General features: G+C 47.0%; 52 protein-coding genes, 1 tRNA gene and 2 pseudogenes (2 of these 55 cut by a window edge). 19 read left to right on the top strand and 36 right to left on the bottom strand.

All coding sequences use genetic code 11. The features are described 5' to 3' along the window. The 4 genes from AC6I8Y_RS03930 to AC6I8Y_RS03915 all read left to right on the top strand — a co-directional run. Positions 1 to 622 carry the 3' portion of an SDR family oxidoreductase gene (locus AC6I8Y_RS03930; protein WP_498020811.1) on the top strand. It extends 206 nt beyond the left edge of the window, so only the last 622 of its 828 coding nucleotides appear in the window; its start codon lies beyond the left edge, outside the window; the stop codon is at positions 620 to 622. Positions 623 to 991: 369 nt separating this feature from the next. Further along, a complete protein-coding gene (locus tag AC6I8Y_RS03925; protein ID WP_498020810.1) occupies positions 992 to 1,846 on the top strand; it encodes a co-chaperone YbbN in 855 nt (284 codons plus the stop codon). Positions 1,847 to 2,050: 204 nt separating this feature from the next. Beyond that, the gene (locus AC6I8Y_RS03920) at positions 2,051 to 2,986 is read left to right on the top strand and encodes an SPFH domain-containing protein (protein ID WP_394153542.1); all 936 of its coding nucleotides are present in this window, start codon (positions 2,051 to 2,053) and stop codon (positions 2,984 to 2,986) included. Further along, entirely contained in the window at positions 2,983 to 3,435 is a 453-nt protein-coding gene (locus AC6I8Y_RS03915) for an NfeD family protein (RefSeq protein ID WP_252013714.1), read from the top strand. Before AC6I8Y_RS03920 ends, AC6I8Y_RS03915 begins: the two co-directional genes overlap by 4 nt. A gap of 31 nt (positions 3,436 to 3,466) precedes the next feature. Here AC6I8Y_RS03915 and AC6I8Y_RS03910 read toward each other — a convergent pair whose 3' ends face one another. The 4 genes from AC6I8Y_RS03910 to AC6I8Y_RS03895 all read right to left on the bottom strand — a co-directional run bounded on the left by AC6I8Y_RS03910 (position 3,467) and on the right by AC6I8Y_RS03895 (position 6,565). Then, positions 3,467 to 4,663, bottom strand: a complete 1,197-nt coding sequence (locus AC6I8Y_RS03910) for a DEAD/DEAH box helicase (protein WP_498020809.1) — start codon at positions 4,661 to 4,663, stop codon at positions 3,467 to 3,469. Positions 4,664 to 4,742: 79 nt separating this feature from the next. After that, the gene (locus AC6I8Y_RS03905) at positions 4,743 to 5,624 is read right to left on the bottom strand and encodes a hypothetical protein (RefSeq protein ID WP_498020808.1); all 882 of its coding nucleotides are present in this window, start codon (positions 5,622 to 5,624) and stop codon (positions 4,743 to 4,745) included. Further along, a complete protein-coding gene (locus AC6I8Y_RS03900; RefSeq protein WP_498020807.1) occupies positions 5,614 to 6,237 on the bottom strand; it encodes a DUF1007 family protein in 624 nt (207 codons plus the stop codon). Before AC6I8Y_RS03900 ends, AC6I8Y_RS03905 begins: the two co-directional genes overlap by 11 nt. 251 nt (positions 6,238 to 6,488) lie before the next feature. Then, positions 6,489 to 6,565, bottom strand: a tRNA-Arg gene (locus AC6I8Y_RS03895). Between the two features lie 205 nt (positions 6,566 to 6,770). Between AC6I8Y_RS03895 and folD the strand changes: the two genes are divergently transcribed. After that, positions 6,771 to 7,634, top strand: coding sequence for a bifunctional methylenetetrahydrofolate dehydrogenase/methenyltetrahydrofolate cyclohydrolase FolD (gene folD, locus AC6I8Y_RS03890; RefSeq protein ID WP_234494354.1), 864 nt, complete (start codon positions 6,771 to 6,773; stop codon positions 7,632 to 7,634). 221 nt (positions 7,635 to 7,855) lie between these two features. Continuing rightward, positions 7,856 to 8,107 (top strand): HPr family phosphocarrier protein, encoded by a 252-nt coding sequence (locus AC6I8Y_RS03885; RefSeq protein ID WP_234494355.1) that lies wholly within the window; start codon positions 7,856 to 7,858, stop codon positions 8,105 to 8,107. Between the two features lie 69 nt (positions 8,108 to 8,176). Here the strand turns inward: AC6I8Y_RS03885 and AC6I8Y_RS03880 are convergent, their stop codons facing one another. Next, positions 8,177 to 9,154 carry a lytic murein transglycosylase gene (locus tag AC6I8Y_RS03880; protein WP_252013709.1) on the bottom strand — a complete coding sequence of 326 codons (978 nt, stop codon included), beginning with the start codon at positions 9,152 to 9,154 and terminating at the stop codon, positions 8,177 to 8,179. 24 nt (positions 9,155 to 9,178) lie between these two features. Then, entirely contained in the window at positions 9,179 to 9,454 is a 276-nt protein-coding gene (locus tag AC6I8Y_RS03875; RefSeq protein WP_042476452.1) for a YcgL domain-containing protein, read from the bottom strand. A 216-nt stretch (positions 9,455 to 9,670) separates the two neighbouring features. Here AC6I8Y_RS03875 and minC point away from each other — a divergent pair, with 216 nt between their 5' ends. Genes minC through minE form a run of 3 tightly spaced genes read left to right on the top strand, consistent with a single transcriptional unit; the run spans position 9,671 to position 11,433 of the window. Beyond that, positions 9,671 to 10,333, top strand: coding sequence for a septum site-determining protein MinC (gene minC / locus AC6I8Y_RS03870; RefSeq protein WP_252013707.1), 663 nt, complete (start codon positions 9,671 to 9,673; stop codon positions 10,331 to 10,333). Positions 10,334 to 10,353: 20 nt separating this feature from the next. Then, entirely contained in the window at positions 10,354 to 11,166 is an 813-nt protein-coding gene (minD, locus tag AC6I8Y_RS03865; RefSeq protein WP_042476445.1) for a septum site-determining protein MinD, read from the top strand. 3 nt (positions 11,167 to 11,169) lie between these two features. Then, positions 11,170 to 11,433 carry a cell division topological specificity factor MinE gene (minE, locus tag AC6I8Y_RS03860; RefSeq protein ID WP_042476441.1) on the top strand — a complete coding sequence of 88 codons (264 nt, stop codon included), beginning with the start codon at positions 11,170 to 11,172 and terminating at the stop codon, positions 11,431 to 11,433. Positions 11,434 to 11,479: 46 nt separating this feature from the next. Here the strand turns inward: minE and rnd are convergent, their stop codons facing one another. From rnd to yoaA, 7 genes are all read right to left on the bottom strand, one after another. Continuing rightward, the gene (rnd, locus tag AC6I8Y_RS03855) at positions 11,480 to 12,601 is read right to left on the bottom strand and encodes a ribonuclease D (RefSeq protein WP_234494358.1); all 1,122 of its coding nucleotides are present in this window, start codon (positions 12,599 to 12,601) and stop codon (positions 11,480 to 11,482) included. A gap of 72 nt (positions 12,602 to 12,673) precedes the next feature. Beyond that, positions 12,674 to 14,374 carry a long-chain-fatty-acid--CoA ligase FadD gene (gene fadD, locus AC6I8Y_RS03850; RefSeq protein WP_252013706.1) on the bottom strand — a complete coding sequence of 567 codons (1,701 nt, stop codon included), beginning with the start codon at positions 14,372 to 14,374 and terminating at the stop codon, positions 12,674 to 12,676. A 166-nt stretch (positions 14,375 to 14,540) separates the two neighbouring features. Further along, positions 14,541 to 15,407: an alpha/beta fold hydrolase gene (locus AC6I8Y_RS03845; RefSeq protein WP_498020806.1), complete on the bottom strand. Its 867-nt coding sequence runs from the start codon at positions 15,405 to 15,407 to the stop codon at positions 14,541 to 14,543. A gap of 2 nt (positions 15,408 to 15,409) precedes the next feature. Then, the gene (locus AC6I8Y_RS03840) at positions 15,410 to 15,964 is read right to left on the bottom strand and encodes a Slp family lipoprotein (RefSeq protein WP_498020805.1); all 555 of its coding nucleotides are present in this window, start codon (positions 15,962 to 15,964) and stop codon (positions 15,410 to 15,412) included. Between the two features lie 55 nt (positions 15,965 to 16,019). Next, positions 16,020 to 16,337: a hypothetical protein gene (locus AC6I8Y_RS03835; protein WP_042476436.1), complete on the bottom strand. Its 318-nt coding sequence runs from the start codon at positions 16,335 to 16,337 to the stop codon at positions 16,020 to 16,022. 41 nt (positions 16,338 to 16,378) lie between these two features. Further along, positions 16,379 to 17,080 carry a tRNA (adenosine(37)-N6)-threonylcarbamoyltransferase complex dimerization subunit type 1 TsaB gene (tsaB, locus tag AC6I8Y_RS03830; RefSeq protein WP_498020804.1) on the bottom strand — a complete coding sequence of 234 codons (702 nt, stop codon included), beginning with the start codon at positions 17,078 to 17,080 and terminating at the stop codon, positions 16,379 to 16,381. After that, positions 17,081 to 19,039, bottom strand: a complete 1,959-nt coding sequence (gene yoaA / locus AC6I8Y_RS03825) for a DNA repair helicase YoaA (protein WP_498020803.1) — start codon at positions 19,037 to 19,039, stop codon at positions 17,081 to 17,083. It lies immediately after the preceding gene. Between the two features lie 340 nt (positions 19,040 to 19,379). Here yoaA and purU point away from each other — a divergent pair, with 340 nt between their 5' ends. Then, a complete protein-coding gene (gene purU, locus AC6I8Y_RS03820; protein WP_234494363.1) occupies positions 19,380 to 20,213 on the top strand; it encodes a formyltetrahydrofolate deformylase in 834 nt (277 codons plus the stop codon). Between the two features lie 79 nt (positions 20,214 to 20,292). Here the strand turns inward: purU and AC6I8Y_RS03815 are convergent, their stop codons facing one another. Next, the gene (locus tag AC6I8Y_RS03815; protein WP_498020802.1) at positions 20,293 to 21,114 is read right to left on the bottom strand and encodes a hypothetical protein; all 822 of its coding nucleotides are present in this window, start codon (positions 21,112 to 21,114) and stop codon (positions 20,293 to 20,295) included. Between the two features lie 146 nt (positions 21,115 to 21,260). Beyond that, positions 21,261 to 21,875: a VOC family protein gene (locus tag AC6I8Y_RS03810; protein WP_498020801.1), complete on the bottom strand. Its 615-nt coding sequence runs from the start codon at positions 21,873 to 21,875 to the stop codon at positions 21,261 to 21,263. Positions 21,876 to 22,050: 175 nt separating this feature from the next. Here AC6I8Y_RS03810 and argS point away from each other — a divergent pair, with 175 nt between their 5' ends. Both argS and AC6I8Y_RS03800 read left to right on the top strand, forming a co-directional pair. Beyond that, positions 22,051 to 23,784, top strand: a complete 1,734-nt coding sequence (gene argS, locus AC6I8Y_RS03805; protein WP_394153517.1) for an arginine--tRNA ligase — start codon at positions 22,051 to 22,053, stop codon at positions 23,782 to 23,784. A gap of 87 nt (positions 23,785 to 23,871) precedes the next feature. Beyond that, complete coding sequence (locus AC6I8Y_RS03800; RefSeq protein ID WP_394153515.1) at positions 23,872 to 24,300, top strand: HIT family protein; 429 nt, start codon at positions 23,872 to 23,874, stop codon at positions 24,298 to 24,300. A gap of 62 nt (positions 24,301 to 24,362) precedes the next feature. On the opposite strand, the gene AC6I8Y_RS03795 is transcribed toward AC6I8Y_RS03800, so the two are convergent. The 3 genes and pseudogenes from AC6I8Y_RS03795 to AC6I8Y_RS03785 form a co-directional block, all read right to left on the bottom strand. Further along, on the bottom strand, positions 24,363 to 24,593 hold the full coding sequence (locus AC6I8Y_RS03795; RefSeq protein ID WP_498020800.1) for a FeoC-like transcriptional regulator: 231 nt from the start codon (positions 24,591 to 24,593) through the stop codon (positions 24,363 to 24,365). Further along, a complete protein-coding gene (feoB, locus tag AC6I8Y_RS03790) occupies positions 24,590 to 26,860 on the bottom strand; it encodes a Fe(2+) transporter permease subunit FeoB (RefSeq protein WP_498020799.1) in 2,271 nt (756 codons plus the stop codon). The genes AC6I8Y_RS03795 and feoB overlap by 4 nt, the downstream gene beginning before the upstream one ends. Continuing rightward, positions 26,860 to 27,088 (bottom strand): annotated as a pseudogene (locus AC6I8Y_RS03785) (FeoA family protein). The gene feoB and the pseudogene AC6I8Y_RS03785 overlap by 1 nt, the downstream one beginning before the upstream one ends. Before the next feature lie 558 nt (positions 27,089 to 27,646). On the opposite strand from AC6I8Y_RS03785, the gene AC6I8Y_RS03780 reads away from it, so the two are divergent. The 3 genes from AC6I8Y_RS03780 to AC6I8Y_RS03770 are packed head-to-tail and all read left to right on the top strand — an operon-like array spanning position 27,647 to position 30,017. Then, positions 27,647 to 28,393: a 5-oxoprolinase subunit PxpA gene (locus AC6I8Y_RS03780; RefSeq protein ID WP_394153574.1), complete on the top strand. Its 747-nt coding sequence runs from the start codon at positions 27,647 to 27,649 to the stop codon at positions 28,391 to 28,393. Further along, positions 28,390 to 29,085: a 5-oxoprolinase subunit PxpB gene (gene pxpB, locus AC6I8Y_RS03775; RefSeq protein WP_394153508.1), complete on the top strand. Its 696-nt coding sequence runs from the start codon at positions 28,390 to 28,392 to the stop codon at positions 29,083 to 29,085. The genes AC6I8Y_RS03780 and pxpB overlap by 4 nt, the downstream gene beginning before the upstream one ends. Continuing rightward, positions 29,073 to 30,017, top strand: a complete 945-nt coding sequence (locus AC6I8Y_RS03770; RefSeq protein ID WP_498020798.1) for a 5-oxoprolinase subunit C family protein — start codon at positions 29,073 to 29,075, stop codon at positions 30,015 to 30,017. The genes pxpB and AC6I8Y_RS03770 overlap by 13 nt, the downstream gene beginning before the upstream one ends. Positions 30,018 to 30,033: 16 nt before the next feature. On the opposite strand, the gene AC6I8Y_RS03765 is transcribed toward AC6I8Y_RS03770, so the two are convergent. Together AC6I8Y_RS03765 and znuA are read right to left on the bottom strand one after the other, a co-directional pair. Then, positions 30,034 to 33,480 (bottom strand): helix-turn-helix domain-containing protein, encoded by a 3,447-nt coding sequence (locus AC6I8Y_RS03765; protein ID WP_498020797.1) that lies wholly within the window; start codon positions 33,478 to 33,480, stop codon positions 30,034 to 30,036. Positions 33,481 to 33,670: 190 nt separating this feature from the next. Beyond that, positions 33,671 to 34,555: a zinc ABC transporter substrate-binding protein ZnuA gene (znuA, locus tag AC6I8Y_RS03760; RefSeq protein ID WP_394153502.1), complete on the bottom strand. Its 885-nt coding sequence runs from the start codon at positions 34,553 to 34,555 to the stop codon at positions 33,671 to 33,673. A gap of 80 nt (positions 34,556 to 34,635) precedes the next feature. On the opposite strand from znuA, the gene znuC reads away from it, so the two are divergent. Together znuC and znuB are read left to right on the top strand one after the other, a co-directional pair. Next, on the top strand, positions 34,636 to 35,424 hold the full coding sequence (gene znuC / locus AC6I8Y_RS03755; protein WP_234494374.1) for a zinc ABC transporter ATP-binding protein ZnuC: 789 nt from the start codon (positions 34,636 to 34,638) through the stop codon (positions 35,422 to 35,424). Continuing rightward, a complete protein-coding gene (gene znuB / locus AC6I8Y_RS03750; RefSeq protein ID WP_234494375.1) occupies positions 35,417 to 36,202 on the top strand; it encodes a zinc ABC transporter permease subunit ZnuB in 786 nt (261 codons plus the stop codon). The genes znuC and znuB overlap by 8 nt, the downstream gene beginning before the upstream one ends. Before the next feature lie 97 nt (positions 36,203 to 36,299). Here znuB and sucD read toward each other — a convergent pair whose 3' ends face one another. The 8 genes from sucD to sdhC form a co-directional block, all read right to left on the bottom strand. Next, on the bottom strand, positions 36,300 to 37,172 hold the full coding sequence (gene sucD, locus AC6I8Y_RS03745; RefSeq protein WP_042476406.1) for a succinate--CoA ligase subunit alpha: 873 nt from the start codon (positions 37,170 to 37,172) through the stop codon (positions 36,300 to 36,302). Further along, positions 37,172 to 38,338, bottom strand: coding sequence for an ADP-forming succinate--CoA ligase subunit beta (gene sucC, locus AC6I8Y_RS03740; RefSeq protein ID WP_498020796.1), 1,167 nt, complete (start codon positions 38,336 to 38,338; stop codon positions 37,172 to 37,174). Before sucC ends, sucD begins: the two co-directional genes overlap by 1 nt. A 185-nt stretch (positions 38,339 to 38,523) precedes the next feature. Next, the gene (gene odhB, locus AC6I8Y_RS03735) at positions 38,524 to 39,729 is read right to left on the bottom strand and encodes a 2-oxoglutarate dehydrogenase complex dihydrolipoyllysine-residue succinyltransferase (protein ID WP_394153499.1); all 1,206 of its coding nucleotides are present in this window, start codon (positions 39,727 to 39,729) and stop codon (positions 38,524 to 38,526) included. Positions 39,730 to 39,757: 28 nt separating this feature from the next. Beyond that, a complete protein-coding gene (gene sucA / locus AC6I8Y_RS03730) occupies positions 39,758 to 42,565 on the bottom strand; it encodes a 2-oxoglutarate dehydrogenase E1 component (protein ID WP_498020795.1) in 2,808 nt (935 codons plus the stop codon). Positions 42,566 to 42,664: 99 nt separating this feature from the next. Continuing rightward, positions 42,665 to 43,375 carry a succinate dehydrogenase iron-sulfur subunit gene (locus AC6I8Y_RS03725; protein ID WP_042476400.1) on the bottom strand — a complete coding sequence of 237 codons (711 nt, stop codon included), beginning with the start codon at positions 43,373 to 43,375 and terminating at the stop codon, positions 42,665 to 42,667. A 15-nt stretch (positions 43,376 to 43,390) separates the two neighbouring features. After that, entirely contained in the window at positions 43,391 to 45,157 is a 1,767-nt protein-coding gene (gene sdhA / locus AC6I8Y_RS03720) for a succinate dehydrogenase flavoprotein subunit (RefSeq protein ID WP_234494379.1), read from the bottom strand. Further along, positions 45,158 to 45,505, bottom strand: a complete 348-nt coding sequence (sdhD, locus tag AC6I8Y_RS03715) for a succinate dehydrogenase, hydrophobic membrane anchor protein (RefSeq protein ID WP_042476398.1) — start codon at positions 45,503 to 45,505, stop codon at positions 45,158 to 45,160. After that, the gene (sdhC, locus tag AC6I8Y_RS03710) at positions 45,499 to 45,891 is read right to left on the bottom strand and encodes a succinate dehydrogenase cytochrome b556 subunit (protein WP_042476396.1); all 393 of its coding nucleotides are present in this window, start codon (positions 45,889 to 45,891) and stop codon (positions 45,499 to 45,501) included. Before sdhC ends, sdhD begins: the two co-directional genes overlap by 7 nt. A gap of 394 nt (positions 45,892 to 46,285) precedes the next feature. Between sdhC and AC6I8Y_RS03705 the strand changes: the two genes are divergently transcribed. Beyond that, positions 46,286 to 47,575, top strand: coding sequence for a citrate synthase (locus AC6I8Y_RS03705; RefSeq protein ID WP_042476393.1), 1,290 nt, complete (start codon positions 46,286 to 46,288; stop codon positions 47,573 to 47,575). Between the two features lie 63 nt (positions 47,576 to 47,638). On the opposite strand, the gene AC6I8Y_RS03700 is transcribed toward AC6I8Y_RS03705, so the two are convergent. Beyond that, a complete protein-coding gene (locus tag AC6I8Y_RS03700) occupies positions 47,639 to 48,397 on the bottom strand; it encodes a Nif3-like dinuclear metal center hexameric protein (RefSeq protein ID WP_498020794.1) in 759 nt (252 codons plus the stop codon). A gap of 84 nt (positions 48,398 to 48,481) precedes the next feature. Between AC6I8Y_RS03700 and AC6I8Y_RS03695 the strand changes: the two genes are divergently transcribed. After that, on the top strand, positions 48,482 to 49,252 hold the full coding sequence (locus tag AC6I8Y_RS03695) for a DUF1853 family protein (protein ID WP_394153491.1): 771 nt from the start codon (positions 48,482 to 48,484) through the stop codon (positions 49,250 to 49,252). 14 nt (positions 49,253 to 49,266) lie between these two features. On the opposite strand, the gene AC6I8Y_RS03690 is transcribed toward AC6I8Y_RS03695, so the two are convergent. The 7 genes and pseudogenes from AC6I8Y_RS03690 to rnhB form a co-directional block, all read right to left on the bottom strand. Next, the gene (locus AC6I8Y_RS03690; RefSeq protein WP_498020793.1) at positions 49,267 to 50,115 is read right to left on the bottom strand and encodes an endonuclease/exonuclease/phosphatase family protein; all 849 of its coding nucleotides are present in this window, start codon (positions 50,113 to 50,115) and stop codon (positions 49,267 to 49,269) included. 66 nt (positions 50,116 to 50,181) lie between these two features. Then, on the bottom strand, positions 50,182 to 50,520 hold the full coding sequence (gene glnB, locus AC6I8Y_RS03685; RefSeq protein WP_042476388.1) for a nitrogen regulatory protein P-II: 339 nt from the start codon (positions 50,518 to 50,520) through the stop codon (positions 50,182 to 50,184). Positions 50,521 to 50,688: 168 nt separating this feature from the next. Next, on the bottom strand, positions 50,689 to 51,000 hold the full coding sequence (locus AC6I8Y_RS03680; RefSeq protein ID WP_498020792.1) for a c-type cytochrome: 312 nt from the start codon (positions 50,998 to 51,000) through the stop codon (positions 50,689 to 50,691). Positions 51,001 to 51,120: 120 nt separating this feature from the next. Beyond that, complete coding sequence (tilS, locus tag AC6I8Y_RS03675) at positions 51,121 to 52,440, bottom strand: tRNA lysidine(34) synthetase TilS (protein WP_498020791.1); 1,320 nt, start codon at positions 52,438 to 52,440, stop codon at positions 51,121 to 51,123. 82 nt (positions 52,441 to 52,522) lie between these two features. Next, positions 52,523 to 53,482 (bottom strand): acetyl-CoA carboxylase carboxyl transferase subunit alpha, encoded by a 960-nt coding sequence (gene accA / locus AC6I8Y_RS03670; RefSeq protein WP_042476381.1) that lies wholly within the window; start codon positions 53,480 to 53,482, stop codon positions 52,523 to 52,525. 49 nt (positions 53,483 to 53,531) lie between these two features. Continuing rightward, positions 53,532 to 57,012: pseudogene (gene dnaE / locus AC6I8Y_RS03665) on the bottom strand (DNA polymerase III subunit alpha). An 81-nt stretch (positions 57,013 to 57,093) separates the two neighbouring features. Further along, a protein-coding gene (rnhB, locus tag AC6I8Y_RS03660; RefSeq protein ID WP_128647850.1) for a ribonuclease HII crosses the window boundary here: on the bottom strand, positions 57,094 to 57,671 show its 3' portion. Its footprint extends 49 nt past the window's final position; 578 of the gene's 627 nt are visible here — the last part of the coding sequence; the start codon falls outside the window, past its right edge — the gene reads right to left on this strand; its stop codon occupies positions 57,094 to 57,096.

The raw sequence follows: 57,671 nt of genomic DNA, 5'->3' as shown, positions 1-57,671 counted from the left end.
TCTCACAGAAGGAAAGCTTTACGGTCTTTTCAACAATGGTGCATATGGACAGCCTGGCGCACTAGAAGACCTACCTACCGAGGCGCTGCGAGCTCAATTTGAAGCCAATGTGTTCGGCTGGCATGAACTCACCAAGCAAATACTACCTATTATGCGAGCTCAGGGCGAAGGGCGCATCATCCAGAATAGTTCGGTATTAGGCTTTGCCGCCATGAAATATCGCGGCGCATATAATGCTTCAAAGTTTGCTCTAGAGGGTTGGACAGATACGCTTCGACTCGAGTTGTATCAAACTGGAATCCATATCGCTTTGATTGAGCCCGGCCCTATCGAAACGCAATTTAGAGCCAATGCAAAGCGCGCCTTTCTTGAATGGATTAATGTCGAGACAAGCGCTCACCGGGCGCAATACGAGCAGCAACTCAGCCGCTTATCGGCAGATGCATCTGGCAATCAATTCGTACTGCCCCCAGAGTCTTGTATTCCACCATTGCTGCATGCACTAGAGTCAAACACACCAAAGCTTCGTTATCGTGTGACCACGCCAACAAAAGTATTTGCCGTACTAAAACGGCTCCTTCCAAGCAAGTGGTTAGATCCTATTCTGCGAAAAGCCGCATAAAAAATGATCATTTGTAATTTTAGTGTCACAAACAAGCATTATATTGTTCACCGTGGTTAAACCACATGGTGCATCAAAGCCCTACTTTACTTGATGCCCGCAATAAATGACTCACAGCATTCACGTGGATTACAACGAAAATGACGCTAAATCAGCTTAACTGGTTAGCTGTGGGGGTTACACTAGCTTACTTCGTAATGTTCTAGACACCTTTGCTTGCTACCGTTCTGGAATCCATTAACGCCGCGTTCTCGGACGCGGCGTTTTGGCATCTAAAATCCTCGTTTCTCACCGCATAACCTTGAATTTTCTGTCGTTGATACCAATCTTGAAAGAATAACGATAGAAATCACCAACAAGGAACACTCAATGCAACCTGCGACCATTGTGGACTTAAACGAACAGAACTTTCAGCAAGTATTAGAAGGCTCAATGACCGCTCCCGTGCTCATCCATTTCTGGGCACCAATGAGTGAAGAAAGCGCCCAGCTTATCCCATCGCTTAAAGCGCTAACCGAGCAATACGCTGGCGCATTTACCCTAGCACTACTTAACTGTGAAGAGCAGCAAGCCATTGCCGGCCATTTCGGTGTACAAGCGCTACCCACTATTGCTCTATTTGTGAACGGTAAACCTGTTGATGGTCTTGGTGGTCCTCAACCAATTGAAGCCGTAAAGGCGATGCTCGCTAAGCACCTACCAAGTGAAGATGAGTTAAATGCACGAAAAGCACTGGAGCTATCTCAGCAAGGTGAATACGAAACGGCGATTAACCTTCTTGGTAGCTTATCTGATGAATACAAGCAAAAAGGTGAAATCAAATTAGCCCTTGCTCAGTGTTTACTCGAAACCAATCAATTTGATCTAGCGGAAGCGGTACTGAACACCATTCCAATGGAGTACAAAGATAATTTCTATAAGAGTTTGATGGCCAAACTTGAGCTCCACAAACAAGCCGCCGACAGCCCAGAGATTCAATCTCTTGAAGCAGCTCTGAAAGCCAACCCTGAAGACCTTAAGATCGTTGCCGAACTCGCCTTACAGTATCACCAAGTGAACCGTGACGAAGAAGCGCTTGAGCTTATGTGGACACCACTGAGCCGCGACCTAAACGCCCTTGACGGCGATCTTAAAAAGTCATTTATGGATATCTTATCGGCTTTAGGTCAGGGCAACCCAATTGCTGCGAAATACCGCCGTCAGCTGTATTCACTGCTCTACTAGCCGCTCATTATTTCATCTTTCATAGAAGGGGCCTTTGTGTCCCTTTTCTCATATTGGCATGACCAACACTGGTTACCCTTGCGTATAAGCTGCTGATACATTTGATAATTATCAATCGCAAAAATACACTTCATTACACATAAATGTCTCGACTAAACTGTATACTGTTGAGAAGACGTACATTTTTAATACAGGGAAATTGTCATGGCTATTGATGCAATGATCACTATTGGCGGGTTTATACTCGTTGCCGTTGTCTTTATCGTCGCAGGTGTAAAAACCGTTCCACAAGGGAACAACTGGACCGTAGAACGATTTGGGCGCTACACCCAAACCCTCAAACCAGGCTTAAACCTCATCATCCCCTTCATCGATAGTGTGGGTAACAAAGTCAACATGATGGAGCGAGTACTGGACATTCCACCGCAAGAAGTCATCTCACGAGACAATGCGAATGTCGTGATTGACGCTGTCTGTTTCGTCCAAGTCGTCGATGCTCCAAAAGCGGCTTATGAAGTCAACGACCTAGAGCATGCGATCCGCAACCTAACCCTAACCAACATGCGTACCGTGCTTGGCTCTATGGAGCTCGATGAAATGCTCAGCCAACGCGATTCAATCAATACAAAACTGCTCTCCATCGTCGACGAAGCAACTAACCCCTGGGGTGTGAAGGTAACCCGTATTGAAATCCGCGACGTTCAGCCACCAGCAGACCTAACAGCAGCGATGAATGCGCAGATGAAAGCCGAGCGTAACAAACGTGCTGAGATCCTTGAAGCTGAAGGGGTTCGTCAAGCAGAGATCCTTCGCGCTGAAGGTCAGAAACAAGCAGAGATCCTCAAGGCTGAAGGTGACAAGCAGGCTGCTATACTTCAAGCAGAGGCTCGCGAACGTGCCGCTGAGGCCGAAGCAAAGGCAACGGAAATGGTATCGAATGCAATTGCACAAGGTGACATGCAGGCGGTGAACTACTTCGTAGCTCAAGGCTATACCGATGCGCTGAAATCTATCGGGCAAGCTGAAAATGGCAAGATCATTATGCTACCACTAGAAGCAACGGGGCTAATGGGATCCATCGCTGGCGTTGCCGAGATGTTTAATCAGTCCAAAGCAAGCAACAAAGAGGATAAAGCGTGATTGAATTACTCAGCCAAGTTAACTACTGGCACTGGTTAGCACTAGGATTACTTCTGCTTTGCGGTGAACTGCTTGGCACGGCTGGGTATATGTTGTGGCTTGGTATCTCCGCGATGCTGGTCGGTATCGTGTTGGCGTTTGTTCCTATCAGCTGGCAGCTACAATGGGTGAGCTTTGGTGTATTCGCTCTCGCACTCACCTGGCTCTGGTGGCGTAAGCAGCACAAGGTAGATAAACGCTCCGATCAACAGCGAGACCTTAACCAAAAAGACAAACAGCTTCTCGGTCAAACGACCATTTTAGAAGAAGATATCAACCGCGGAAAATGCCGTATCAAACTTGGCGACACCTCGTGGTCAGCTTACAGTGACCAGCCTTTGCCTTCAGGCACTATGGTCAAAGTGATAGATGTTGATGGTATTACGCTTCTTATCGAGAAAGTAGATTAAAAAAAATCCCCTGACACATCAGGGGATTTTTTTATTTGTCTTGAGCTTCACGCTTGTGCTTCGGCACATAGTTCAGAATAGAAATAGGTACCGGTTTTCTCGGGATGAAACCCTCAATCTCGACGCGCTCTAGAAGGTGTCCTAGTCGACTTTCAATCATACATAGATTCTTAAAGTTATCTTTAGACACCAGAGACACCGCTTCACCTGCAGCATTAGCGCGACCGGTACGACCGATTCGATGCACATACTCATCGGCAGGATACGGTAGATCATAGTTGATAACGACCGGCAGGTTCTCAATATCAATACCGCGAGCGGCAACACCCGTTGCGACTAAGTATTGGATCTCTCCTGCTTTAAACGACTCAATCAGTTGTTGACGAACCTTCTGATTACGCCCACTGTGGAAAGCTTCCGCTGCAATGCCGCGTTTCTCTAGTTGGCTAACAAGTTTGGCCGCACCATGTTTAGTCTCGATAAAAATCAACGCCTGCTTCCAATCGTTAGTTTGCAACATGTGGCTAAGTAACGAAGACTTCATATCTTTATCGACAGTCACGATCCACTGCTTAATGTTGCTTTTCGAGGCACTATGCTTTGTAATCGAAATCTCTTCCGGATCGCGAATAGCCGATCTCGCTAACTCTCTAACTGGATTCGAAAGCGTGGCAGAGAACAAAAGGTTCTGTGCGTCTTCTGGTACGCGAGCGATGATTTTGTTGATCGCATCGATAAAGCCCATATCAAGCATCTTATCGGCTTCATCCAGCACTAAAACTTGCAGCTCATCAAAATGAATAGCGCGCTGACCGTAAAGGTCAATCAAACGACCCGGCGTGGCCACAACAATATCTACACCATCAATCAGAGCTTGCTTCTGCGGCGCGTAATCAACACCACCAAACATGGCCATCGACTTAAGTGGTAAATGTTGTGCGTAAGCCTCAATGCTTTGATTAACCTGCAGTGCGAGTTCACGGGTTGGAGTGAGGATAATCGCACGCGCGCGTTTCTTACGCTGCGTTTCACCTTGGCTCAGCATTTCAAGAATTGGCAAAACAAAGCTTGCGGTTTTACCCGTGCCAGTTTGCGCCGCCGCAATCAGGTTTTCACCTTTTAGGACAATCGGGATCGCTTTCGTTTGAATCGTGGTTGGCTTTTGGTAGCCAAGCGATGCTACTGCATCAAGTATAGGTTGGCTTAAGCCGAGTTTAGAAAAAGACATCACGAGTTCTCTTTATCAAGATGAAGACCCGCGCATTCTATAGAGCTTGAGATTGATGCACAATGTTATTGACGCTTAATCACAATATCGGCGAGATCTGCAGATGACCCGTGGTCCAAAATACCCACCCTACCAGTAAATAAAACGTCGCCAGCAAAACTCGTTTGCTGGCATCGCGCCAGAAACAGCGCTGCGGCGCTTGTGTCGATACTGAAAAACGCTCAGAGGAGTAATCCAGCACTTTACGACTGGTAAAGACCACAACGACTAAAGCGAGAAAGCTTCCCAAAAAACTGCAAACAACAAGTGCTGCGGCCAAGCTCCAATCAAACCAAAGCAACGTAAATAGCGCGATGAGCGACGTGCTGGTGCACGGTCTAAGTCCATACAAAAGAAGCCCTACTCGCGACGACTGTTCGCTAGGAGTACTAGTGGCCACCTTCGCATCGGAGCGAAGCCACTGCTTTATTAATGCCACGATGAGCAATACTAATAAGTATCCACCAAATAGCATCATGGCTATGCCAACCCATTGATTGATAGAAGATACGTAGCCGAGTGACTGTCGATAGCCTAACGATAATACTTGGTTCGCGGCAATCACGACGCCTGCAGTGACCACACCTTGCATCACATTAAGTAGCAAGCAAGTACCGACAATCTTTGACTTGCTCACCGACTCTGCTGATACAAGAAAAACCACCGCACTTTTGCCATGTCCTGGTCCAAGAGAATGAACAAATCCGTAGATAAAAGTGAACAAACACGTCAATACTAGAGCCGTTCTGTCTCCCGTATCAATAAGGTCGAAATAGTCAGATAGCCCTGAAAGCAACGTTCTTTGCGTGGTGACTAGGTACTGCGTGATAACATTCAGTTCGTTCACAACGCTTGCCACCACTATCAGTAAGAGTACGGTAGCAACAAAAAGTCCCCAACGCTGCTTTGAACTACGAACCACAGGACAGACTCACTCTTTGGCTAAAGTGACTACCGAGATCATCATCACCAACATCATCTACACCAAGCGACATGGCATAATCAATGATGTCTTGCGAAGGTGTTGGCGTGGTCAACTCATACTGACAGTGTGGATTGAGGCTTTCCCCCAACGAAATAGTCGATCGATTTTCCCAAGAAATATCGATGTAATAAGTGTTATCAAACACTTGGATATCCAACTCTTCCTTGGTCAAATCTACGTTTCTTGATAACGGCAGGGTAAAGTTCAGCACTATTCGCCGCCCTTGCCTGCTCAGTGAATACACTTCAGGAAGTCGAAACTTAAGTGGTGCGTTATCCGCATACAGGTAGGTAAAGTAGTGAGTATTCAACAGATTCCGCATCAATCTTAACGCTTCTTTGTGAGCACTCTCCTCATTATCAAAAACCGAGAAATCCCCATCAAGCGCATACGCACTTGAGAATGGGTCAAAGGTCCACGTCATCGTCAAACTCTCCACTTCAGTGCCGTCACCGTTAACTTGCAATTCATTGCCTATCCATGAATGAGGGTGTGCGTGAGAGGAGACAGAGAAAAGCACAAGGAGCAGTAAAGAAAAATAACGCCGCATAGAATGAATCTCTTGAAATTAGAGCAGTGCTGTCATGTAAGCACTAGGATAATTCAAACAATTGTTATGTTATATCATTCCAATAATAACGGTGAAACATTGATATTGTCAGAAGATGCTAATCGTTCTTAAAGCAAGGTGGTTTCGGTTAAGTGCGACGAATAAACGACAAATACGCAATAGTGATGTTGGTTTTAATTGGTAATGAGGTCGACTTGAGAAAGTCTGAAAGAGAATAAAGAGGGGGAGAATGGCACGCCCTGTAGGATTCGAACCTACGACCACATCCTTAGAAGGGACGTGCTCTATCCAGCTGAGCTAAGGGCGCGCTACAGGGAAAGGATTATACGAGTTAGGAGAGGTAAATCAATGGCTTTATTGCCTAGAGCGGTTTAAACGCCCAAAAAAAAGTCAACATATCAGCAAAAGATGAAAAACCCACCGATGCAAACGTTTGCGTTGTAGCTTTTGAAATAGTTTTCTGGGACAATGCACACAAAAATAACAGTCAATTAACTTTCTCAAGGAAAATTATGTCTGCTCAAAACATTGATGGGAAACTCATTTCTCAAACTGTACGCTCAGAAGTTGCCGCTCGTGTTAAAGCGAGAACGGATGCTGGACTTCGAGCGCCGGGGTTAGCGGTTGTATTAGTGGGTGAAGACCCAGCCTCGCAAGTTTATGTGGGTAGCAAACGCCGTGCGTGTGAAGAAGTTGGTTTTGTTTCTAAGTCGTATGACTTGCCTGCTAGCGCAACAGAAGAACAGCTTCTGAGCCTTGTTGACGAACTGAATAATGACCCTGAAGTCGATGGCATCTTGGTACAGCTACCATTGCCTGCAGGTATCGACACGACGCATGTACTAGAGCGCATCATTCCAGAAAAAGATGTCGATGGCTTCCACCCTTATAATGTGGGTCGACTAGCACAGCGCATTCCTAAGCTACGCTCGTGCACGCCAAAAGGCATTATCACTCTCCTTGATCGTTACAACATTCAACTTCGTGGTAAACACGCTGTGATTGTGGGTGCATCGAACATTGTTGGTCGCCCTATGACGCTAGAGCTATTACTGGCTGGCTGCACAACGACCACATGCCACCGATTCACTAAAGACCTCGAAAGCCATGTACGCCAAGCTGACGTGGTCGTTGTCGCAGTGGGTAAACCAAACTTTGTTCCTGGTCACTGGATCAAGAAAGGCGCTGTTGTGGTCGATGTAGGTATCAACCGTTTGGAAAATGGCACCTTGGTTGGCGACGTTGAGTACGATGTCGCAAAAGAAAACGCGAGCTTCATTACTCCAGTTCCTGGCGGTGTTGGCCCAATGACGGTAGCGAGTCTGATTGAGAATACTATGATTGCTTGTGAGCAATTTCATACCGCTAAAAAGTAATCTTATTGAGTAAGGGAGTTCGCTCCCTTACCATTCCCCCACCTCTTGTCGCACACTCTTTCCTCTTTACAATCATACAGATAACGTTAACCCCCTCTCATTTTGTACTGATACTTTCCTACCTATTAGCAACTTTACTTCTTCGTCACAGATTTCAAACCACATGTTCGGTACAAACAACCTCATAAGCGAATCAATCGAATAACAAGGAGATGTACCCTATGTATAAGAAAAACGCATTGATCACAGCAGAGAGCGGCTTACACACAAGGCCGGCAGCGCAGTTCGTTAAAGAAGCGAAAAAGTACTCAGAAGATATCGAGATCGTCTCTAAGGGAAAGACGGCTACGGCTAAGAATTTGTTCAAGTTGCAGACATTGCAGCTTGTTAAAGGCACTGAAGTGACGGTTCAGTCATCCAACAGGCAAGCTGTTGATGAACTGGCAAGCTTTTTGGAGAAAGTGACCGGCTAGCAGATAGTAAAACTAAGCGCCCATGCACGCGGCCTGAGTGCATGGGCGCTTTTTCATTTTATGTAGACGTTAATCCATCGCGATTCGGTCAGCAAGGTGGCTGACAGCCAAAGCGAAGTAATACGAACGATTCCACTTCATCAACACGTTATAGTTGTTATATACCAAATAAACTCGACCATTCTCGTCATCAGGCATGATAAGCCAAGCTTTAATGTCTTCATCAAGCTGAGGCAGTGGGCGACCATCGTATCTTGTCACACCGAGCTTGCTCCACTCTTGCAAGAACTTGCCTTTTTCAGGATCGCGCCCCTGAAGCTCAGGAGAAAACCCTTTAGGAACTTTGACTTGTCGTCCCCAAGTGTATTGATCATCCCAGCCAGATTTCGCTAAGTAGTTAGCGGTTGATGCGAAGACATCGGCTTCGCTGTCCCAGATATCTTTCTTGCCATCACCATTACCATCAGCGGCAAAGTTCAGGAACGAGCTCGGCATGAACTGGCTTTGTCCCATTGCGCCAGCCCAGGACCCTTTCATGTCTTCAGGTGCGATATGACCTTGTTCTAGAATGGTCAGTGCCGCTAGAGCCTCACTGCGGAAGAAGGCTTCTCTTCGTCCTTCATACGCCATGGTTGATAGCGCATCGATCACTCGATAGTTACCAGTAAAGCGACCAAAGTTACTTTCAACGCCCCACAATGCGACGATAAAGCGCGGCTGGACGCCATACTCGTCGCCAATACGTTTCAGCTCTGCGTAATGTTTGTTGTGAAGCTCTTTCGCTTGCTTTACTTTCCAATCCGGCACTGCTCTTGGTATGTACTCATCCAAGGTCAGTCTTTTCTCAGGCTGGTTACGGTCGGCTTTCACCGCTCTGGGCTTGTATTCCACACCAGCAAAGGCCTCTGTTAAGATTTGCTCAGAGATTCCTTGCTCTCGAGCCTCTTGCTTGAGACCCGCGACATATTCCTCGAAGGATTCCTTTTGTTGCGCGACTGCGCTTGTGGCTAGGCTTGCCCCTAGCATCACTGACAATATCTTTTTCACCGTGCCCTCCCCTGAGCAGTCGGATTATTTCTGTTGAGCTTTCTGCTCTTTGTATTTATCCAGTAAGTTTTCTGGCGGTGGTGGTAATTGTAAGAAAAAGCCCTCTTCGTTAATCGAGGTTTTGACCTTCTCAACATCGACCAACGCCAGTGTACGGCCAGCAAGGTTAACCACCATGACAAACTGAGGTCTGCCAAACATGTCCATCAACGCTTCTGGTACTGGAGTGAAGTCGTCTTTCTTTGCGATGTACAGGTATGCCCCGTCTTTTTTAGTGCTTTTATAGATTGAACAAAGCATGGTTGTATCTCTTATCGTTACGTATCTTCTCAAGTAGAAGAAATAATTCGGTTAGTTTATGGAAAATTGAGAGTTAATTATCCATTTGAGAGCAAGATAGCTTGCTGTATCTAATGTTGAAATATAACATGATTATTCCCAAGTAACCTCTAGATACGGTTACATTGGCATAACCTAATCAATAGCAATGTCATTGGCACAAGGATTTGATCATCAATGTCTCAATCCCCAGATCTGAAAGGCAGTAGCTTCACCTTATCGGTGTTGCATCTTTCTGACAACGATGTTTCCAAAGCGGTTCAATTTTTACAACAAAAAGTCTCTCAAGCCCCGACATTTTTCGCCTCGGCACCCGTGGTGATCAATGTTAGCCAAGTAGATGGCGATATTAACTTTATCGACCTAAAGCTGGGCGTAGAAGAGATAGGTATGATTCCCGTTGGCATTACTGGCTGCCAAGATAAGCGACTGCAAAACCTTGCGTCAGAAGCAGGGTTTGCGGTCATGACGGCCAGTAAAGCACCTTCTCAAGCCCCTGCCAAAATGGAGCCAACCAAAATTGTCCGCAACCCAGTTCGCTCTGGGCAACAAATCTATGCCAAAAACAGTGACCTTGTCATATTAAGCCATGTGAGTGCGGGCGCCGAAGTTATCGCCGATGGCACCATTCATATCCATGGCACATTACGAGGCAGAGCAATCGCAGGAGCGAGTGGCTCACGCGATGCAAAAATTCTCTGCAACGACTTACAAGCTGAACTAGTCTCCATAGCAGGAAACTACTGGCTCAGCGATCAGATTGAACGTGAATACTGGGGTAAAAAGGTGCTATTCGGCATGACCGATGACCAACTCGATTTCGAGATCCTCACGATTTAGAATTTAAAGGAAAACAATTAATGGCACGCATTATTGTGGTAACGTCGGGTAAAGGCGGCGTAGGTAAGACGACCTCGAGCGCGGCAATCGCGTCAGGACTGGCACTAAAAGGCAAGAAAACGGCCGTTATCGACTTCGATATTGGTCTTCGTAACCTAGACCTTATCATGGGTTGTGAACGTCGCGTGGTTTATGATTTCGTCAATGTTATCAACGGTGAAGCAACGCTAAATCAAGCACTTATCAAAGATAAGCGTACTGACAATCTGTTCATCCTTCCTGCCTCACAAACTCGTGATAAAGATGCGCTGACCAAAGATGGTGTACGTCGCGTATTGGACGACCTCGACGAAATGGGTTTTGACTTCGTAATCTGTGATTCACCTGCGGGTATTGAGCAAGGTGCATTGATGGCGCTGTACTTCGCGGACGAAGCGATTGTCACCACCAACCCAGAAGTCTCGTCGGTTCGCGATTCAGACCGTATTCTTGGCATCCTAGACTCGAAGTCTCGCCGCGCTGAAGAAGGTAAAGAGCCGGTAAAACAGCACCTATTGTTGACTCGCTACAACCCAGCACGAGTAACACAAGGAGAAATGCTGTCTGTCGAAGATGTAGAAGAGATCCTACACATTTCACTACTTGGTGTTATTCCAGAAAGCCAAGCAGTACTGAATGCCTCTAATAAAGGTGTGCCAGTCATTTTTGATGATGAGTCTGATGCAGGTATGGCGTACTCAGACACCGTTGATCGTCTACTCGGTGAGCAAGTCGACTTCCGCTTCTTAACAGAGCAGAAGAAAGGTATCTTCAAACGTCTATTCGGGGGGTAAGCTATGTCTCTACTTGAGTTTTTCCGCCCACAGAAGAAGACCTCAGCAAACCTAGCAAAAGAACGTTTGCAAATCATCGTTGCAGAGAGACGCAGTGAAGGCTCGCCTTCTCCGTCTTACTTACCGCAGTTAAAGGAAGATATCCTTAAGGTGATCGCGAAATATGTCGATGTTGATCCGTCTATGGTGGATTTGTCATTCGAACATAAAGACGATGACATTTCGGTTCTTGAGCTCAACGTGCAGCTTCCAGAAGACGAAAAGTAATTCAAAAAAGGCTCGCAATCGCGAGCCTTTCTTCTATTAGCTAAGTTTATACATCCATAACTTGGTCTAGCTGACGACCAAACAGCTCAAGACGCCACCCTTGCATCACATCCGGAAGCTTGGCTGGATCGCGCTGATGCTTCCAAACCCAAGAAAGGTATTGGTTAAGCTGCTTTTTGGACGCTAAAAACTCTGTCGCTAAGCCGCTGTGCTGAGCCGCCTTCTTCACTTCGTCTTTCAGTTTTTTGAACACTTGCTTGTAGCTTGGAAAGTCCATCAAGCGTTCAATTTTCTCTGGATAATCTTCTTCTGGCGTTTGCTGCGCACGCTTAACGATAGCAGCAATACGCTCACCATGACGGCGAATAGCTCTAGGGTCGATGCCCTCTTGCTCCATCTGTTTTGGCTTTTTCAGGCCATGACGTGCAACCGTCCAAAGCTCTTGCTCTTTGATAATGAAGTTCAAAGCTAAGTCACGTTTTAATGCTTCATTGAAGCGCCATGTCGCGAGCGGTTTCAGTACAGCTAGTTGCTTTCGCTTAAGCTGCCACGCACCTTTGATATCTAGATAGGCTTTCTCAGGGTTCGGAGTTTTGCCGCGCTTTTGCATCAGCAAATCAGACTCTTGCTGAGCCGCTTCCCACCACTCTTTGGCTTCCACTTTAGCAAACAGCTTAAAGTACAGTGGCCACAGGTAGTACACGTCTGCCGCAGCGTAATCGAGCTGTTTGTCAGTCAGTGGACGAGCTACCCAATCGGCACGCGACTCACTCTTATCAAGCTCGACATCAAGATACTCTTGAACAAGAGTAGCAAAGCCCGTTGATAAACCGTGACCAAGAAATGCGGCCATGATCTGCGTATCCACCATTGGGTATGGCATGCAATCGAAGCTGTTCGCGAACACCTCAAGGTCTTCGCCGCAAGCATGAAGAACCTTTAATACTGACGTGTCCTTCAAGAGCTCGATGAAAGGGGTGAAATCACTGATAGTAAGTGGGTCAATAAGTGACAACTGTTCGCCGTCATAAAGCTGAATCAATCCAAGCTTAGGGTAGTAAGTACGAATGCGCACAAACTCAGTGTCCAACATCACGACATCGGATTCACGAGCCTTGCTGCATACCGACTCTAGCTCGGCAAACTCTGTTACTATTTGGAATTCCACTCAATCTCTCTTTATAAAAAATGCCAGCTTTGCGGGCTGGCATTTTAGCACTGATTGTAATCAAACGTTAACTTAAACTGTCTTCTCTGAGGTTTTCATCAGTTTTGCATCGTTTTCTTCGCGCAACACGCGGCGTAGAATCTTACCAACGTTGGTTTTTGGCAGATCTTCTCTAAATTCAACGCGTTTCGGGATCTTATAGCCCGTCAAGTGTTGACGACAATGCTCGATGACCTCTTCTTTAGTCAGAGAGTTGTCTTTTTTAACGATGAAAATCTTAACGATCTCACCCGAGGCTTCGTTCGCCTCACCAATCGCTGCGACCTCGAGTACCTTGTCATTCAAGGCAACAACGTCTTCAATTTCATTTGGATAAACGTTGAAGCCCGACACTAAAATCATGTCTTTCTTGCGGTCGACGATATGTAAAAATCCTTCGTCGTCGAACTCAACGATATCACCTGTTGATAGCCAACCTTCTTGGTTAATCACCTCTTTGGTCGCTTCCGCACGCTGCCAATAGCCTTGCATCACCTGAGGACCACGAACCTGGAGTTCGCCTTTACCATCACCCTCAACTGGATTGCCTTCTTCATCAACAATACGCACTTCCGTAGAAGGAACTGGAAGACCAATTGACCCGTTATATTCAACCAAGTCATGTGGATAAGCGGCAACGAGAGGCGAGCACTCCGTCAGACCGTAACCTTCGAGAAGCAAACAGCCAGTGGTTTTCTTCCACTGCTCAGCAACGGCACGTTGAACCGCCATACCGCCGCCCACTGCCAGTCTTAATCCACGGAAGTCCAACTCATGGAAATCTTCATTGTTAAGCAGAGCATTGAACAGAGTGTTTACCCCGGTTATCGCAGTGAACGGGTATTTTTGTAGCTCTTTCACAAAGCCTGGAATATCACGCGGGTTGGTAATCAGTAGGTTTTGACCACCCATTTCAATGAACAGCAGACAGTTAACCGTAAGTGCAAATACGTGATAGAGCGGCAGCGCGGTGACCACAAACTCACGTCCTTCGTGCAATACTGGCGCATACATGCCCTTCGCCTGCATCACGTTAGCAATCATATTGCGGTGAGTCAGGATCGCGCCTTTAGCAACGCCTGTCGTACCGCCGGTATATTGCAAAAACGCAATATCATCACCCGTCATAAACGGCTTAACGTATTGCAGGCGACGACCTTTGTGGAGTGCCTTCTTAAAAGAAATCGCTCCTGGTAAGTCGTACTTAGGCACCATGCCTTTCACGTACTTCACAACGAAATCAACAATCGTGCCTTTCGCTGTTGGCAGCATTTGCCCTAGGCTGGTCAGCACCACGTGCTTGATCGGCGTCTTATCTACAACTTGCTCTAGAGTGTTAGCAAAGTTTGACACGATAACGATGGCTTTCGCATCTGCGTCATTCAACTGATGCTCTAACTCACGAGGGGTATAAAGTGGGTTAACGTTGACCGCAATAAGGCCGGCTCTAAGTACACCAAATAGCGCTATTGGGTATTGCAGCAAGTTTGGCATCATAATCGCGACGCGATCGCCTTTTTGCAACTTGAGTTCATTTTGCAGGTACGCCGCAAACGCTCGGCTGCGCTCTTCCAACTTACGGAACGTCATGACTGAGCCCATGTTCACAAACGCAGGTTGGTCTGCAAATTTATGAACCGACTGTTCGAACATCTCAACTAGAGAAGGGTACTGATCCGGATTGATGTGCTCAGGCACGTCACTTGGGTATCGAGAAAGCCAAGGTTTATCCACAATTCTACTCCTTGCGTGTAAGGTCACTCTTCCGTTTCATAGCCGTAGGCAGGTTTCAGTGTTGTTTTAAAATATTGTTAACACTTTATGGGACTATGAATGTTTTATTATTCCTGCTATTACAACACAGCAGACCAGTTAGCGCACGAAAGACTCAAACACTTGTTTAATTTTTGTTAACTAGTCCAAGTATTAGTTCAAATACACTTTCTGGCGACTCAAGATGACAATGATGGTCACCTGCTACCCACTCAATTTGTGCCTTGGGCAACATCGCTAAACGCTCTTTATGTTGAAGATAGGCATAACCGCGCTCGCCCAAAATCACCAAATGAGGTGTTTGAATAGCATCGACGATCGCCTGAGCATTTTGCTCCGCCATTCGATAGACAGACTCGCACTTGAGCTTGCTGTCATGACGCCAATACCATTTACCCTGCTCACAACGAAGATCGCGCTCTACGATCGGCAACACAGCAGACTCGGAGAGTTTTGTTGCTCTGATCCGCATGTTAATCGCGTCTTGTTTCGAAGAAATGGCTTTCGCGGTTTTACCACGCCAGCGCTCGCGGCTTTCAATGCCTTTTCTTAAGCGTCCAGCACTTAGCTGAGGTGATTCAGATAAAGGGATATGCGCTTCGATTTGAACTAAACCTGAGACTTTTTCAGGAAAGGCAGCACTATAGCAACTTGCGATCAATGCACCAAGTGAATGCCCCACTAGAAACACATCGACTGCGTGAAGTTTAATCAATATGCGGTGAAGATCATCAATATAGTCATGAAAGTTATAGAAATGATGAGGACTCTTGTGGGAAGAGTGTCCATGCCCAGGTAAGTCAATGGCGACAACACGCCAATCGGGCGATTGTTTCTCAATCAGCGCAAGTAAAGCATGAAAACTGGCCGCATTGTCCATCCAACCATGAATAAAAACGACCGTCTTGGCGGTCGTTTTTGAGGCTTCGCGTTCAAGGTAGGCTATCGTCCTGTCGTCTATCTTGAGCGATTTTTCTTTAAAGGTGGAATCCAATCCTATTTAACCTCTTTGATCACTCGACCAGTGCTAGGTCCGCTGTGGTAATAGAAACCATCGCAATAGTAACCCCAGCATGACCCATAGCTGCCAAAGTCGCGATTAATGATTAAGCGTTCTTCAACTCGCCACAGGTAATTACCATAGGCATTAATAACCGGGAAGTCACCTTCATATTCGCCAATGCGCCCGCGCTCCATACCAACTTTGTAACCGCCAAAGGTGACTAAACGCCCTTGCGCGTAGGTGATAGGGTCAACAAACCCGTCTACATAGGCAATGAAGCGTCCATTTGGCTCTTCACTAATATCTGGCTTGCCATACTTGTCAATAGGTAGGTTAACAACTTCGATGCGAGTTCTATCGGCGAGATTTTTTACCGTGTCTATCACTCCACCCAAACGCACCTCGGTCTTGTCATTGGTATCAAGGACACCTTGATAAGTAGCAACCACGTTCTCGTTGTTGGTCGCTAAGGTGTCAGGAAGGCTGCCACAGGCACTCAAAATGGCACTTAACGCCACAATACTACTGAGTTTCAGGAGTGTTTTCATAAATGGGGATACCCTAATTAAAGCAAGTTACAGTTAAAGCAAATAACTCTTATTATCATATATAGATATCGACACCAAGCAACTGTTCGAGTTCCTCTCTTTTGGCTCGATTCATAACATTCATATACTCTTCCAGAGCCTTTTTCGATCGACCCTCCGGGAGATCATACTGAACCTGAGCCTTTGCCATGTCAGCATCGGATAAATGCTTTACTGAATGCGCGACCGCTTGCGCCACTTTCGTGACCTGCGTCGATTGGCTGGTTGACTGCGAAGATTGAGATGTAGACGCTTTCGACACTGCCTTTTTTGCATTGGCTTTCTGTGTCTTGCGCTGATTGGGTATGGAAGGTAAGCCGTTAATCGAGACCATAATCAAGTTGGGCTAGCGCTGTGGACTAGCCCTCTCCTTCGTTACTCTCTGCCTGGCAGCTTTTTCCATGCAACAGTATCACGCAAATAAACTGGGCTAGCTTCTTCAGCTGGGACTGTGTTGCCCTTTGCTAACTCGAACTGAGCGAGATAAGCAATATCCTGTGCCTCTGGGTAGAGAACCTCTGAAGCTTGAGTGGTGATCGCCAGTGTTGATAGTGATTCTGAGTATGCATCCCAACCTGTACCAGCGGTTGTCCATTTATGCTCGTCTGCCACGATATTTTCGACAAGAACACTCGGCGGAATGACTTGCTCTTGATCAACCTCTTGCCAGTCTCCTGACTCTAGACGCTCGAAACGACCCCAGTACACTTCGTTCATGCGTGCATCGATAGCACTCGCTACGTTGGTTGCTTGGGCGATACGATAGGCCCCTTGCGCCATCGCTTTTAATGTCGAAATGCCGATCATCGGCAGATCTGCACCAAAACCCAAACCTTGCGCGATACCAATACAAATACGCACACCAGTAAAGCTACCTGGACCACGTGCAAACGCAAGCGCATCAAGATCAGTCAAGGTTAGATCTGCCTCTTTCAGCAGTTCATCTACCATTGGCAGTACTTTCTTAGTGTGGTCGCGCGGCGCGAGTTCACTGCGTGAGTATGTCTTGTCGCCAACTAGAAGCGCTACTGAGCAATTTTCTGTTGCGGTATCGATAGCTAAGATTTTGTAAGTCATTTATTTCTCAATTTGTTCTTCTGCTGCACTCGGTGCTTCGCCTTGTGCTAAAAACGTTTTAATCACGCCCAGGTCTCGAGTTCGGGGAATCGGTGGGAGACTGGACAGGAAGGTCGCTCCATAGTCTCTGGTCACTAATCGGTTATCGCAAATAATCAGTGCACCACGATCTTTTTGATCGCGTATCAAACGTCCAACACCCTGCTTAAGCGTAATCACCGCATCGGGGATCTGAACCTGCTGAAATGGGTCTCCCCCTTGCAGCTTACAATCCTCGATCCGCGCTTTAAGTAACGGATCATCCGGTGCGGTAAACGGTAATTTGTCGATGATAACACAGCTCAAGGTGTCACCTCTAACATCTATTCCTTCCCAGAATGCACCTGTTGCCACCAGCAAGGCATTCCCAAGCTCCATAAACTCAGCCAGGGTTTTCTGCTTACTGGTTTCCCCCTGCAATAACACGGGCAGTGATAGTGTCTCTCGGAACTTCTCCCCAAGCTCACGCATCATGCTGTGCGACGTACACAAAAAGAAACAGCGTCCTTGGTTTTGCTCAATAACAGGGGTAAGCATTCTTACAAGTTTATCAGCCAGACCATTACTGTTGGGCTCTGGCAAGTAACGAGGCACACAGAGTCTTGCTTGGCTTGGGTAATCAAACGGACTTGGTAATGAAAACTGCTTTTTGGGCACTAAGCCCAATCGCGAGGTGAAGTGACCAAAATCATCCGATACAGCGAGTGTGGCGGAGGTAAATATCCAAGCGCCCCCTTTCATCTCAACCTGCTCATGAAACTTATCGGCCACCGTTAAAGGGGTGATATGCAAACTGAAATGGCGCGGTGATGTGTCGTACCAGTAGGAGTAGCCAGGAATCGTCACATCACAGACTCGCTCGATCCTGCCCTTTACGAGGTTAGCGCGTTCAAATGCGGTATCGAGAAGTTGACTGCGACCAAGGGCAAGCTTGAGTACATCAATCACGAAGTCCAAAGCATCGGTGAGTCTTTCCATCTCACGCTTAATACTCGGCGAAGCGATTGCATCTCGCCAGTTACCGCGAAAACCGGTATCACCAAGCACAATTCTCATATCCATCGCTGCTTGAGACAGACGTTCCCCTGCTTTTTGCAGTTGACGCATATCTCTCGCTTCAGTGCGATAACCGATCTCAATGTCCTTACACAGATCTTGGATCTGTCGGCTAGAAACTGATTGTCCAAAGTACTGGCTAGCAATATCAGGGATCTGGTGAGCTTCATCGAAGATAAACACGTCAGCTTCTGGTATCAGTTCACCAAAGCCAGTCTCTTTGATCGCCAAATCCGCCATAAACAAGTGATGGTTCACGACCACAACATCGGAGTCGAGCGCTCGCCTTCTTGCCTTGAGTACAAAGCAATCCTCGTAACTCGGACACTCTTTGCCTAGGCAATTGTCATTGGTTGAGGTAATGGTCGGGATGATTGGGCTATCTTCGGCAATAGCATCGCACTCACCTAAATCGCCTGACTTGGTCTCCGAGGACCAGGTTCGCACTTTAACCAGCTGGGAAAGCAGATCAGTTTGCGTTTCAGTAGTGTGGCTTTCGACCATTTGTCGACTCAGCCTATCCAAACACAAATAGTTAGAACGACCTTTCAGCAGTGACACTTTTCCATGAAAGCCCAAAGCTTCAACCATCAAAGGCAGATCTCGGTGGAACAGCTGCTCCTGCAGGTTTTTCGAGCCGGTACTGATGATCGTCTTTTTTCCACTCAGTAACGCAGGAACGAGATAAGCAAATGTCTTACCCGTGCCCGTGCCAGCCTCGACTACCAGCTGCGTTTGATGCTCAATAGCTTCATCAACGGCATTCGCCATATCCAGCTGCGGTTGGCGTGGTTGAAACCCCGGTATGACCTGCCCTAGCGCACCATCAGAGGCAAACGCTTTGGTGATTGTTCGTGAACCCATTTGGTACCACTGCTAATAAAGAATGGGGGTAGTATACCCAAACCACCAGCAGTTAAAAAACCGATTTGATAGGGGTTAGGGCTGCTAGATTGCATCGAAATCTGGCTTTCTAGAGCCTTTGCCACTAGTGCGGCAGACTTCTTTTGTTGAAACCTTGCTCAGAATAGATTAATAATGTCGGTTATATTGCGTACAACCTTGATAACACGCAGCAAAGATTAAATCCTCGAGTGAGCAAACCTCCAATGCCTTTCATTGAGTTGCATAATCACTGACACACCAAATAAATAGTTTGAGTGACCACGAGGTATGAATGACATTTTCACGGAAGCAGTAAATCATGGAAAAGAAGACCTTATTGACGCATTGCAACGATGCGCCAGGTTTGATCTCAAAGATCACTAACATCTGTTACAAGCACCAGCTAAACATTATTCACAACAACGAATTTGTGGATAACACCAGCGGTCATTTCTTTATGCGTACCGAGCTTGAAGGTTACTTCAATGACGAGACCTTCTTAGCAGACCTAGACCACGCCCTTCCTGAAGGCACTAAACGCAGACTGGTAGATTCATCTCGTAAACGCATCGTGATCTTAGTGACCAAAGAAGCACATTGTCTTGGTGATATCCTGATGAAAAACTTCGATGGCAGCCTAGACGTCGAGATCGCGGCAGTTATCGGCAACTACGACATCCTCCAGGGATTAACAGAGAAGTTTGATATTCCGTATCACTGTGTGTCTCACGAAGGTCTTAGCCGCGAAGAGCACGAAGCAAAAATGTTGGAAGCCATTGACCAATACGAAGCAGACTACCTAGTGTTAGCTAAGTACATGCGCGTACTGACGCCGACTTTCGTTGAGAAGTACCATCACAAGATCATTAACATCCACCACAGTTTCTTGCCTGCTTTTATCGGCGCGAAACCTTATCAGCAAGCGTATGATCGCGGCGTGAAGATCATTGGTGCGACCGCGCACTTTGTTACCAACGACTTGGATGAAGGTCCGATCATTAAGCAAGACGTTATTCCTGTCGACCATAACTTCAGCGCTGCTGATATGGCACAAGCGGGTCGTGACGTAGAGAAGAATGTCTTATCTAAGGCGCTCAATAAAGTGGTCAATGACCACGTATTCGTCTACGGAAACAAGACAGTGATTTTGTAATTATCTATCTGATTTCATTATATTAAAAGCCCTTCTCATCTTAGTATGAAGGGCTTTTTCTCTTTCATAGGGTCGACATTTACTGGTAGGTGTCACCTTTCGAATAATCCACCCGATAACCTAAGTCATCGAGCACTCCCAATGTCACCGGACCTATCAGGTTGCCATTTGCCATCAACTCTGCACTCATGTCTGGCACTGGGCGACCATTCTTATCGTAGCGTTTTTTGTCTTCACTCCATTTAGAGTCGTAAAGATGCCCCCCATCATCACTGATTGGCAGCTCACGATAATCCACATCATATTGCTCATTAAAGCGCTTCACCGCTTGGCTATCGCGCACCATAAACACCTTACCGAGCTGTCCGTCGTGACGTGTGTAGTCCATGGAATACGCACCGATGCCAAACACATGCCCCATTTCATGCAGAATATTGGCATTGAACTCCACCTGATCAAAGCCAGGTTCGTAGGTGTGACTGCCAATAAATACCGAGCCTTCGGTTGGGATTAAACGCCAATTAACGTCAATTTCGGCTTCTGGTCCCGCCATACCGTTGGCGTTGTCCATGGGCACCACGTAGAAGTCAATATCTAGCCTGTGCTGCTCAACCCCATCAACGGAAAGAATCACCTCTAACCAGCGTTTTGATGCGGACAAATAGGGCTGTATGCGCGCATCGGTCCACGTGGCTAGCTTGCCGTCGTGAAGTGTTAGTTGATTGCAGAAGTTGAGGTTAAGTGTGAGATGATCATTGGTGACACTGCGAGATGCTTTGACATCACATTGAGGGTTGTCGAAGTCAAAGTCTTTGGCATGAATCGCCATTGGCAAGCAAGACAACATCAACACAATACCAACAAGCCTTGTACTATCACCAACCATCTTGTTTAGATTCACGCGTCGTTTCCTTACAATCTGAATACGTTTTTCAATTGTAGCTTGCCGACGCGCGTTCATTGGTATGAAGGTGTCTTTACCGTGTTTAACTGTTAACCACGCAAGTAACCTTTTTCACTAGGATGTCAGATTAAGAGCGCCGTCACTTATTCTTTTTCAGAAACGTCCTCTTGCTCAGAAGCGACGATATTTTTCAAACTGTGAGGGTGGAGCTTGATGCAGATGTTATTGAGTTTAAACGCGACCGTTGGGTTAACCAGACGCTCACCTTCTCCTTTCGGGCTCGATAACTTGACCTTTACCCCTTGCTGTTTCGCTTGCTCAAGCTGGCGCTCAAGGTTCGGAAACAGCTTATAGAGATCTTGCAAAAAGGCCTCAGCGGTCAGCGCATTTGATGGCACCACAAATTCAACATGTTCCCAATCCTCTACTGGGTGTGTTTTGCCAATCGCAGGGTAAGGCAATTCTAGACATTCAATGGACCAGCCATGACTTTGAACAGCGTTATCGAACTCAAGCACGATAATTGGACGACCGTTGATCTGCGCCTCGGAGATCACTTTCCCATATTCTAACCATGCTTGATGCGCCGCTTTCGCCAGCTCAGCATCATTAATACGCAAAGCAATATGATCCGCCTGATAAGCAGATAAATCGATAGCTAACAGGCTGCATAAAGCCTGAATATTATCCAGAAAATCATCGATTTTATTCAACATTGCAGAAGGCACTAGACCTTTTTCTATCAGGGTTTGTTGCATTTTTTCGTGCTCACTTTGATCATCAAACGCCAAATAGTAGCAGGATTGAGCTAGAATCAGAAAAAATACAAACTTTCCCCCTAGGTCAGCGGCGTTAAAGTTGCTATTATGTGCGCCAATTTACTAGATTAAATCCAATTCCAAGAATTGAAGCCAAGTTTTGAAGGAAATGCGTGTGAATATCCAAGCACTGATCAACGACAAAGTATCTCAGGCTCTAGAAGCCGCTGGCGCACCTGCAGGCAGTCCTGCGGCTGTTCGCCAATCTGCAAAGCCACAGTTTGGTGACTACCAAGCAAACGGCGTAATGGGCGTTGCTAAGAAGTTGGGTACTAATCCACGAGAATTCGCGCAAAAAGTTCTGGATGTTTTGGACCTAGATGGAATTGCAAGCAAAACAGAAATTGCTGGTCCTGGCTTTATCAACATCTTCCTAAGTGAAGAGTTCCTAGCGCAGCAAGCAGACGAGGCTCTGGCTGACTCTCGCCTAGGTGTGGCTTCTCAAGAGCAGCAAACGATCGTTGCTGACTACTCAGCACCAAACGTGGCTAAAGAAATGCACGTTGGTCACCTGCGCTCAACCATCATCGGTGATGCGGTTGTTCGCACGCTAGAGTTTTTGGGTCACAAAGTGATTCGTGCAAACCATATCGGCGACTGGGGTACTCAGTTCGGTATGCTTATCGCAAACCTTGAGCGCGTACAACAAGAGTCTGGCGAAGTCTCTATGGAACTTTCTGACCTTGAAGCGTTTTACCGTGAGTCTAAAAAACTGTATGACGAAGATGCAGAGTTTGCCGAACGCGCACGTGGCTATGTTGTAAAACTTCAAGGTGGCGATGAGTTCTGCGGCGAGATGTGGAAGAAACTGGTTGACGTCACTATGATTCAAAACCAGCGTAACTACGACCGTCTAAACGTATCACTGACTCGCGATGACGTAATGGGCGAAAGCATGTACAACGACATGCTGCCAGGTATTGTTCAAGATCTGAAAGAAAAAGGTCTTGCAGTAGAAGATGACGGCGCGCAAGTTGTCTTCCTTGATGAGTACAAGAACAAAGATGGTGAGCCAATGGGCGTTATCATCCAGAAGCGTGACGGCGGCTTCCTGTACACCACTACTGATATCGCTTGTGCTAAGTACCGCTACGAGCAGCTAGGCGCAGATCGCGTACTTTACTTCATCGACTCACGTCAGCATCAGCACCTGCAACAGGCGTGGACAATTGTTCGTAAAGCGGGCTACGTGCCAGAGTCAACAACGCTTGAGCACCATGCGTTCGGTATGATGCTAGGTAAAGATGGCCGTCCATTTAAGACACGTGCTGGCGGCACGGTTCGTCTTGCAGACCTTCTAGATGAAGCGGTTGAGCGTGCAAACGCGCTTATCGAGTCTAAGAACCCTGAACTTGCAAGCGAAGAGAAAGCAAACATCGCGAACACAGTTGCAATGGCAGCGGTTAAGTACGCAGACCTTTCTAAGCACCGTACTACTGACTACGTGTTTGACTGGGACAACATGCTTGCATTTGAAGGCAACACAGCACCATATATGCAGTATGCGTATACACGTGTAGCGTCTGTATTTGCTAAAGCTGGTGTGTCGATGGATGAGCTTACTGGCGACATCAAGATCACTGACGAAAAAGAGAAAGCACTGGTTGCTAAGCTTCTACAATTTGAAGAAGCGGTTGAGTCAGTGGCTCGTGAAGGTCAGCCTCACATCATGTGTAGCTACCTATTCGAACTAGCAGGTCAATTCTCTAGCTTCTACGAAGCGTGCCCAATCCTAGTTGCCGAAGACGAAGCGGTGAAGCAAAGCCGTCTACGACTTGCAGCCCTAACTGCTAAGACTATCAAACAAGGTCTTGAGCTACTGGGTATCGAGACACTAGAAAGAATGTAATTTATTGAAATAGCATTCATAATAGAAGGCGAGATGCGAAAGCACCTCGCCTTTTTTGTCCCTTTTACTTCGACATGAGCGCCTACCATGAGCTTTGAACTGCACCCACAACTTACAAAAGACACTAGCCTACTTGGTGAATTTCCATTGAGTCTGGCGCTACTACACAGAGACGACTCGGTTCCTTGGGTTATCTTGGTGCCTAAGAAAGCGGACTTAACTGAGCTGCATCACCTGCCAATGTCGGAACAGCAGCAGTTTCTAATCGAGTCTGAGGTAGTCAACCGTGCTCTAGAGACCCTGTTCACCCCGGATAAGCTCAATTTTGGCGCACTGGGTAATATGGTGCCGCAGCTTCACGTTCATCATATTGCGCGCTTTAAGAATGATATCGCTTGGCCTGGACCACTGTGGGGAAGCACCAAGGGTGAGTATCGCAGCGATGCAGACCAACAAAGCTTGGTTCAACGTATTCAGTCGCAGCTCGCGGAAAGTGAGCTTTTTATAAGCGCGTGATTGACTAATAGCTGGCTGTTCAAGAAAAGAAAAGCTCCGACAAAATCGGAGCTTTTTCGTGACTACATTTTAACACTCAGTGATAAAGCATCGGCTTGATTCACATGATATCGCACGCGCATCACCTGGCCTTTCTTATCACAATCTTCCGTCCTTGAAAGCTTTCCTTTTCGAATCCAGACCGCAAGCATGGCATCAACTCCGTCTTCGCTGAGCGAGAACTGCTTTGCTAGCTCTTGTCGGATTACGGCTGGGTTCGCTTCAATATACGCTTTCAAATCAGATAGAATCATGCCGTTTGCATCTCCATTTGTGCCTGCTTTTTGCCTTGGTTCTTAAGCAGTTTCCACACCAATGCGCCCGCTGCCAAGATTGCAACGATCCACACAGCACTCGTCATCGGGTGAAGAGCGAAGTGAGTGACTTGGTAGTACAGCGTTGCACCACCGTAGGCAAGTCCCATGGTCCATACTGCAATAAAGCGCGCGTACTTCTGTCCAAACTCTTTCACGTAAGCGCCCATAGCCGCAACACATGGAGTGTAGAGCAAGATGAAGATCAAGTAAGCAAACGCTGCGTTACTGGTCACGAAGTAGCCTTTAAGGTTACCAAAGATCGAGCTATCTACCTCTTGGTCTTCTGCTACTGCCGAAGAATCAGACAGATCACCGACATCGACACCCAGTGGGTCTGAGTAGCTGAGATCCGCCAGGTTCGCAGGAATAGATTCAACGGCTTCTTGAAGGCTACCCAGTAGATCATATTCACCCTCTTCACCCTCACTAGAGGTGTAAAGGCTGTTTAGCGTACCGACGACTGCTTCTTTGGCAAAGATACCCGTGATAATACCCACTGTCGCCGGCCAGTTGTCTTGTTGAACACCCATAGGAGCAAAAACAGGAGTGACGACTTGTGCTGCTTTTGACAGTACTGAGTTCTCGCTATCTTGGTTACCAAAACTGCCATCTGTACCCACTGAGTTTAGGAAGCTAAGAATGGTCACAACCACAACGATGGTTTTACCGGCACCGAGTACAAAGCGCTTTAGCTTCTGCCAGGTCTTAATCATCACATTCTGGAAAGTTGGTAGCTCATAGTCAGGCATTTCCATCACTAGGCTATCGCTCGAGCCCGGGTAAATCGTGTGCTTTAACACCAAACCAGTAAAGACGGCTGCAACAATACCTAAAAGGTAAAGAGCAAATACTACGTTCTGACCACTTTCTGGGAAGAATGCAGCTGCAAACAGAGCGTATACAGGCAGTCTCGCGCCACATGACATAAATGGAGCCATAGAAGCAGCGAGTTTACGCTCACGCTCTTGATCCAGCGTTCGTGTCGCCATAATTGAAGGCACGTTACAACCAAAGCCAAGCACTAGAGGAACAAACGCTTTACCTGGCAGACCAATTTTCTGCATGACCTTATCAAGTACAAACGCCGCTCGTGACATATATCCAGAGCTCTCTAGCACCGCCAAGAACAGATAAAGCGCAGCGATCACGGGAATAAAAGTCGCCACGGTTTGGATACCGCCACCGACACCATCGGCGATCAAAGTAACAAGCCAAACTGGAAGGTGGTCATCAAGAAGGTAGTGCCCGCCATCAACAAGAAGTGCGCCAACGCCGATATCAAAGAAGTCGATGAAAGCACTGCCAATGTTAATGGAGAACATGAACATGAGATACATGACCACGAAGAAGAAAGGCACACCAACCCATTTATTGAGGATGAAGCCATCTACTTTTTCGGTAAAGCTTCGGCTCAGTTTACCCTCGCTGCGGCGAAGCTTTTTACACTGCTCATGCAAGAAGGTGTACTTGGTATCCGCCACTTGAAGGTCAATGTCGATCTCTGCTTGGTTTGAAGCCAGCTCGATCTCATCTCTCTGCTCTGAGGTGAGTGAGTTCAGCACCATAACATCATTTTCTAGCGCTCGAATCGCCAAAGCGCGAGAGCTCACTGACTCACCAGCAAAGGTCGGCTCAACTTTTGCGATCGCCTGTTCCATTTCAGAGCCATAGTTAACCGCAAGTGCATCGAGAGTAAGACCTTGCACAACCGTTTTATGCAATCGCTCTTTCAGGGCTCGTACCTGATCTTTGTCTGTCGCAGAAAGCGTGAGCACTGGGCAGCCGAGTGCTTTTTCTAAGCCAGCGACATCCAGCTTGACGCGTTCGCGTTTTAGCGCGTCCATTTTGTTAAGCACAACGACCATCGGACGACCCAATTCACGAAGCTGCAGCGTCATGTAGAGACTGCGTTCGAGGCTTGTTGCGTCGACAACATTGATAATAAGGTCTGCTGGATGAGTCAGTACCGCGCGAGAAGCAATAGATTCATCAATACTGTTGCCATCATTTCCGCTATCTAGTGCATAGATACCAGGTAGATCCGTTAGCTGAAATTGGTCACCGGCATGGCTGTATTGACCCGTTTTCTTTTCAACCGTTACGCCAGCCCAGTTACCGACTTGTTGCTTAGCACCTGTTAGGCCATTGAATAGCGTTGTTTTACCACTATTAGGATTACCCACAGTAAGGATGGTGTAGTTCATCACAATGACTCCACTTCTATTGATTGAGCAATATTGTTGCGAACCGCTAGTGACACGCCACGTACTTCGATCTGCAATGGGTCGCCCATAGGAGCACGACGAATCACCTTTACTTCGGTGTTTGGTAACAATCCCATTACCATCAATTTTTTTACGGACGTCACTCGATAGCCCAGTTAGTGCAGTAATCTTGCCACTGCTTCCGATGTTCAAATCAGCAAGTTTCATTCAATTCACCCAAACTATGATTGGTAATGAGAAATATTAACATTAACAGTCATTTTATAGTTGCAAGCTTATTTTGCGCATTGCGCTACGTCAATTTAGGCCGGATTGCAAACGTATTATTTGTCAAAATATGTCCGTCAATTACGTCAAAATGTCATCTCAAAAACTTTTATCGTGACAAAACAATGACAGCCACAAAAACTAAATTTAAATAAAAGTTCATATTTTCAATCACTTAACATAAAGCCAGAAAACTGTCGCAATCTTCATGGTAACTTGCCGTTATTTTTATAAGGAAATTAAGTCGAGTTATTTATAGTTAATACCAACAGAGCAACCTGCTCCTGTTAATCGAAATTCCAGAGGTGATGTGGGCGACCACATCACTCCGGCAGCAAGCGAAGGTGTCATTGACACCCGCGGTATGGTCCCCCGGCTATGCCGCGATTTTTTTTTGTCTGCTATCTAATACCTCACAAACCTACCGTCCGCGAATTGTAAAAACACAAACACCACTTCATAATTTAACTATCTCTGATAAAAGGAAATTATCCTATGATGAAGTTAAATGGAGACGTTGGTGAGAGCTTCGGTCAATGGAGTATGGGGTGTGATAGTGAACTTATCCCACTTCTCGATATGGCAAACATCGCTTGTGGCTTTCATGCATCCGACCCCGACCACATGTCGCAAACCGTTAAACTTTGCAAAGCACATGACGTCACCATAGGAGCGCATCCGGGTTATCCAGATTTACAAGGATTTGGCAGGCGCAGTCTTGCCATGTCAAGTGAGTCCATTACTCACTCTATCCTTTATCAGGTAGGTGCGTTACAAGCAGTTACAAAGCATCATCAAACCTGCGTCGAGTACATAAAACCTCATGGCGCGCTTTACAACGATATGATGGCATCTGCTTCTGTATTTGATGCTGTGTTGCAGGCCGCTCATACGCTAGAGTTGCCTTTGATGATATTGGACACCGCAGAAGCTAACACTTATCGCTCTCTTGCTGATGAGCAAGGGGTTGCTTTGATTATGGAGGCATTTGCCGATCGTCGGTATCTGAGCTCTGGTCGCCTTGCGCCTCGTCAGCTCGACAACGCCGTCCTTCACCAGCCTGACGAAATATTGTCACAAGCTGATGCTTTTCTTTCACAGCGCCCAATCACCACCATAGACGGTGAGTCATTACTTCTAGCGCCAGATACACTTTGCGTCCATGGTGATAACCAAGCGTCTATAAAAGTAGCAAGTCAGTTAAAACAGCGTATCGCTCAGACTGAAGCTAAGGCTAGATCATGAAGAAGCCGTCTATAGATCAAGTGAGTGAATCGGCACTGCTGTTAACCTTTGCTAGCCGTATAGATACGTCCCTTCCTACGAAAATTGCCAGTATCGCCAATCAGCTAGAGCAAGCGTTTTCAGGCTCAATTACCAACTGCACCCCCTCCTACACAACGCTTCTTATTGAGTTTCATCCGATTCGCGGCTCTGCCAACCAGATCATTCAGTTCGTAGAGGGGATTTCTGCCAAAGATGAGATTAATAAGGACACGTTAGGTGAGCCTATTATGTTGCCTACCTATTATGGTGAAGAAGTTGCTCCAGATTTGCTCGCACTAGAAGCCTCGCTGTCGTTATCTCGAGAAGATATAGTCATGTACCACACCAGTACGATTTACTCAGTGTGTGCGATTGGTTTTGCCCCTGGTTTTGCATTTCTAGCAGAGCTACCCGAGCAAATACGTGCACCTAGACACGTCACACCCCGCTCGTTTGTGCCAAAAGGCAGTGTCGGTATCGCCAACAACCAAACCGCCGTCTATCCCAACGACACTCCGGGAGGATGGCAAATTATTGGCAATTGTCCTTTACCCCTGTTTAATCAAGCGTCACCTGATCAGTCCCTTCTCAAAGTCGGTGACCGAGTGCAATTCCATGCTATTAGTAAACAGAAGTTTTTGTCGCTAGGAGGGCGCTTATGGGACGCCTAATTGTCATCAATGATAATCATCATATAACGACTCAAGACTTAGGCCGATTTGGAGCCAGTAAATACGGACTCACTCAAGGTGGCGCCGCAGACCTTCATGCTCACTGTTGGGGACAAAAACTACTGGGTAACACCATGTCTAGCACCAGCCTCGAAATATTATTGGGGCGTGCCAAATTCCGAGCCGAGGGTGATATGACTCTTGTTCTCACTGGCGCAGATTGCAACGGCGAGATACTGACAGGGAGCACAGATAGTAGAAGAGTCGTCAATTGGCATCCATTTGGCCTCAGAGATGGACAAGAGTTGCATTTATCGATCCCGAGAGCGGGTTGTCGAACCTATATCTCTACAAGCGGCGGATTCGATGTCGCAACCTTCATGGGAAGCACATCGACCGTCGAGCGCGATGGGGTCGGTGGTATCAAAGCAGGTTTGCCATTAGCTAATGGAGATTCGCTAAAGTCAGCCAGCCGCAATTCATCCATTCCTTCCGATAACATGCCCAGAACGGCAATGCCCAATTACGAAGGCGTACGCACACTTCGCATTATCCCTAGCTTTCAATATCACCAATTGGATAGGTGTCTTCTGCAAAGAGTTCTGCAACAATCTTACAACGTCAGCCCAAACAGCAACAGAATGGGGGTCAGGCTACAAGCAAGCCTTGTGTCAGAGCCAGTAAATACTCACTCACTCATTTCTGAAGGTATTGTCTGTGGTGCTGTACAGATCCCGCCCGACGGTAATCCTATTGTCATGTTAAGCGACCATCAAACGCTTGGCGGGTATCCAAAACTTGGTGTAGTGGCATTTCGCGATCTTTCCGTTGCGGCTCAATTGAGACCCGGAGATGCTGTACGTATACGCCTTACTAACCTCCCATTGGAGAGACTGAAGCAGCGCGCATTTTATCGCTACTTTAATCTGTAACAAGGTCGCTTAATACCTAGCTTTCGGTCACGTCCATCATGGCAAACTTAGATGGTGGAAGACCAAAGTAGACCTTAAAGCGCTGCGAGAAGTACGATGGGTCATTGAAGCCACACGCAAAGGCAACGTCCGACACCTTCTCTCCCTGCAAGAGCATCTCACAGGCTTTTTCCATACGAACATCCGTTAAGTAATCGGTAAAGGTGCTGTTAAACTGCGATTTAAAGCGGCGCTGGAAGCTCCTTTCTGACAAGAATAGAGCTTTAGATACAGACGCAGTGCTAAAGTCCGGGTCATTGAACTGCTCCGATACTAGTCGAGTAACTTGGCGCTTCCACTGCTCATGCTTGTCGACTTTTATTTCAACAGGCGACTTCGAAGCCTCCACTCCGAGTATCGGTTTTCCAACTGTACGCTCTGAGATATCGCCCAAGCCACTGTCTCGCTTTTCTTCTGGAGAGAGCATCCAACGAAGTGTCAAACGATTCGTGCTTCCTCTTTCGACCGGCTTTAACTCCCCACCTGAGCGATGAATATGAGCTGGGAGGCTAGAAGGGCTAAAATCGAGCTGACTCTCTTTTCCATCAAACGATTGAGTGGAGGCCTGTTCGTTGTAGTTAGGCAAAGGTAAACCATTGTCTTCGAAAATAACATTGAGTTTGGTTAGCTCATCATCAACCGTCACCTTAAGCACCTGACCCCGAACCATTCTTCGAAGTGCATTAGCGATGACAGAGTTGAAGATGATGTCGAGATTACACGTATCGAGAACTACACGCTCACAGCTCGCTTTGACCACGAGTTCGACTTTTATGCCGTAGCTATCCAGCTCTTTTTTCCACGCATCGACGGTAAACTTGAGGATACTGACCACAGAGCAAACAACAGGTGATGTACTCTCCTCATCAAAAATAGCCTTGATGTTGTCAAGTCCATCATAATCTGGCGTTTTACTCTTTGACCAGTTAGGGATCTGCTCAAGCTTAAACTGAGCACTATGTTGGGCCGCTTGCTCCACCAGCTCTTGCAGCAATAGTTGTCGGATTTTGAAAGCCTTACGCAACTGCTGATTATTACCAACCAATACTCGACTCTGGTGCTGAAGCTGCTCAGTTTTTAAGGCGACTTGTGTCTTCAACGAGCGGTTCATAAACCGGATCCGTCTTGAGCGCCAATAGATAATGCCAGCAATAAGCAGTATGGATGCTAGCCCTAGGACTGAATAGAACATGCCCGTCATGTACCAAGGAGTACGCACTAAATAACTGAAGCGTATAGGAAGACTCTGCTCTTGCGCACCTAGTACGGCCACTTCAAGGGAGTGGATACCTGGCGTTGGCTTATCAATGTTTAGTTGGAAGCCTTGCATCGTTTGCCAATCGGTATCAGGTGTTCGGTATACCAAACTTTGGCCTTGATTAGATGGCCACAAGCTCAATTGCAATGCAATGCTATCGCCATAATCAACGTCGTGGACCGCCTCTTGAATATCACCCAAGCTGATGGGTTCGTTATTCACCGATACTTGCGAGACTAAAACCTTAGGGGTTGGCGCAGGGTTATCTAGCAGTTTGTTGGGAGAAAACTCTACGATGCCATATCGTGAACCTAAAACGACGCGATCACTGTATGAGCTATAAGCGCAGCTACCGTTGATAAATTCATTACTTATCACACCATAAGGCGCACTTAGGTGTCTGACTATCTGCCCATTATCATTGTATGCGGTGAGTCCCGCAGAGCTAATAAGCCAAAACGCATTATCACTTCGAGTAATACAAACTGGTCTAGTGCTATCCTGAAAAAGCTCCAGTCGAGAAAATAACTGATGCTCAGTATCATAGCGAAACGCACCATAGCTGCTAGCAGCCCAGATACTATTATCATGCGCAACCATTTCTGTGACACTTCCAAATGGCTCACTTTCACCAATATAACGACTTCGACCTTGCTCAATGATATAGAGCCCGTGATCCGTGCCAATGAGGGCCCTATCCTTCCCAAGTGCATTTATCTCGGTCACCTTTGCGGGTAAGTGACCACTCACAACCCATTCTTGCCCATAGTCTTTTGCAGAGCGGGTTTCGATGTCGATACTGAAAAGATGAAGACCGTCACTGACCCACAAAACGTGACCACTCCCTAAAGCAACATGTTCGACCTGAGCCGGGAGGTTTTCTACGGTTTGATTCATTGCTGTAATTTGGTAAGCCCCAAGCTCTACATGCATAAGCCCTCGGTCTGTGGCCAACCAAAGCTCTTGCTCGCGCTGTGCAAGTGAGGTCACTGCGCCCCAAAATACCATAGCTGACTCACCCCGCTCATCAACGGAGTAGAGCGCGCTTCCGGTAATGACCCAATATCCTCCAAGCGGATTGTCCATCACTTCCAGCTTGGGCTCTAAGCGATTCAGGTTTTCATCAATCGACACCGAGCTACGTTTAAAAAGCGAACCATATTCAGAAAAATAACGGACACCGTTATTCGTCGCAATCCACATACCGAGTTCACCGTCCGCGACAAGGGCATAGATCTTCTCACCAGCAAGACCAAATTCATCGTGAGGGTTAAATTTAACCCGTTTGATTTCTTGAGACGCTTTGTCCAGAAGGTACAGTCCCTGCTCCGTTCCTACCCAGAAATGTGTCGCGGAGCTTTCAAGTGCAAGTACATGTTGACCTAATGGAAAGAACTGTCGTTCACCATTGTTATCTATAGGCAAAGTCTCAACACCGGAGTGGTAGCCTATGACAAGCGTATTCGACTGGGGCTCGACAAGTAACCGAGAGACTTGTCCACGATGTGTTTTACCCACATAGCTCAAACTATCGTTTTGCCAACGATAGAGCCCAACATTGGTGCCTATATACCAGCTATCTGAAGTGTCTATCGCTGCGGTCACCGAAACGCCAACACCACCATAAAAGCGCTCAAACGCCTTGATCTCAATGGATTCAAATCGAGAGCTTGAATCAATACCAAGATAGAGGTGTTGGTCGGTCGCAAACCAAATGTGCTCACCACCATTTCCAAGCGATTGAATATGCTCAGTAAGCTTAGTGGTATAAACCTTCTCGACGTTACCAAACGGCTTTTTAGAAAAAAGCTTGTTTGCCTTTGCATACCAAAACTGCCCCTCAAAAAAAGTGACGTCATTGTATTCGAACGCGAGATTCTCTAACTCAATAAACCGAGTACCATCATAGAAGCGCACACGATTATGGACATCAATGGACCAAAGCCCTCCCTCTACACCTGGAAACAACTGTTTAGCAGCTAGGAACTGCCCATTGGTTTGTAATGACAAAGGATAAAAAACAGGAGGAAGCTCTTTCGCTTTTAGGCTTAATGGACATAGCAAAAGCAAAGCGGTGAACAAACAAGTAAATATCGAGCGAGCAGACACCGTTTGACTACCCGCTCTTTTATGCGAGGTAGTAGGCGAGCTAAGTGTTTTCAGCAAGGATAGAGTCAAAGCCAAACCAGTTAATTTGCGACGATAATTATCGTAAATCTACTGGATTTGGCTTTGTTAGGAAAGGAAAAGCGTGACTTCAGTCGCCTAAATGGCTAAATGATCACAGGTAAAACTTAATTAAACGCCCATTTTGTGGAACGGCACTCACATTATGTGCAATGCTATTTGTCGGCTTTTACTGACTTAGACACCCTGCATAGCTATCTGCAACTGCCTTTAAGAAGGTGAAGTAGCTGCCTTTTTTCACCTCAATATCAGTACCTAATGGGTCGAGCTGACCAATATGCGTGCCCGTCCCGCGTGTCACTGACTCAACAACCGCAGGGGTAAATTGAGGCTCAGAGAACACGCATTTTACATTCTGCTCGCGCAGCGTTGTCTTAATTGAGATCAGTGTCTTAGCGCCCGGCTTACGCTCGGGGCTAACGGTAAAGTGTCCGAGGTTGTTGAGCTTAAAGAATTCCTCGTAGTATCCGTACGCATCATGGAAAACGTAGTAGCCTTCACTACGAACCGGCTCAAGTTGTGCCTTCACTTCATCAATCGTTTTATCTAGACTAGCTTCAAACTGCGCCAACTTTTGTTGGTAAGCTTCGGTATTATCAGCGTCAAGCTCTTGAAGCTTGGTCGAGATTGCACGCGCAACCTGTCGGCTCTGCTCAGGGCCTAACCATACATGAGGATCATAGCTACCGTGATGATGACCTTCATGCCCATGGTCATGCTCATCTTCGCCAAATTCACGCAGCGATAGCCCGTCAATCGCTTCAATTTTTACCGTATTAGGCTGCCCTTCCAGAGACTTTGATAAGAAGCTCTCAAGATCGTTACCAAACCAAACCACAAGTTCACTGCTACGTAATTTCTTCACGTCAGAAGGTTTGAGTGCATAATCATGAGGAGAGGCGTTGGCATTCAATATTGAAGACGTAGATTGCCCATCGAGGATAAGCTCCTGAGAAATCATCTCAAATGGTTTAATACTGTTTAGCACTTCAAAAGCTTGCGATTTAAGCGGAAGCAGTGTAGTAAGTGCCACAATTGGAATGTAACGATGCATAGGGCTTCAAAATCCTTCTAGCTAGTAATGGCTCGAAATGTTACATTATAACACGTATCAATTGCAAATGAGTTCTATTTATGTCCGAACTGATTAAACTGGACCGCGTTAGTGTTGAGTTCAGCAAGAGAAAGGTTCTAGATAATATTAGCCTAACGATAAATCGTGGTGAAATTCTCACTCTAATAGGTCCTAATGGTGCCGGAAAGTCTACGCTGGTAAAGGTCATACTGGGTCTTCAAAATCGCTACAAGGGCCATATTACGCGCGATAAAAAACTCAAGATTGGTTATGTTCCTCAGAAGCTCAAACTCAATGATTCACTTCCGCTTAATGTGGAGCGCTTTCTGGCATTAGCCGGTAAGTACAGCGTTCAAGAAAGGCTCGACGCGCTAAAGCTTGTCGGAGCGGAACACCTAATTAAGAACAACATGCATCAACTCTCTGGTGGTGAGAACCAGCGCGTATTGCTCGCACGTGCGCTCTTGCAACGACCTGATATATTGGTCCTTGATGAGCCTGCGCAAGGTGTTGATGTGCAGGGTCAGATCGACCTCTACGAACTCATCGATTCGATACGTCATCGATTTAATTGTGCCGTGTTTATGGTGTCGCACGACCTTCATCTGGTGATGGCAAAGTCCGATAACGTTATCTGTCTGCACCACCACATTTGTTGCCAAGGTGCGCCACAAACGGTCAGACAGCACCCTTCTTACATTGCATTGTTTGGTAGTGCTACGCAAGAAACACTGGCCTTCTATCAACATCAGCACCTACATCACCACCACGACCTGTCAGGTGAACCAGTGCAAGGTGACGCCACACAATGTTCACACCATGATCACGGACACGCCCATCATGATTGAGTTTTTACTTCCTTCGATTATTGCCGGTATTGGCATTGCTTTGATTGCTGGTCCACTTGGATCCTTTGTGGTTTGGCGCAGAATGGCTTACTTTGGTGATACGCTTGCCCACGCCTCGCTAATGGGCTTAGCGCTCGGCTTTCTGTTCAACATTAACCTCTACCTCGCGCTCGTCATTTGCTGCATGGCGCTCGCTATCGTTTTGGTGACGCTGCAAAAGCAAAAACTGGTCGCGACAGACACGCTGCTTGGGATACTCGCACATAGTGCGCTCTCGCTAGGTTTGGTTGCCGTAAGCTTTTTGGATAATGTTCGCGTCGATTTGATGAGCTACCTGTTTGGTGACCTGCTTGCTGTCTCGCCGACCGATCTTTTCTACATCTATGCTGGAGTCGCGGTGATTGGCTTGTTGCTATTCATTTTTTGGCGACCACTCCTCTCAACGACCGTCAATGAAGATCTCGCTGCCGTTGAAGGCGTCAACGTCGATTTAATGCGCTTAATCATTATGTTGATGGTGGGTCTGGTTATCGCAATTGGAATGAAGTTTGTCGGCGCACTGATTATGACATCGTTACTCATCATTCCCGCTGCTACGGCGCGTAAGTTTACTGTGACACCAGAGCAGATGGCCGTTACCGCATCTGTCATTGGTATCATCTCTGTTTTTTGTGGCCTTAGCCTCTCTTGGTTCTACGATACACCCGCAGGACCATCAGTGGTGATCAGTGCAGCAGGGTTTTTCTTGCTGGCTCAACTCGCCCCCTCAAGAGCCTAGAGTTCGACAGATTCTTAGGCTTTACCCATATACTAAATACCAGAAACAAAAAAGCTCTAGCAAATTGCTAGAGCTTTTTACTTTCAAAGATTAGGTGTTACCAACCAGTGATCTCACGAAGACCTTTACCGATGTCAGCAAGGCTCTTAACCGTCTTAACACCCGCAGCTTCTAGCGCTGCAAACTTGTCTTCTGCGGTACCTTTACCACCAGAGATAATCGCACCAGCGTGACCCATACGTTTACCTGGAGGCGCTGTAACACCTGCAATGTAAGAGACAACTGGCTTAGTGACGTTTTCTTTGATAAACGCCGCCGCTTCTTCTTCCGCTGTACCGCCGATCTCACCGATCATAACGATCGCTTCAGTCTCTGGATCTTGTTCGAACAATTTAAGGATATCAATGAAGTTTGAACCTGGGATTGGGTCACCACCGATACCAACACATGTAGACTGGCCAAAGCCTTCGTCTGTAGTCTGCTTAACCGCCTCGTACGTAAGCGTACCTGAACGAGATACGATACCCACTTTACCTTTCTTGTGGATATGACCTGGCATGATACCGATCTTACACTCATCAGGAGTGATAACGCCTGGACAGTTTGGACCAATCATCACAACGCCCGCTTCGTCTAGACGTACTTTCACGTCTAGTAGGTCCAGCGTTGGAATGCCTTCAGTGATAGTTACGATAAGCTTAATACCAGCATCAATCGCTTCAAGAATTGCATCTTTACAGAACGGCGCTGGTACGTAGATAACTGATGCCGTTGCACCAGTTACTTCAACCGCTTCACGTACTGTGTTAAATACAGGAAGACCTAGATGAGTTTGACCACCTTTGCCTGGAGAAACACCGCCAACCATTTGTGTGCCGTAAGCAATAGCTTGCTCTGAGTGGAACGTACCTTGACCACCAGTGAAGCCTTGGCAGATAACTTTTGTATCTTTATTAATTAGTACAGACATTATTTGCCCTCCGCTGCAGCAACTACTTTTTCCGCTGCTTCTGTTAGCGAGCTTGCAGCAATGATATTCAGACCACTTTCCGCGAGTTTTTGTGAGCCGAGAGGTGCATTGTTACCTTCTAGACGAACCACTACTGGTACTTCAACACCCACTTCTTCAACCGCGCCAATGATGCCATCCGCGATAAGGTCACAACGTACGATACCACCGAAGATGTTAACCAGTACCGCTTTCACGTTGCTGTCAGATAGGATGATCTTAAACGCTTCGGTTACACGTTCTTTTGTCGCGCCGCCACCTACGTCAAGAAAGTTAGCTGGCTGACCGCCGTGTAGGTTTACAATGTCCATGGTACCCATTGCAAGGCCCGCACCGTTAACCATACAGCCGATGTTGCCATCAAGTGCTACGTAGTTAAGCTCCCATTGAGCCGCGTGTGCTTCACGCTCATCTTCTTGTGAAGGATCGTGCATTTCACGAAGTTTAGGCTGACGGTAAAGTGCATTTGAATCGATGTTGATCTTGCCATCAAGACATAGAAGGTTGCCTTCGCCAGTAATAACCAGTGGGTTAATCTCTAGCAGTGCAAGGTCGTATTGAGCAAACATGTTGCCTAGACCCATGAAGATTTTTACGAACTGCTTGATTTGGTCGCCTTCAAGACCAAGCTTGAACGCAAGCTCACGACCTTGGTAAGCCAGTGGACCCACTAACGGATCAATCGCAGCTTTATGAATAAGCTCTGGCGTTTCTTCCGCCACTTTTTCAATCTCAACGCCACCTTCAGTTGATGCCATGAACACGATACGACGTGTAGCACGGTCAACAACGGCACCAAGATACAGCTCATTGGCGATGTTAGACGCTTCTTCAACTAGGATCTTAGTCACTGGTTGGCCATTTGCGTCTGTTTGATAAGTCACTAAGTTCTTACCAAGCCACTTCTGAGCGAATTCTTTAACACCATCTTTGGTGTCATGAAGTTCCACGCCGCCCGCTTTACCGCGGCCACCAGCGTGAACCTGACATTTAACTACTTTCTTTTCAGTACTGATACGACCAGCAGCTTCGAATGCTTCTTGTGGGGTGTCACATGCGTAGCCTTCTGGTACAGGCAATCCGAATTCTGCAAACAGCTGTTTGGCTTGATATTCATGCAAATTCATTGTGCGATTCCATTTGTTATATCCCTGAGGGATTTTATATTTCCATATACCGATTATCGGTAATACGTCTGTAGGAGTACTCGTTAGAGCCGCCTCTTCGGGGCTTACTAAGGAGCTAGACGTTGAGCTAGTCTAGCTCCATTTATTTTGGACGTCTATACATCCAAAATAAAAACAACGCTTAACTATACATCCAGTAGCAAGCGTGCTGGATCTTCCAGTAGTTCCTTGATAGTCACCAAGAAGCCTACTGACTCACGACCATCAATTAAACGGTGGTCATAAGAAAGCGCTAAATACATCATCGGCAGGATCTCTACCTTGCCATCAACAGCCATCGGACGGTCTTGAATCTTGTGCATACCCAAGATTGCCGCTTGTGGTGGGTTGATGATAGGCGTAGACATTAGTGAGCCAAACACACCGCCGTTAGTGATGGTGAAATTACCACCCGTCAACTCTTCAACCGTTAGTTTGCCGTCTCGACCTTTGATCGCTAGCTCTTTAATACCTTTTTCGATATCAGCAAAGCCTAGTGAATCACAGTCTTTGAGTACTGGTGTCACAAGACCACGTGGCGTTGAAACTGCCATGCTGATGTCAAAGTAGTTGTGATAAACGATGTCATCACCGTCAATAGATGCGTTCACTTCTGGGTAGCGTTTTAGCGCTTCCGTTACTGCCTTGACGTAGAAAGACATGAAGCCTAGACGAGTTCCGTGACGCTCTTCAAACTGATCTTTGTACTGCTTACGAAGATCCATAATTGGCTTCATGTTCACTTCGTTAAACGTCGTCAGCATCGCAGTGCTGTTCTTCGCTTCAAGCAGACGCTCCGCTACACGTTTACGTAGGCGAGTCATAGGTACACGTTTTTGGCTACGAGCCAATACAGGTGCTACCGGTGCCTCAGCCTCAGCTTTAGGTGCGTTCTTCGCTGTAGCCAGATGCGCTTCGATGTCTTCACGCGTAATACGGCCGCCAACACCAGTGCCTTTTACATCCTCAGCTCTGAGGTCGTTCTCTGCAAGAAGACGACGAACGGCTGGGCTCAGAGCGTCATTAGACTCTTCTGTAAGCGCCGCTTTGTGACGCTTGTCTGGAGAAGCTTCTGTTGATTCAGTGGTATCTGTGGTTGGTTCACCAGCGACTGCACCAGGCTTAAGCTTGGCAATCAGCTGCTTAGATAGAACCGTTGCGCCTTCTTCTTCAATAATCTCTTCAAGAACACCTTCTTCAGGTGCAGGGACTTCAAGAACCACTTTATCGGTTTCGATATCAACGATAACTTCATCACGCGCTACCGCTTCGCCTGGTTTCTTGTGCCAAGTCGCGACTGTCGCGTCTGCAACTGATTCAGGTAAGTCTGGAACCAGAATTTCAATTGTCATATCTGTTTCTTCCTTTTTCTTCTAGTTCTTAATCTAGGGTCAACGCGTCAGAAATTAACGCTTTCTGTTGTTTCAAGTGTACCGACATATAACCAACCGCCGGAGATGCTGATGCTGGACGGCCAGCGTATTTCAAGTCAGCGCCTGCAGGGATAGCTGCACGGAAATTGTGTTGACTTGAATACCAAGCACCTTGGTTTTGAGGCTCTTCCTGACACCAAACGAAATCTTGAGCATTGGTGTATTCAGCAATCTTGGCTTTTACATCATCCAGTGGGAATGGATATAGCTGTTCAATACGAACAATCGCCACATCTTCTTGCTCGTTGTTACGACGTTGCTCTAGCAGGTCGAAATAGACTTTACCGGAGCAGAATACAACGCGCTTGACGTTTTCTGGCTTAAGCTCATCGACTTCACCGATCGCAGGTTCAAACGTACCCTCTGCCAAATCTTCAATGCTAGACGTACACAATGGGTGTCTTAGCAGTGACTTAGGTGACATGACGATAAGCGGACGACGCATTGGACGAACGACCTGACGGCGAATCATGTGATAAACCTGAGCTGGCGTTGATGGAATCACCACCTGCATGTTTTGTTCAGCACATAATTGAAGGTAACGCTCTAGACGAGCCGAAGAGTGCTCTGGACCTTGACCTTCATAACCGTGCGGCAACAGCATCGTCAGACCGCACAGACGACCCCATTTTTGCTCACCAGACGAAATAAATTGGTCGATAACAACTTGAGCACCGTTGGCGAAATCACCAAACTGTGCTTCCCAAATCGTGAGACCACTTGGCTCTGCTGTTGCATAGCCATACTCAAATGCCAGTACCGCTTCTTCCGATAGAACCGAGTCAAATACCTGGAATGGACCCTGTTTATCGTGAAGGTTAGCAAGTGGAATGTAGGTACTTGCATCTTCTTGGTTGTGCAGCACTGAGTGACGGTGGAAGAACGTACCACGACCAGAATCCTGACCTGAAATACGGATGCGCTTACCATCATCGAGCAGCGTTGCATACGCCAACGTCTCTGCCATACCCCAGTCGATCATCTTCTCGCCACTCATCATGGCAGCACGATCGTTGTAGAGCTTGTTGACTCGACTTTGGAGCTTATGGCTATCTGGATATTGACCAAGCTTCTGACCAAGAGCAACTAGACGCTCAGTACCAACTTGACCACCCCACTCTTCGTCCCAATCTCGACCAAGATACGGAGACCAGTCAACAGAGTGAAGAGCCATTGGGCGCCACTCTTTACAAACCACTTCACCACGATCCAGCGCGTCACGGTATTCATTGATCATCTGCGTTGCAGTTTCAATGTCGCTCTCTTCACGCTCGATCAGGACATCCGCATACAGCTTACGCGGTGTTGGGTGCTTTTTGATCTTCTGGTACATCAGTGGCTGAGTAGCGTTCGGCTCATCAGCTTCGTTGTGACCATGACGACGGTAACAAACCAGATCAATAACCACGTCTTTCGCGAACTCGTTGCGGAAATCTAAGGCAATCTGAGTAACAAATGCCACCGCTTCTGGATCATCTGCGTTAACGTGGAAAATCGGCGCCTGAACCATTTTCGCGATATCGGTACAGTACATCGTTGAACGAGTATCGCGCGGATTAGAGGTCGTAAAGCCAACTTGGTTATTCACTACGATGCGAATAGTACCGCCAACTTTAAAGCCACGCGCTTGCGACATGTTAAAGGTTTCTTGTACGACACCTTGACCCGCAATCGCAGAGTCGCCGTGAATCGTAATAGGCAGAACCATACCGCCATCTTTATCGCCTAAGCGATCTTGACGAGCACGAACTGAACCAATAACAACCGGGTTAACGATTTCAAGGTGAGATGGGTTGAATGCTAATGCTAAATGCACATCTCCACCTGGCGTCGCGAAGTCAGCAGAGAAACCTTGGTGGTACTTAACATCACCTGTACCCCATGTTTCGTCGTGCTTACCAGCGAACTCATCGAAAAGGTCTTGAGGTTTTTTACCCAAGACGTTAACCAACATGTTCAAACGACCACGGTGCGCCATACCAATGACCACTTCACGCATGCCTTGGCTACCAGCATGTCGAATCAGTTCTTTTGTCATTGGGATTAGAGCATCACCACCCTCTAGCGAGAAACGTTTAGCACCTGGGAATTTAGCACCAAGATAGCGCTCTAGACCTTCAGCGGCGGTAAGTTCTGCTAAGAAAGTGTGTTTATGTTCGGAATCAAAGGAGGGTTGACCAACGACCGACTCTAGACGTTGCTGAATCCAACGTTTTTGAGCAGTGTTCGTCATGTGCATATATTCTGCACCGATAGAGCCACAGTAGGTTTTTTGCAGCGCCTTGTGAAGATCACGTAACGTCATGCTTTCTTGCCCGATAGCAAAAGAGCCAACATTGAATGTTTCGTCTAAGTCATCTTCGGTGAGTGAATGGAACGCAGGCTCCAATTCATCAACGGTTGGACGTTTCCATAAACCAAGTGGGTCCAGATTAGCAGCTTGATGCCCGCGGAAGCGGTAAGCATTGATAAGCTGTAGAACCTTTACTTGTTTTGCATCGACCTCGGGGTCACTTACTTGAGCACTTGAATGCTTTGTTTCTTGAGCGAGTCGTCGGAAGTAATCACGGACACGTGAGTGCGGTTGTTCAACCACATCAGGCTGCACAGGCAACCCATCAAATACACGTTTCCACTCCTCACTTACCTGTTCGGGATCACTTAGATACAGTTCGTAGAGGTCTTCTACGTACGTTGCATTGGCGCCTGCCAAGTGTGAAGACTCGAGCCATGCCTTCATCACACTATTGTGCATATTTTCCCTTAACCAGTAGTTTTCACGTATGCATCGGTCTACGCCGAGCTATAAGAAGCCGACTCTCCAGGGCGTCGAGTCGGCAATTTTTATTTTTTATTACACCGAACGATTAACAAGCATTGACTTGATATGACCAATCGCTTTCGTCGGGTTGAGTCCCTTAGGACATACACTGACACAGTTCATAATGCCGTGACAACGGAAAACGCTAAATGCATCATCAAGATTTGATAAGCGTTCATCTGTTGCCGTATCACGACTGTCAATCAGCCAGCGATACGCCGCGAGAAGACCTGCAGGTCCAATGAACTTGTCTGGATTCCACCAGAACGATGGGCAAGAAGTCGTACAACACGCACACATGATGCACTCATAGAGACCATCAAGGTGTGCTCGTTCTTCTGGCATTTGCAGGTTTTCACGCGATGGTGGCACATTCCCATCTGAAATGAGAAATGGCTTAACTTTCGCGTAGTTATCATAAAACTGAGTCATGTCTACAATCAAGTCTCGAACGACAGGAAGTCCCGGTAACGGACGAATGACTATCTTGCCACCCTCAAGCGCTGATAATGGTGTGATACAAGCAAGGCCGTTCTTACCATTCATGTTCAGACCGTCGGAGCCACAAACCCCCTCACGGCATGAACGACGAAAAGCGATCGTTGGGTCTTGCTCTTTCAGCAAAATCAGAGCATCAAGTACCATCATGTCCGACCCTTCATCCACCTCTAGGGTGTAGTCTTTCATGTATGGCTTGTTATCTACATCCGGATTGTAACGGTAAAGAGAGAAATTAAGTTTCATAGTCGTGTCCTCCCTTTAGTACGTACGTGCTTTCGGCGGGAAAGCTTCACGGTGAACAGGCGTCATGTTGACATCACGCTTCGACATCTGCTCAGTTTCAGGGTTATAGATAGAGTGGCATAGCCACTGCTCATCATCGCGCTCTGGGAAGTCAAAGCGAGCATGAGCGCCGCGACTCTCGGTACGATAGTTTGCCGCTACCGCCGTGGAGAACGCTGTCTCCATCAGGTTATCAAGCTCTAAACACTCAACACGCTGGGTGTTGAATTCTTTCGACTTGTCAGCAAGGTGTGCTTCTTTCAGACGCTCACGAATCACTTTCAGCTCTTCTAGACCCGTTGCCATCGCATCGCCTTCGCGGAATACCGAGAAGCTGTTTTGCATACAAGTTTGTAGGTCCTTACGGATTTGAGCTGGGTCTTCGCCTGATGCACTGTTTTCCCAACGCATAGTACGAGCAAGCGATGCTTCGATATCGGATTCGGTTGCAGGGCGTGCCTCTGTTTGTGCAGCCAATGTCTCACCAAGGTGTAGACCTGTTGCGCGACCAAATACCACAAGGTCAAGTAGCGAGTTACCACCCAAGCGGTTAGCGCCGTGAACCGATACTGATGCAATTTCGCCGCAAGCGAATAGACCTTGAACCTCAAGATCGTTCCCTGATGCGTCTTGCTTAATCGCTTGACCAGAAACTTGAGTCGGTACGCCACCCATCATGTAGTGACAAGTTGGAATAACTGGAATTGGTTCTTTCACAGGATCGACGTGTGCGAATGTACGAGATAGCTCACAGATACCTGGCAAACGAGACTCAAGTACATCTTTACCTAGGTGGTCCATCTTCAGTTTAATGTGCGGACCCCAAGGACCATCACAGCCGCGACCTTCACGAATTTCGATCATCATTGAACGAGCTACAACGTCTCGACCAGCCAGGTCTTTCGCGTTCGGTGCATAACGCTCCATGAAGCGCTCACCATCTTTATTTAGAAGGTAACCACCCTCACCACGACAGCCTTCTGTTACCAGTACGCCTGCGCCAGCGATACCCGTTGGGTGGAACTGCCACATTTCCATGTCTTGCATTGGAACACCAGCACGAAGTGCCATACCAACACCATCACCTGTGTTGATGTGTGCGTTGGTTGTTGAAGCGTAGATACGACCTGCACCACCCGTTGCAAGGATGGTCGCTTTCGATTTGAAGTAACAAATCTCACCGGTTTCCATACACAGAGCAGTACAACCCAATACCGCGCCATCTTGGTTCTTAACAAGATCCAGCGCATACCACTCAGAGAAGATAGTGGTCTTGTGTTTAATATTTTGCTGATAAAGCGTATGAAGCAGAGCGTGACCAGTACGGTCAGCGGCAGCTGCGGTACGCGCCGCTTGCTCACCACCAAACTCTTTAGACTGACCACCAAATGGACGTTGATAAATCGAACCATTATCAAAACGAGAGAAAGGAAGACCCATTTTCTCTAGTTCGATAACCGACTTAGGACCATTTTTACACATGTACTCAATAGCGTTTTGGTCACCGATATAATCCGAACCCTTAACAGTGTCATACATATGCCACTGCCAATCGTCTTTATGAGAGTTACCAAGCGCGACTGTAATACCACCTTGGGCAGATACAGTGTGCGAACGAGTAGGAAAAACCTTAGATAGCAAAGCACAAGAAAGACCTTGCTCTGAAATTTGTAGTGCAGCGCGCATGCCTGCACCACCAGCGCCGATTACTACGGCATCAAACTCACGAACTGGAATAGACACTTACGCACCCCACAGAATAAAGAAACCAGAGAAGAAATAACCAAGCAGTACCGCAACAAACGTCAGTTGCAGTGCGCCACGTAGTAGCGTGTGCTTGATGTAGTCTGTAAGAACTTGCCATAGACCGATCCAGGCATGAATTAGCACTGAGGCTAACGCAAGCATGGTGAACACCTTAGTGAAAGTGCCACCGAAGAAGTTGGTCCACGATACGTAGGAAATATCCCCTGCAAACGCGCAGAAGCTCACGAGATAAATTGTGTACAAGGTCATAATGATGGCGGTGGCACGAATTAATAGAAAATCGTGTACGCCGTTACGACCAAAAGTTGAAACGTTGCTTACCATACCAATACTCCAGCCAGCAGTGACAGAACACCTGTCACGATGAAGGCAACCTTGGCACTCTTCGCGCCCGATTCGAGCTCTTCAAAATAACCTAGGTCCATAATCAAGTGGCGAACACCACCCACGATGTGATACGCAAGTGCTGTCAAAATGCCCCAAAGGATAAATTTGACGAAGAAACCGTCGACAATGTCGGCAGCCTCCGCAAACCCAATCGGGGATGAGAGTGACTTGGCTAGTAACCAAAGGAGAATACCGATCGACACAAACGTAATCACACCTGACACACGGTGCAGGATGGAAGCGATTGCGGTGATCGGAAAGCGGATTGTCTGTAAATCTAAATTAACAGGTCTGGACTTTCTTTCTTTCACGGGCTTGCTCACTCAGCTCCATTGAGCATTTATTGTTATGAATAATTTTTGGTCTCTAAGCCTCAAAAGTTAACATAAAGTTAACAATAATTTCGTGTTACAAGGGAGATAATTGTAACGATAATGTTAACAGACGAGAATTCAAATCGACCTCACTTCGGTTTGCATCCTCGAGTTTACAAGGTTTTGACCAACAATTTCACCGAAACTATACGGTTGGCAACATTCTAATACAATTGGTGTAACAAAATATGCTACACAGAACAGATTTTTAACCATTTTTCTATAAAAAATCATAACAAGTGCACACAAAACCGTATAAAAATTGACTTTGCCCACGAAGCGAAGTAAAAAATTGGCACACAAACATCCTGGACGGATTAAATAATAAACAAAGGAGATTGTTATGGCAGATAAGAAAGCGACCCTTCATATTGAAGGTCAAGCGCCAATCGAGCTGCCGATTATGGAAGGTTCTATCGGACCAGAAGTAGTCGATGTTCGTAAACTTGGAGCCAATGGTTACTTTACATTTGACCCGGGTTTTCTTGCCACTGCATCCTGTGAATCTCAAATCACTTATATCGACGGCGGTAAAGGTGTCCTGTTACACCGTGGTTTCCCTATCGATCAGTTAGCTAACAACGCAGACTACCTAGAGGTTTGCTACATTCTTCTCGTTGGTGAAGCCCCTACACGCGAAGAATACGAAAGCTTTAAACAAATCGTGACCCGTCACACCATGGTTCATGAGCAAATTGCGAGTTTCTTCCACGGTTTCCGTCGCGACGCTCACCCAATGGCAGTAATGTGTGGTGTGGTTGGTGCTCTTGCCGCCTTCTACCACGATTCTCTCGATATCAACAACGACTCACACCGTGAAATCGCAGCTTACCGCTTGATTTCTAAGATGCCTACACTTGCAGCAATGTGTTACAAGTATTCTATCGGTCAACCATTCATCTACCCACGTAACGACCTAACGTACGCGGAAAACTTCCTACACATGATGTTCGCTAACCCATGTGAAGAGTATGAAGTCAACCCAATCGTTGCACGCGCAATGGATAAGATCTTTACGCTGCACGCAGACCACGAGCAAAATGCATCGACGTCGACTGTACGTCTTGCTGGTTCGTCAGGTGCTAACCCATTCGCATGTATTGCGGCTGGTATTGCCTCTCTATGGGGTCCTGCTCACGGCGGTGCTAACGAAGCATGTCTTCGTATGCTTGAGGAGATTGGCTCTGTAGATAAGATCCCTGAGTACATCGAGCGTGCGAAAGACAAAGATGACCCATTCCGACTAATGGGCTTCGGTCACCGTGTTTACAAAAACTACGACCCACGTGCGACAGTTATGCGTGAAGCATGTCACGACGTACTTAAAGAGCTTAACATTCAAGATCCTCTATTGGATGTTGCAATGGAACTTGAGCGTATTGCTCTGTCTGACGAGTACTTCGTTGAGAAGAAACTGTATCCAAACGTAGACTTCTACTCAGGTATCATCCTTAAAGCGATTGGTATCCCAGTATCTATGTTCACAGTAATCTTCGCGATGTCTCGCACGGTAGGTTGGATTGCTCACTGGAACGAAATGCACAGCGATCCAGGCAACCGTATCGGTCGTCCACGTCAGCTTTACACTGGTGAAGCAATGCGTGACTTTAAACCGCTACATGAACGCGAATAACGATAAACACAACATCAAAAGCAAAAGAGCAGCCTAGGCTGCTCTTTTTTTGTTTGCTCGTCGTTAAACCGGATTATCAATATCCTTAAACTCAACGTCGAGTCCATGCTCTTTAGCCAACCATTCACCCAGCGCCTGAATGCCATAGCGCTCGGTTGCATGATGCCCTGCGGCGAAGTAGTGAATATTGAGTTCGCGTGCTGTGTAGGTCGTACGCTCAGAGATCTCTCCCGAAATAAACGCATCCAAGCCTTTTGACGCAGCAAGCTCAATGTAATCTTGACCACCACCTGTACACCAACCAACGGTTTCAATCAGCTTATCCGCCATACCTGGAGCGATATGCAAAGGTTCACGATTCAGCGTCTTTGCAATCTTAGCGGCAAAGTCAGCCCCCGTCATCGGCGTCGCTAGTTTGCCGAACATAGCCACAGATTGTGGGTGCCCTTCAAGACCATCAATGACTTCAATATCAAGCAGCTCGGCTAATCTTGCGTTATTACCAAGCTCAGGGTGGATATCAAGCGGGAGGTGGTAACCAAACAAGTTCACGTCGTTCTTGATCAGAGTGCGAATTCGCTTACCTTTCATCCCACGAATCGGCTCAGGTTCACCTTTCCAGAAATAACCATGATGTACTAACACAGCATCCGCTTCTACGCTCACCGCATAATCGATAAGCGCTTGAGAGGCCGTTACACCAGTGATCACTTTTTTGATTTCACTCGCACCTTCAACTTGAAGTCCGTTAGGGCTGTAATCTTTAATTAACTGCGGCGATAGTTTTTCATTGAGGATAGCTTCAAGCTTTAAATTATTCATGGCACTTCCTGAGCAAATTCTTGATTTCCGTGGTTATAGCAATTTACTCTACCAATGTCGAAAGGAAAACGTAAAGAATACGCCATGCAATCAATTAGGGACTTCATCACTTGGATAAGCGAGAGCCAAAGCCTCATCACAGGGCACGAAAGCGTGGCAGAGCGTTTCCCAAAGTCATCGAATATTTCAAGCACACAGGATGACTCTGAGTACCAAGGTAACCCTAGGCTCGGTTTTCTTTATCAGGAACTGTGCCGACGCTTGTTCGAGCAAAGCAAGCTACACAGCGTATTCGCGGAAGAGATACAACTGCAGCAAGACGGGCGGACCTTAGGCGCTATCGACTTCCTTATTGAGAAAAGAGGTGAGCCAAGGCTTGAACACTGGGAAGTCGCGATTAAGTTCTATTTGCTCAAAGACGGTCTTTGGTATGGTCCGAACGCTAAAGATAGGCTGGATAAAAAGCTAAGCCGTATGCTCGACCATCAACTTAAGATGTCGGATACCCCAGCGTTCAAATCACAGTACCCCGACCTAGTCAGCCCATCTCAACATCTACTGATGCATGGTCGACTCTATATCAACCCATTTGAGAAAGAAGACGTGCCAACAGAGTGTGTGGGACTGCGCATCAACCCACAACGGGTCACTGGCTACTGGTGTTACCAATCTCAGTTTCACCGCATAAATGAACCTGTGTACAGGTTGGAGAAGCCACTTTGGGCGATAGGAGAGCGTCAACGTGGTGACTGTGATCCTGTATCGGCTCTCCCCAAGCACTTTATTCACTGCCAAGCCGAGAGCGGTCAATTCTGGTTTATCGTCCCTGATGACTGGCCGCAGAGCAGTATGTAAAAAGTTGATATCGTCTACTGAGACAAAACAAACTCAGCCAGCATTGGATTATGATCCGACGCGTCACTTTCAGGGGTGCTCATCGCCTCTAACGACATGCCTCGATAGAAGATATGATCGAGTGGCAGTCCGGTAACAAAGCGTTTTCGATGATCTGGGCTAAACTTGACCTCTTTGATTTGATAGTTACGAAGGACATTTTTTAGTACTTCCATTCGTGATTCGCTCCAACTGTTGAAGTCACCTGCGATGAGTAAGGGGCCGGAGTGAGATTCAAGCACTTGCTTAAACGAGTCCAGTTGTTGCTTATACTCTAGCGTCCCTAAGGTAAAGTTCACCGAGTGCAGGTTAAGCGCTATCAAAGTCTGTCCATTAGAGAGCTTATATTCTGCATAGAGACCAGATTTAGGGAGTTGCAGCCAAGGTTCAACTTGAAGGTTTGCACAGGCGACTTTTGGCATGGCACGGCTCAAGTTCAAAACCCCACTTGAAACATCAAATGCTTTAAATGCGCTGACCTGATTACTTCCCCACTCTGAGCGCTGTAGCCAATCGAGGAACTGATCATCAAGACTTGCCTCTTGAAGTAACACCAACTGTCTGTCTTGAGAGCGCTCTGTAAGCTCTGAGAGAAGGTTATCTCTGTTTTGCTTATAGACATTCCACACCAGCACATTAAGTCGCCCTGCGTCATCAAGCGCCTCTGGCGTGGGATTGTGATAACACTTTAATTCGGTATCAACCTGCGCGCCGCGAACGGTGGTGATTTCTGGCGTATCTGAAACGGTAAACACCGCTTGAAACCCACCAACCGCCATACCAAGCGCAGCCAATGCACCGACTAAAAGCCACTTTAACTTCATTGCTCACCCTAAAAGTAAAAAAAGGAGTAGTTGCCTACTCCTTTTAATGTTAGTGCTAAACGCGTTTTAGATCGCGTCTTCGTCTTCTTCGCCAGTGCGGATACGAACAACACGCTCGATATCAGTGATGAAGATTTTGCCATCTCCAATCTTGCCGGTTTGAGCCGTTTCAATGATGGTCTCAACACACTGGTCAGCCACATCACCCGCAACAACAATCTCGAGTTTCACTTTTGGTAAGAAATCGACCATGTACTCAGCGCCTCGATAAAGCTCAGTGTGGCCTTTCTGGCGACCAAAACCTTTCACTTCAGAAACGGTCATACCTGTAATGCCCACTTCAGCCAGTGCTTCGCGCACATCATCAAGTTTGAATGGTTTGATAATCGCTTCGATCTTTTTCATGTTCTTCCCTTACATCAATTTTGTTAGCGACATTATCTGGTAGGTCGCAGCAACAATCAACGAAAACAAAAAGCCCGAAGCGTAGCTTCGAGCTTTGTGTCAAACATTCTTGCAACCGACTGAGTCGTTGCGTTATTTCTAGCTTACGTTCGGAACGATAAGTGGTCGTTACTTCAAGCTAGCGTAGTATGCGGCTAGGTTAGCGATGTCCTCATCACTAAGCATCGATGCTTGAGCTTGCATGACTGCTGCCAAACCACCGTTGCGCTCTTTGTTTTTATACGCCTTGATGGACGTCACGAGGTACTGCTCATTTTGTCCTTTAAGGTTTGGGTAACCAGGGATAACCGCAATCCCATCAGCACCATGACACGCTGCGCAAACCGCTGCTTTCGCTTTACCCGCGGCGACGTCACCTGCCATTGCTGGTCCACTCAGTAACCCCACTACTGCAATTGCTCCAATCATCAATTTTTTCATTGCTTTACCTTGTACTTTTTATCAATGTTAGTCAGAAAGCAGTGCATCCATCACACAAATTGAACAGTTCTAACCGCTTCCTGCGTTTTATTATCTTTACGATTGTGACATGAAAAAGGGTCATTTGTCCCAGACAAGTTCACAATCTGAGCCGTAAAAATCCTTATCTACAAACAGGTTACCGACGGCAACCACAATGCCGTTCATCATCAGGATTGGCGTGCGGCGACGTTGCCAACTTGGAACCTGATATTCTTGAAACAGCTTCTTTAACTTGCGAGAGCCAGAGCGTCCATGGGGATGGGCGCTCAGTCCTTCAGGGTTGAACGTAACGCTCAAAGCCCCAGTGAGTTTAGCGCATTCTAGCGTCATAGTGCTGTCGCCTGAACGACCTCTTTTTAAACTTAAGATCCCTAAATCATCTGGTAAAGCTAACGGCTCCTCCAATGTCAGGGCATGTGTCCAACTCGTCACATCAGCTTGCTTCGCAATCCAATAAAGGTAGCCACGAAATCGGCGGACTACTCCACCGGACAATTCTATCTGAGGGTTTGCATCAACCCTAGCTAACGCGACTTCCTGCCAAAGTTTTTGTAGCTGAACTTCACTAGGCAAAACTGTCACTTGAGATTCTAACCACATACGCAATAGCTGGTCGCGTTTTAGCTCTGAAAAGTGATTTAACGCCTCTACCTTGATACCCATAAAGCTATTAAGGCAGGCATCAAGCTCCGGTTTTAGCAGCTCTTCTAGTAACCGCTCTTGCTTAGCACATAGTCTTGCACTGCGATTCACCGCTTTGGAAAAGCTAGGCCAACGAGTACTGAGCAAGGGCATGACCTCATGCCGCAAAAAATTTCGATCGAAGCGGGTATCTTGATTACTTTCATCCTCAAGCCATTGCAGTGCTTGATCATTGGCAAATTGTTCAATGTCTTGACGTTGCGCATTGAGGAGAGGACGAACAAGACTACCCTTACCGAAAGGCATACAAACCGCCATTGATGATAGCCCCTTAGGTCCGCCGCCACGCTTAACGGCAAGCAGAAAAGTTTCGGCTTGATCATCCAAATGCTGCCCGGTGATCAGAACGTCGTCATGCGTCATATGTTGATTGATAGCCTGATAACGAGCATGACGCGCCTGCTGCTCAATGCTATCACCACTATTGAGGTTCAGTTGTACATGCTCTGCAACAAACTCAACCTTTTCTTCTTTCGCCCACTGCTTGCATAGCGCTAGCCAATGGTCAGCTTTGTCGCTCAACCCATGATGAACGTGAACTGCGACAATCGAAGTAGATGGGTAGCATGTACGATACTCAACGGCCAGTCTCAGCAATACTCGGGAGTCAACGCCGCCACTGAATCCGACAACAATGCGCCCTCCATCAGGAATATAGCGGAGCATAGAATTGGTGAACTGTTGACGTAGCGACATTGGTATTTCCTAAATGGCGTAGAGACTCAAAATACAAAAAAGGCGAGCATAATGCTCGCCTTATTATATAAATCAATTTCGTTTAGCAGTAGCCATAACTCATCAAACGTTGATAGCGACGCTCAAGAAGGTTCTCTTCTTCTAGCTGATCGAGCTCTTCTAGCTGACGAAGCAGGGTTGCTTTCATGTTTTCAGCCATTTGGATCGCGTCTCGGTGAGCGCCACCAAGCGGCTCTTCGATGATCTCGTCAATAAGCTCAAGCTCTTTAAGACGCGGGGCAATCAGACCCATCGCCTCTGCTGCTTGTGGTGCTTTATCCGAATCACGCCACAAGATAGACGCACAGCCTTCAGGAGAAATTACCGAGTACGTTGAGTACTGAAGCATGTTCACGTAGTCGCCCACACCGATAGCGAGTGCACCACCAGAACCGCCTTCACCTACAACGTTACAGATTACTGGCACCTTCAAACCCGCCATCACCTTAAGGTTCATTGCGATAGCTTCAGACTGACCACGCTCCTCTGCGCCAACACCTGGATATGCACCCGCCGTGTCAATAAAGGTAATGATTGGCATGTTGAAACGTTCAGCCATACGCATCAGACGAAGCGCTTTACGGTAGCCTTCTGGCTTAGGCATGCCAAAGTTACGTTTTACTTTTTCTTTGGTTTCACGGCCCTTCTGGTGACCAATGATCATCACTGGACGTCCTTCTAGGCGAGCCATACCACCCACGATCGCTTTGTCGTCTGCAAAAGCACGATCACCAGCAAGCTCATCGAATTCCGTAAATACGTGCTCAACGTAGTCCAACGTATATGGACGTTGCGGGTGACGAGCGAGCTGTGCTACTTGCCACGCGCCAAGATCACTAAAGATTTTCTTTTTAAGCTCTAAGCTTTTCTTCTCTAGTTGTTCAATTTCTTTATCTAAGTCAATTGCGCTGTCACCACCGTGACGAGATACATCACGCAGTGCTTCAATTTTTGCTTCTAGTTCGGCAATTGGCTTTTCAAATTCAAGAAAGTTCAAGCTCATCTATGAATCCTTTTCGATTCTGCTTTGGGACTAAAGTCCCAAAGTTATATTAGTTAAATTCGAGTTCTACCTGGTCTTTACCAAGTAACTGCTGTAATTCTTCTAGCAGCGTATCATTTGGTGTAACACGCCATTCTGTACCCAACGTTAGTTTTGCTCGTGCATCCGAACGCTGATAATAAATATTGACCGGCACAGTCCCCGCTTTATGAGGGGTAAGTATTTCCATAAAGCGCTGATAAAAGCGCTCATCAATTTGTTGCTCTAACAAAGAGATGGATAATCCTCTCGTAAATTTCTCGCGAGCGCTACCAAGATCTAAAACTTCGCGGGCAGACATTTTAAGTCCACCATTGAAGTCATCAAAGCTGACCTGTCCAGAAACAACCACTATTTTATCTTTTTCTAACAATTCAGCATATTTATCTAGTGCATCTGAGAACAACATCACTTCCATACGACCACTTCGGTCGTCCAAAGTCATAATTCCGATGCGTGTGCCACGTTTCGTAGTCATCACACGAGCAGCGATCACCAGACCCGCAACCGTCAGCGATTGATCACGACGTGTTGGCGTGGCGTCTTTTAGTCGACAACTTGTATACTTGGTTAGTTCCTTGAGGTAGGCGTTAATTGGGTGCCCGGTCAAATAAAGACCTAACGTCTCCCTTTCGCCTTCCAGCCAAACCTTTTCTGGCCAAGCAGGAACCTGAGTATACTTGTTCTCGACTTCTTCTGGAGCATCGGTCAAGACGCCAAACATATCGCCCTGTCCAAAAGCTTCAGCTTGGTGATGTTGACTTGCCGCTTTCACGGCATCATTTAGTGATGCCATTAATGCGGCTCGGTGTGGCCCCAGTTTATCAAGCGCCCCCGCCATAATGAGTTTTTCAATCACTCGCTTATTGACCTTTTTAAGGTCAATGCGAGCGCAAAAATCAAACAAGTCACGGAAATAACCATCTTTGTTTCTGGCTTCGATAATGGCATCAATTGGGCCTTCACCAACCCCTTTGATCGCTCCGATTCCGTAAACTATGGCACCTTCATCATTGACATTAAATCGGAACAAGCCAGCGTTGATGTCTGGTGGCAATACCTTGAGCTTCATGCGGAAGCACTCATCGACAAGGCCGACGACTTTTTCGGTGTTATCCATATCTGCGGTCATTACCGCTGCCATAAACTCAGCTGGATAGTGTTTCTTCAGCCAAAGCGTTTGATAAGAAACCAGAGCATACGCTGCCGAGTGCGATTTGTTAAAGCCGTAACCTGCAAACTTCTCTACCAAGTCAAAGATCTTCATCGCCAGTTCGCCGTCGACGCCATTATTAATGGCCCCTTCTTCGAACACTGCACGCTGCTTGGCCATCTCTTCAGGCTTTTTCTTACCCATCGCACGACGCAGCATGTCTGCGCCGCCTAGCGTATAACCCGCTAGGATCTGCGCCGATCTGCATCACCTGCTCTTGATAAAGGATGATGCCATAGGTTGGCTCAAGCGTCTCTTTTAGCGATTCATGTTGCCAGGTTTCATCCGGATAGGAGACGGCCTCTCGTCCGTGTTTACGGTCGATAAAGTTATCTACCATGCCCGACTGAAGCGGACCCGGACGGAACAAGGCTACCAGTGCGATAATATCTTCAAAACAGTCCGGCTGAAGGCGTTTGATAAGCTCCTTCATACCTCGAGATTCCAGCTGGAATACCGCAGTGGTTTCTGAATTTTGTAGCAGTTGGAAAGACGGCTGATCGTCGAGTGGAATGGATTCGATCCGAACCGGCTCTTTACCTTCTTTCTCTAAGCGTGGGTTGATAAGCCCCAATGCCCAATCGATGATGGTTAACGTTCTCAGGCCCAAAAAGTCAAACTTAACCAGACCTGCGGTTTCCACATCGTTTTTATCAAACTGTGTAACTGGGAAATGGCCCTCGGAATCTGCGTAGATCGGCGCAAAATCCGTAATTGTGGTTGGTGAGATTACAACACCACCCGCGTGCTTACCGGCGTTACGTGTACAACCCTCTAGGATTCGACACATGTCGATAAGGTCGCGAACTTCTTCATCGTTGTCATACAACTGCGGTAGTGCGGGCTCAACATCAAACGCCTTTTGCAGCGTCATACCAGGATCACCCGGGATAAGCTTCGATATACGATCGACAAAGCCAAACGGGTGACCAAGTACGCGCCCTACATCTCGAATAACCGCCTTCGCAGCCATGGTACCGAATGTAATGATCTGAGATACCGCATCACGACCATACATTTCTGCTACGTGATCAATAACTTGGTCACGTTTATCCATACAGAAGTCGACATCGAAATCGGGCATGGAAACACGCTCAGGGTTCAAGAAGCGCTCGAATAGCAGATCGTATTCTAGAGGATCAAGGTCGGTGATTTTCAGCGCATACGCAACCAAAGAGCCGGCACCCGAACCACGACCAGGACCTACAGGGATCGCATTATCTTTCGACCACTGGATGAACTCCATTACGATCAAGAAGTAGCCAGGAAAGCCCATTTGGTTAATTACGTCGAGCTCTACTTGTAAGCGCTCATCATACTCCGGTCGGCGCTCAAGACGGACCTGCTCATTAGGGAATAGGAACTCTAAACGCTCTTCTAGACCTTCTCGAGACTTCATCACCAAGAAGTCTGTCTCTTCCATACCCTCTGTTGGGAAAGCAGGTAGGAAGTACTCTCCAAGCCTGACCGTGACATTACATCGCTTGGCTATCTCGACAGAGTTTTGCAGTGCTTCTGGAATATCGGCGAATAACTCGCACATCTCTTCTTCGCTGCGTAAATACTGCTGGTCACTGTAGCGTTTAGGACGACGTGGATCATCGAGGGTATATCCATCGTGAATCGCGACTCGGATCTCGTGAGCGTCGAACAGTTCTTTATCGACAAACACAACCTCGTTGGTGGCAACGACAGGTAACTCTAGCTCTTCGGCTAACTCAATCGCAAAATGCAGGTAACTTTCTTCGTCTGAACGTCCCGTACGAATTAGCTCGAGGTAGTAGCGATCTGGAAAGTGGGTCTGATAGAAAGCCGCACACTGCTTGGCAAGCGCTTGGTTGCCTTTGAGTAGGGCTTTACCAACCTCACCTTCTTTGGCACCCGACAGGACAATCAATCCCTCTGAGAGCTCTGCAAGCCACGCTTTGTCAATCACAGGTTGATGCTGTACGTGTCCACGAAGGTAGGCTTTTGAGATCAGCAGCGTTAGGTTGTTGTAGCCCTTGTTATCCGCAGCAAGCACAGTAATACGAGTCAGCTCTTCGCCAAACTCGTCTGATTGCATGGAAAAGTCGGCCCCAATCAGTGGCTTAATACCCGAGGAATGAGCATTGCCATAAAACTTTACGAGACCACAAAGGTTAGTGAAGTCGGTCAATGCCATAGCTGGCATACCCATCTCCGCTACCTTCTTCACTAGTGGCGGTACTTTGGAAAGACCATCCACCATTGAGAAGTCACTGTGAACACGTAAGTGTATAAACTTGGGGTCTGACATAATGAATCCTAAATCGTCACGACATTCTAATGGCTATATCTGAAGCCACTAGCATTTCAATAGCGTTAATCTTTAATACTGTTAGTCTTCTAAACCTAGGGCGCGCTTTACTGGCTTAAAGCTTTTTCGATGCTGAGCAATAACGCCATGCTGCTCAATCGCTTCAAAATGCGCCTTGGTTGGGTATCCTTTGTGCTTGGCAAATCCAAATTCCGGATGCTCTTTATCGAGCTCTTCCATTTCTTGGTCACGCACCACCTTAGCGATGATAGAGGCGGCGCTGATTTCCGCGACGCGAAGATCGCCTTTCACCACAGCCTGTGCGTCCATCGGAAGCGCCGGCGTTCGGTTGCCATCGATAAGCACGAGATCTGGCGTAGCACTCAGCCCAGCGACCGCTCGCTGCATCGCAACCATGGTAGCTTGAAGGATATTAAGCTGATCAATTTCTTCCGGTGAACAGCGACCCACAGACCAAGCTAACGCTTTCTCTTTTATCTCTGGATAGAGCGCGAGCCGTTTTTTCTCTGACAGCTTCTTAGAGTCGTTGAGACCTTCTATCGGATTGTTAGGGTCAAGTATAACGGCAGCAGTTACTACGTCACCAACCAAGGGACCACGTCCTACTTCATCCACACCAGCTACTGCAAGGTAACCTT

The organism is Vibrio sp. KUL78, from assembly GCF_059725505.1.
Note: the sequence above shows the minus strand (reverse complement) of the source record. Positions and strands in the feature narration are given on the sequence as shown.

Coding starts and splice junctions, on each gene's coding strand:
- AC6I8Y_RS03925 (WP_498020810.1), top strand. CDS start 992: ATGCAACCTGCGACCATTGTGGACTTAAACGAACAGAACTTTCAGCAA.
- AC6I8Y_RS03920 (WP_394153542.1), top strand. CDS start 2,051: ATGGCTATTGATGCAATGATCACTATTGGCGGGTTTATACTCGTTGCC.
- AC6I8Y_RS03910 (WP_498020809.1), bottom strand. CDS start 4,663: ATGTCTTTTTCTAAACTCGGCTTAAGCCAACCTATACTTGATGCAGTA.
- AC6I8Y_RS03900 (WP_498020807.1), bottom strand. CDS start 6,237: ATGCGGCGTTATTTTTCTTTACTGCTCCTTGTGCTTTTCTCTGTCTCC.
- folD (WP_234494354.1), top strand. CDS start 6,771: ATGTCTGCTCAAAACATTGATGGGAAACTCATTTCTCAAACTGTACGC.
- AC6I8Y_RS03885 (WP_234494355.1), top strand. CDS start 7,856: ATGTATAAGAAAAACGCATTGATCACAGCAGAGAGCGGCTTACACACA.
- AC6I8Y_RS03875 (WP_042476452.1), bottom strand. CDS start 9,454: ATGCTTTGTTCAATCTATAAAAGCACTAAAAAAGACGGGGCATACCTG.
- minC (WP_252013707.1), top strand. CDS start 9,671: ATGTCTCAATCCCCAGATCTGAAAGGCAGTAGCTTCACCTTATCGGTG.
- minD (WP_042476445.1), top strand. CDS start 10,354: ATGGCACGCATTATTGTGGTAACGTCGGGTAAAGGCGGCGTAGGTAAG.
- minE (WP_042476441.1), top strand. CDS start 11,170: ATGTCTCTACTTGAGTTTTTCCGCCCACAGAAGAAGACCTCAGCAAAC.
- AC6I8Y_RS03840 (WP_498020805.1), bottom strand. CDS start 15,964: ATGAAAACACTCCTGAAACTCAGTAGTATTGTGGCGTTAAGTGCCATT.
- AC6I8Y_RS03835 (WP_042476436.1), bottom strand. CDS start 16,337: ATGGTCTCGATTAACGGCTTACCTTCCATACCCAATCAGCGCAAGACA.
- tsaB (WP_498020804.1), bottom strand. CDS start 17,080: ATGACTTACAAAATCTTAGCTATCGATACCGCAACAGAAAATTGCTCA.
- yoaA (WP_498020803.1), bottom strand. CDS start 19,039: ATGGGTTCACGAACAATCACCAAAGCGTTTGCCTCTGATGGTGCGCTA.
- purU (WP_234494363.1), top strand. CDS start 19,380: ATGGAAAAGAAGACCTTATTGACGCATTGCAACGATGCGCCAGGTTTG.
- AC6I8Y_RS03810 (WP_498020801.1), bottom strand. CDS start 21,875: ATGCAACAAACCCTGATAGAAAAAGGTCTAGTGCCTTCTGCAATGTTG.
- AC6I8Y_RS03800 (WP_394153515.1), top strand. CDS start 23,872: ATGAGCTTTGAACTGCACCCACAACTTACAAAAGACACTAGCCTACTT.
- AC6I8Y_RS03795 (WP_498020800.1), bottom strand. CDS start 24,593: ATGATTCTATCTGATTTGAAAGCGTATATTGAAGCGAACCCAGCCGTA.
- feoB (WP_498020799.1), bottom strand. CDS start 26,860: ATGAACTACACCATCCTTACTGTGGGTAATCCTAATAGTGGTAAAACA.
- AC6I8Y_RS03780 (WP_394153574.1), top strand. CDS start 27,647: ATGAAGTTAAATGGAGACGTTGGTGAGAGCTTCGGTCAATGGAGTATG.
- pxpB (WP_394153508.1), top strand. CDS start 28,390: ATGAAGAAGCCGTCTATAGATCAAGTGAGTGAATCGGCACTGCTGTTA.
- AC6I8Y_RS03770 (WP_498020798.1), top strand. CDS start 29,073: ATGGGACGCCTAATTGTCATCAATGATAATCATCATATAACGACTCAA.
- znuA (WP_394153502.1), bottom strand. CDS start 34,555: ATGCATCGTTACATTCCAATTGTGGCACTTACTACACTGCTTCCGCTT.
- znuC (WP_234494374.1), top strand. CDS start 34,636: ATGTCCGAACTGATTAAACTGGACCGCGTTAGTGTTGAGTTCAGCAAG.
- znuB (WP_234494375.1), top strand. CDS start 35,417: ATGATTGAGTTTTTACTTCCTTCGATTATTGCCGGTATTGGCATTGCT.
- sucD (WP_042476406.1), bottom strand. CDS start 37,172: ATGTCTGTACTAATTAATAAAGATACAAAAGTTATCTGCCAAGGCTTC.
- sucC (WP_498020796.1), bottom strand. CDS start 38,338: ATGAATTTGCATGAATATCAAGCCAAACAGCTGTTTGCAGAATTCGGA.
- odhB (WP_394153499.1), bottom strand. CDS start 39,729: ATGACAATTGAAATTCTGGTTCCAGACTTACCTGAATCAGTTGCAGAC.
- sucA (WP_498020795.1), bottom strand. CDS start 42,565: ATGCACAATAGTGTGATGAAGGCATGGCTCGAGTCTTCACACTTGGCA.
- AC6I8Y_RS03725 (WP_042476400.1), bottom strand. CDS start 43,375: ATGAAACTTAATTTCTCTCTTTACCGTTACAATCCGGATGTAGATAAC.
- sdhD (WP_042476398.1), bottom strand. CDS start 45,505: ATGGTAAGCAACGTTTCAACTTTTGGTCGTAACGGCGTACACGATTTT.
- AC6I8Y_RS03705 (WP_042476393.1), top strand. CDS start 46,286: ATGGCAGATAAGAAAGCGACCCTTCATATTGAAGGTCAAGCGCCAATC.
- AC6I8Y_RS03700 (WP_498020794.1), bottom strand. CDS start 48,397: ATGAATAATTTAAAGCTTGAAGCTATCCTCAATGAAAAACTATCGCCG.
- AC6I8Y_RS03695 (WP_394153491.1), top strand. CDS start 48,482: ATGCAATCAATTAGGGACTTCATCACTTGGATAAGCGAGAGCCAAAGC.
- AC6I8Y_RS03690 (WP_498020793.1), bottom strand. CDS start 50,115: ATGAAGTTAAAGTGGCTTTTAGTCGGTGCATTGGCTGCGCTTGGTATG.
- glnB (WP_042476388.1), bottom strand. CDS start 50,520: ATGAAAAAGATCGAAGCGATTATCAAACCATTCAAACTTGATGATGTG.
- AC6I8Y_RS03680 (WP_498020792.1), bottom strand. CDS start 51,000: ATGAAAAAATTGATGATTGGAGCAATTGCAGTAGTGGGGTTACTGAGT.
- tilS (WP_498020791.1), bottom strand. CDS start 52,440: ATGTCGCTACGTCAACAGTTCACCAATTCTATGCTCCGCTATATTCCT.
- accA (WP_042476381.1), bottom strand. CDS start 53,482: ATGAGCTTGAACTTTCTTGAATTTGAAAAGCCAATTGCCGAACTAGAA.